This is a genomic window from Halobacillus litoralis (genome assembly GCF_009856355.1).
Lineage (GTDB): Bacteria > Bacillota > Bacilli > Bacillales > Halobacillaceae > Halobacillus > Halobacillus litoralis_B.
The window spans coordinates 56,888-114,558 of record NZ_WMEW01000010.1; the positions used below are offsets into that span (position 1 = coordinate 56,888).

General features: G+C 47.7%; 58 protein-coding genes and 1 other annotated feature (2 of these 59 running past the window's edge). Of the genes, 48 read left to right on the forward strand and 10 right to left on the reverse strand.

Annotated elements, in window-relative coordinates; translation table 11 throughout:
- Positions 1-165: the 5' portion of a universal stress protein gene (locus GLV97_RS14230; protein WP_160840774.1), read on the reverse strand. Its footprint begins 294 nt before the window's first position; only the first 165 of its 459 coding nucleotides appear in the window; its start codon is at positions 163-165; its stop codon lies off the left edge, out of view.
- Positions 166-446: 281 nt separating this feature from the next.
- On the reverse strand, positions 447-1,769 hold the full coding sequence (locus GLV97_RS14235) for a purine-cytosine permease family protein (protein WP_160889928.1): 1,323 nt from the start codon (positions 1,767-1,769) through the stop codon (positions 447-449).
- Positions 1,770-1,854: 85 nt separating this feature from the next.
- Here GLV97_RS14235 and GLV97_RS14240 point away from each other — a divergent pair, with 85 nt between their 5' ends.
- The 5 genes from GLV97_RS14240 (at position 1,855) to GLV97_RS14260 (ending at position 6,376) form a co-directional block, all read left to right on the forward strand.
- Positions 1,855-2,634: an SDR family oxidoreductase gene (locus GLV97_RS14240; RefSeq protein ID WP_237416820.1), complete on the forward strand. Its 780-nt coding sequence runs from the start codon at positions 1,855-1,857 to the stop codon at positions 2,632-2,634.
- A 145-nt stretch (positions 2,635-2,779) separates the two neighbouring features.
- Positions 2,780-3,241: a DUF4178 domain-containing protein gene (locus GLV97_RS14245; protein WP_423784973.1), complete on the forward strand. Its 462-nt coding sequence runs from the start codon at positions 2,780-2,782 to the stop codon at positions 3,239-3,241.
- Positions 3,242-3,256: 15 nt separating this feature from the next.
- Positions 3,257-3,928 (forward strand): PspA/IM30 family protein, encoded by a 672-nt coding sequence (locus GLV97_RS14250; RefSeq protein WP_160836351.1) that lies wholly within the window; start codon positions 3,257-3,259, stop codon positions 3,926-3,928.
- Between the two features lie 274 nt (positions 3,929-4,202).
- The gene (locus GLV97_RS14255; RefSeq protein WP_160836350.1) at positions 4,203-4,883 is read left to right on the forward strand and encodes a metal-dependent hydrolase; all 681 of its coding nucleotides are present in this window, start codon (positions 4,203-4,205) and stop codon (positions 4,881-4,883) included.
- 179 nt (positions 4,884-5,062) lie between these two features.
- Positions 5,063-6,376 (forward strand): DRTGG domain-containing protein, encoded by a 1,314-nt coding sequence (locus tag GLV97_RS14260; protein WP_160889930.1) that lies wholly within the window; start codon positions 5,063-5,065, stop codon positions 6,374-6,376.
- A gap of 37 nt (positions 6,377-6,413) precedes the next feature.
- On the opposite strand, the gene GLV97_RS14265 is transcribed toward GLV97_RS14260, so the two are convergent.
- On the reverse strand, positions 6,414-6,716 hold the full coding sequence (locus GLV97_RS14265) for a YtpI family protein (protein WP_160836348.1): 303 nt from the start codon (positions 6,714-6,716) through the stop codon (positions 6,414-6,416).
- Positions 6,717-6,839: 123 nt separating this feature from the next.
- Between GLV97_RS14265 and GLV97_RS14270 the strand changes: the two genes are divergently transcribed.
- On the forward strand, positions 6,840-7,796 hold the full coding sequence (locus tag GLV97_RS14270; protein ID WP_160889931.1) for a DHH family phosphoesterase: 957 nt from the start codon (positions 6,840-6,842) through the stop codon (positions 7,794-7,796).
- Between the two features lie 271 nt (positions 7,797-8,067).
- Here the strand turns inward: GLV97_RS14270 and ytrI are convergent, their stop codons facing one another.
- Positions 8,068-8,565, reverse strand: coding sequence for a sporulation membrane protein YtrI (gene ytrI / locus GLV97_RS14275; protein WP_160889932.1), 498 nt, complete (start codon positions 8,563-8,565; stop codon positions 8,068-8,070).
- A gap of 3 nt (positions 8,566-8,568) precedes the next feature.
- Entirely contained in the window at positions 8,569-8,901 is a 333-nt protein-coding gene (locus GLV97_RS14280; RefSeq protein WP_160836345.1) for a YtrH family sporulation protein, read from the reverse strand.
- Positions 8,902-9,032: 131 nt separating this feature from the next.
- Here GLV97_RS14280 and dnaE point away from each other — a divergent pair, with 131 nt between their 5' ends.
- The 8 genes from dnaE to GLV97_RS14320 all read left to right on the forward strand — a co-directional run bounded on the left by dnaE (position 9,033) and on the right by GLV97_RS14320 (position 20,216).
- Positions 9,033-12,392, forward strand: coding sequence for a DNA polymerase III subunit alpha (gene dnaE / locus GLV97_RS14285; RefSeq protein ID WP_160889933.1), 3,360 nt, complete (start codon positions 9,033-9,035; stop codon positions 12,390-12,392).
- A gap of 124 nt (positions 12,393-12,516) precedes the next feature.
- Positions 12,517-13,755 (forward strand): malic enzyme-like NAD(P)-binding protein, encoded by a 1,239-nt coding sequence (locus GLV97_RS14290; protein WP_160836343.1) that lies wholly within the window; start codon positions 12,517-12,519, stop codon positions 13,753-13,755.
- 77 nt (positions 13,756-13,832) lie between these two features.
- On the forward strand, positions 13,833-14,426 hold the full coding sequence (locus GLV97_RS14295; RefSeq protein ID WP_160889934.1) for a FadR/GntR family transcriptional regulator: 594 nt from the start codon (positions 13,833-13,835) through the stop codon (positions 14,424-14,426).
- 100 nt (positions 14,427-14,526) lie between these two features.
- Positions 14,527-15,387 (forward strand): acetyl-CoA carboxylase, carboxyltransferase subunit beta, encoded by an 861-nt coding sequence (gene accD, locus GLV97_RS14300; protein ID WP_160836341.1) that lies wholly within the window; start codon positions 14,527-14,529, stop codon positions 15,385-15,387.
- Complete coding sequence (locus GLV97_RS14305) at positions 15,384-16,346, forward strand: acetyl-CoA carboxylase carboxyltransferase subunit alpha (RefSeq protein WP_160836340.1); 963 nt, start codon at positions 15,384-15,386, stop codon at positions 16,344-16,346. Before accD ends, GLV97_RS14305 begins: the two co-directional genes overlap by 4 nt.
- A 219-nt stretch (positions 16,347-16,565) precedes the next feature.
- Positions 16,566-17,525 carry a 6-phosphofructokinase gene (gene pfkA, locus GLV97_RS14310; RefSeq protein ID WP_160836339.1) on the forward strand — a complete coding sequence of 320 codons (960 nt, stop codon included), beginning with the start codon at positions 16,566-16,568 and terminating at the stop codon, positions 17,523-17,525.
- 29 nt (positions 17,526-17,554) lie between these two features.
- Positions 17,555-19,318 (forward strand): pyruvate kinase, encoded by a 1,764-nt coding sequence (pyk, locus tag GLV97_RS14315; protein WP_160836338.1) that lies wholly within the window; start codon positions 17,555-17,557, stop codon positions 19,316-19,318.
- 505 nt (positions 19,319-19,823) lie between these two features.
- Entirely contained in the window at positions 19,824-20,216 is a 393-nt protein-coding gene (locus GLV97_RS14320) for an FxsA family protein (protein ID WP_160836337.1), read from the forward strand.
- Between the two features lie 32 nt (positions 20,217-20,248).
- Here GLV97_RS14320 and ytvI read toward each other — a convergent pair whose 3' ends face one another.
- The gene (gene ytvI / locus GLV97_RS14325) at positions 20,249-21,364 is read right to left on the reverse strand and encodes a sporulation integral membrane protein YtvI (RefSeq protein WP_160889935.1); all 1,116 of its coding nucleotides are present in this window, start codon (positions 21,362-21,364) and stop codon (positions 20,249-20,251) included.
- Positions 21,365-21,606: 242 nt separating this feature from the next.
- On the opposite strand from ytvI, the gene citZ reads away from it, so the two are divergent.
- From citZ to GLV97_RS14450, 25 genes are all read left to right on the forward strand, one after another.
- A complete protein-coding gene (gene citZ / locus GLV97_RS14330; RefSeq protein WP_160836335.1) occupies positions 21,607-22,725 on the forward strand; it encodes a citrate synthase in 1,119 nt (372 codons plus the stop codon).
- Between the two features lie 103 nt (positions 22,726-22,828).
- Positions 22,829-24,103 (forward strand): NADP-dependent isocitrate dehydrogenase, encoded by a 1,275-nt coding sequence (gene icd, locus GLV97_RS14335; protein ID WP_160836334.1) that lies wholly within the window; start codon positions 22,829-22,831, stop codon positions 24,101-24,103.
- Between the two features lie 23 nt (positions 24,104-24,126).
- Entirely contained in the window at positions 24,127-25,065 is a 939-nt protein-coding gene (gene mdh / locus GLV97_RS14340) for a malate dehydrogenase (protein WP_160836333.1), read from the forward strand.
- An 81-nt stretch (positions 25,066-25,146) separates the two neighbouring features.
- A complete protein-coding gene (locus GLV97_RS14345) occupies positions 25,147-25,623 on the forward strand; it encodes a MaoC family dehydratase (protein ID WP_160836332.1) in 477 nt (158 codons plus the stop codon).
- A gap of 323 nt (positions 25,624-25,946) precedes the next feature.
- Positions 25,947-26,645: a response regulator transcription factor gene (locus tag GLV97_RS14350; protein ID WP_423784934.1), complete on the forward strand. Its 699-nt coding sequence runs from the start codon at positions 25,947-25,949 to the stop codon at positions 26,643-26,645.
- On the forward strand, positions 26,646-28,403 hold the full coding sequence (gene pnpS / locus GLV97_RS14355) for a two-component system histidine kinase PnpS (RefSeq protein ID WP_160889936.1): 1,758 nt from the start codon (positions 26,646-26,648) through the stop codon (positions 28,401-28,403).
- Positions 28,404-28,786: 383 nt separating this feature from the next.
- The gene (gene hflK, locus GLV97_RS14360; protein ID WP_160836330.1) at positions 28,787-29,740 is read left to right on the forward strand and encodes an FtsH protease activity modulator HflK; all 954 of its coding nucleotides are present in this window, start codon (positions 28,787-28,789) and stop codon (positions 29,738-29,740) included.
- A complete protein-coding gene (gene hflC / locus GLV97_RS14365; RefSeq protein WP_160836329.1) occupies positions 29,737-30,666 on the forward strand; it encodes a protease modulator HflC in 930 nt (309 codons plus the stop codon). The genes hflK and hflC overlap by 4 nt, the downstream gene beginning before the upstream one ends.
- A gap of 153 nt (positions 30,667-30,819) precedes the next feature.
- The gene (polA, locus tag GLV97_RS14370; RefSeq protein WP_160840765.1) at positions 30,820-33,459 is read left to right on the forward strand and encodes a DNA polymerase I; all 2,640 of its coding nucleotides are present in this window, start codon (positions 30,820-30,822) and stop codon (positions 33,457-33,459) included.
- Between the two features lie 16 nt (positions 33,460-33,475).
- The gene (gene mutM, locus GLV97_RS14375; protein ID WP_160836327.1) at positions 33,476-34,315 is read left to right on the forward strand and encodes a DNA-formamidopyrimidine glycosylase; all 840 of its coding nucleotides are present in this window, start codon (positions 33,476-33,478) and stop codon (positions 34,313-34,315) included.
- 44 nt (positions 34,316-34,359) lie between these two features.
- Positions 34,360-34,956 (forward strand): manganese efflux pump, encoded by a 597-nt coding sequence (locus GLV97_RS14380; RefSeq protein WP_160836326.1) that lies wholly within the window; start codon positions 34,360-34,362, stop codon positions 34,954-34,956.
- Positions 34,957-34,968: 12 nt separating this feature from the next.
- Entirely contained in the window at positions 34,969-35,568 is a 600-nt protein-coding gene (gene coaE, locus GLV97_RS14385; RefSeq protein ID WP_160840764.1) for a dephospho-CoA kinase, read from the forward strand.
- Between the two features lie 130 nt (positions 35,569-35,698).
- The gene (locus tag GLV97_RS14390) at positions 35,699-36,733 is read left to right on the forward strand and encodes a glyceraldehyde-3-phosphate dehydrogenase (protein WP_160840763.1); all 1,035 of its coding nucleotides are present in this window, start codon (positions 35,699-35,701) and stop codon (positions 36,731-36,733) included.
- A 240-nt stretch (positions 36,734-36,973) separates the two neighbouring features.
- Positions 36,974-37,351 (forward strand): adenosylmethionine decarboxylase, encoded by a 378-nt coding sequence (gene speD, locus GLV97_RS14395; protein WP_027955174.1) that lies wholly within the window; start codon positions 36,974-36,976, stop codon positions 37,349-37,351.
- Between the two features lie 165 nt (positions 37,352-37,516).
- The gene (locus GLV97_RS14400) at positions 37,517-37,891 is read left to right on the forward strand and encodes a cytosolic protein (protein ID WP_160840762.1); all 375 of its coding nucleotides are present in this window, start codon (positions 37,517-37,519) and stop codon (positions 37,889-37,891) included.
- A gap of 39 nt (positions 37,892-37,930) precedes the next feature.
- Entirely contained in the window at positions 37,931-38,395 is a 465-nt protein-coding gene (gene nrdR, locus GLV97_RS14405) for a transcriptional regulator NrdR (RefSeq protein ID WP_160836322.1), read from the forward strand.
- A gap of 58 nt (positions 38,396-38,453) precedes the next feature.
- Entirely contained in the window at positions 38,454-39,809 is a 1,356-nt protein-coding gene (locus GLV97_RS14410) for a replication initiation and membrane attachment family protein (RefSeq protein WP_160889937.1), read from the forward strand.
- 17 nt (positions 39,810-39,826) lie between these two features.
- Positions 39,827-40,759: a primosomal protein DnaI gene (gene dnaI / locus GLV97_RS14415; protein WP_160836320.1), complete on the forward strand. Its 933-nt coding sequence runs from the start codon at positions 39,827-39,829 to the stop codon at positions 40,757-40,759.
- Positions 40,760-40,915: 156 nt separating this feature from the next.
- Positions 40,916-41,725 carry a sporulation protein YtxC gene (gene ytxC, locus GLV97_RS14420; RefSeq protein ID WP_160889938.1) on the forward strand — a complete coding sequence of 270 codons (810 nt, stop codon included), beginning with the start codon at positions 40,916-40,918 and terminating at the stop codon, positions 41,723-41,725.
- Positions 41,726-42,057: 332 nt separating this feature from the next.
- Entirely contained in the window at positions 42,058-44,004 is a 1,947-nt protein-coding gene (gene thrS / locus GLV97_RS14425) for a threonine--tRNA ligase (protein WP_160836318.1), read from the forward strand.
- A 322-nt stretch (positions 44,005-44,326) separates the two neighbouring features.
- Positions 44,327-44,451 (forward strand) — a sequence feature (ribosomal protein L20 leader region).
- Positions 44,452-44,532: 81 nt separating this feature from the next.
- Positions 44,533-45,036, forward strand: coding sequence for a translation initiation factor IF-3 (infC, locus tag GLV97_RS14430; protein ID WP_160836317.1), 504 nt, complete (start codon positions 44,533-44,535; stop codon positions 45,034-45,036).
- 33 nt (positions 45,037-45,069) lie between these two features.
- Entirely contained in the window at positions 45,070-45,267 is a 198-nt protein-coding gene (rpmI, locus tag GLV97_RS14435; protein ID WP_027955182.1) for a 50S ribosomal protein L35, read from the forward strand.
- 30 nt (positions 45,268-45,297) lie between these two features.
- The gene (gene rplT / locus GLV97_RS14440; RefSeq protein WP_160836316.1) at positions 45,298-45,654 is read left to right on the forward strand and encodes a 50S ribosomal protein L20; all 357 of its coding nucleotides are present in this window, start codon (positions 45,298-45,300) and stop codon (positions 45,652-45,654) included.
- 86 nt (positions 45,655-45,740) lie between these two features.
- Positions 45,741-46,013 carry a DUF1294 domain-containing protein gene (locus GLV97_RS14445; protein ID WP_160840825.1) on the forward strand — a complete coding sequence of 91 codons (273 nt, stop codon included), beginning with the start codon at positions 45,741-45,743 and terminating at the stop codon, positions 46,011-46,013.
- A 38-nt stretch (positions 46,014-46,051) separates the two neighbouring features.
- Positions 46,052-46,624 carry a TVP38/TMEM64 family protein gene (locus tag GLV97_RS14450; protein WP_224870722.1) on the forward strand — a complete coding sequence of 191 codons (573 nt, stop codon included), beginning with the start codon at positions 46,052-46,054 and terminating at the stop codon, positions 46,622-46,624.
- A gap of 36 nt (positions 46,625-46,660) precedes the next feature.
- On the opposite strand, the gene GLV97_RS14455 is transcribed toward GLV97_RS14450, so the two are convergent.
- A complete protein-coding gene (locus GLV97_RS14455) occupies positions 46,661-47,071 on the reverse strand; it encodes a sigma-w pathway protein ysdB (RefSeq protein WP_160836315.1) in 411 nt (136 codons plus the stop codon).
- Between the two features lie 111 nt (positions 47,072-47,182).
- Here GLV97_RS14455 and GLV97_RS14460 point away from each other — a divergent pair, with 111 nt between their 5' ends.
- Entirely contained in the window at positions 47,183-47,668 is a 486-nt protein-coding gene (locus GLV97_RS14460; RefSeq protein ID WP_160836314.1) for a dUTP diphosphatase, read from the forward strand.
- 82 nt (positions 47,669-47,750) lie between these two features.
- Entirely contained in the window at positions 47,751-48,836 is a 1,086-nt protein-coding gene (locus GLV97_RS14465) for a M42 family metallopeptidase (RefSeq protein ID WP_160840760.1), read from the forward strand.
- Positions 48,837-48,891: 55 nt separating this feature from the next.
- Here GLV97_RS14465 and GLV97_RS14470 read toward each other — a convergent pair whose 3' ends face one another.
- A complete protein-coding gene (locus tag GLV97_RS14470; protein ID WP_160840759.1) occupies positions 48,892-49,044 on the reverse strand; it encodes a hypothetical protein in 153 nt (50 codons plus the stop codon).
- A 42-nt stretch (positions 49,045-49,086) separates the two neighbouring features.
- Here GLV97_RS14470 and GLV97_RS14475 point away from each other — a divergent pair, with 42 nt between their 5' ends.
- Positions 49,087-49,263, forward strand: a complete 177-nt coding sequence (locus GLV97_RS14475; RefSeq protein ID WP_160836312.1) for a hypothetical protein — start codon at positions 49,087-49,089, stop codon at positions 49,261-49,263.
- A 191-nt stretch (positions 49,264-49,454) separates the two neighbouring features.
- Here the strand turns inward: GLV97_RS14475 and sspI are convergent, their stop codons facing one another.
- Complete coding sequence (sspI, locus tag GLV97_RS14480; RefSeq protein ID WP_160836311.1) at positions 49,455-49,670, reverse strand: small acid-soluble spore protein SspI; 216 nt, start codon at positions 49,668-49,670, stop codon at positions 49,455-49,457.
- Positions 49,671-49,781: 111 nt separating this feature from the next.
- On the opposite strand from sspI, the gene GLV97_RS14485 reads away from it, so the two are divergent.
- The 3 genes from GLV97_RS14485 to pheT all read left to right on the forward strand — a co-directional run bounded on the left by GLV97_RS14485 (position 49,782) and on the right by pheT (position 54,312).
- On the forward strand, positions 49,782-50,516 hold the full coding sequence (locus GLV97_RS14485; protein ID WP_160889939.1) for a TrmH family RNA methyltransferase: 735 nt from the start codon (positions 49,782-49,784) through the stop codon (positions 50,514-50,516).
- Positions 50,517-50,835: 319 nt separating this feature from the next.
- Complete coding sequence (gene pheS / locus GLV97_RS14490) at positions 50,836-51,870, forward strand: phenylalanine--tRNA ligase subunit alpha (protein WP_160836309.1); 1,035 nt, start codon at positions 50,836-50,838, stop codon at positions 51,868-51,870.
- A 15-nt stretch (positions 51,871-51,885) separates the two neighbouring features.
- Positions 51,886-54,312 carry a phenylalanine--tRNA ligase subunit beta gene (pheT, locus tag GLV97_RS14495; protein ID WP_160889940.1) on the forward strand — a complete coding sequence of 809 codons (2,427 nt, stop codon included), beginning with the start codon at positions 51,886-51,888 and terminating at the stop codon, positions 54,310-54,312.
- Positions 54,313-54,354: 42 nt separating this feature from the next.
- On the opposite strand, the gene rnhC is transcribed toward pheT, so the two are convergent.
- Positions 54,355-55,287 carry a ribonuclease HIII gene (gene rnhC / locus GLV97_RS14500; RefSeq protein WP_160836307.1) on the reverse strand — a complete coding sequence of 311 codons (933 nt, stop codon included), beginning with the start codon at positions 55,285-55,287 and terminating at the stop codon, positions 54,355-54,357.
- Between the two features lie 151 nt (positions 55,288-55,438).
- Here rnhC and zapA point away from each other — a divergent pair, with 151 nt between their 5' ends.
- The 3 genes from zapA to polX all read left to right on the forward strand — a co-directional run.
- Positions 55,439-55,732, forward strand: coding sequence for a cell division protein ZapA (zapA, locus tag GLV97_RS14505; protein WP_035531990.1), 294 nt, complete (start codon positions 55,439-55,441; stop codon positions 55,730-55,732).
- Entirely contained in the window at positions 55,725-56,267 is a 543-nt protein-coding gene (locus GLV97_RS14510; RefSeq protein WP_160836306.1) for a CvpA family protein, read from the forward strand. The genes zapA and GLV97_RS14510 overlap by 8 nt, the downstream gene beginning before the upstream one ends.
- A gap of 102 nt (positions 56,268-56,369) precedes the next feature.
- Positions 56,370-57,671: the 5' portion of a DNA polymerase/3'-5' exonuclease PolX gene (gene polX / locus GLV97_RS14515; protein WP_160889941.1), read on the forward strand. The gene runs 417 nt beyond the window's last position; only the first 1,302 of its 1,719 coding nucleotides appear in the window; its start codon is at positions 56,370-56,372; the stop codon falls past the right edge of the window.

Here is a 57,671-nt window from a genome sequence, read left to right on the forward strand (position 1 = left end):
ACGGTCGTATGCTTCTACGGTAGCAAAAGCTCTTGTATCCACTACATGAGCGAGAATCAGCTTGGCTCCATTTCGGTTGGCTATATCAATGGCTTTTGAAAAAGCCTCTTCTGCAGTAACGGAACCATCCACGGCAACGACGATATCTTTATATTCATAAGTCATCCCAACTACCCCCTCCCATTTAATTACTTTTATTATACCATGCGATGGTCTCCTGTAGACCGCTGTTCTGTACATAATCCAGAGAATTGTGTGAACAATAAGACAGAGGTGACGTCAATGAAAAAACCAATGAATCCTCTTGAAAAAGAAAGCATCGATCAGCGCCGGATCATGAGTGCTTTGAATGAAAGCTACCAGTCCGGTGATCGTCGTCAAAAGCGGCGGTAGTTAAGAAATCCCCCTTCCGGAATTACGGAGGGGGATTTTTCGCATGTACAGGGTCAGGGCTGTACATTTCTTTTCCTATGGATCAGCGGATAAAGCAGTGCAATGACCATAAAGGTGAGAAAACCGGGGGACCAATCGCCCGGAATGGAAAAGTACAGCAGCGTGCCCAGGGAAATGGCTCCGATGGCAGGCGTGTTAAACGGCGCGGCATGGGTGGGAGAATTGAAGTCATCATGGGTCAGCCGGCCGCGCTTCACCCATAGGAAGTCGCTGGCGAGCACAGCAGAAATAGGTATGATCAATCCTCCGAGAAGAGAAATAAACGATTCAGCTTCGTTCACAAGGCTTGGGAATCCACTCAGCATAACTCCTGCGGCGCCAAAAAGAACAGCGCTCTGCACTCTCGACAGTTTCGGGAAAATGTTGAGAAGGCTGAACCCTCCTGTATAGGCGTTGCTGACGTTGATGCTGATCATGGAGATGACAGCTGTTATTGTAATTACGGCAATGATAAGAGGGGACATCGTTTGATTTGACGAGGACACATAAGGGTTGACGCTGCCGTACAGCGAGGCGGAAGCGCATCCAATGACAGCAGTCAGAAGAAAGCCTGCTCCGTTGCCTGTAAGCAGTCCCCAGAAACCGTGGGCCGGTGTTTTTGCATATCTCGTCATATCGGCAGATGCGCTCACACCAGAAACATACTGGACAAATGCCAGGCTTGAGAAAAAGAGCATCATCGGAAACGAGCCGCTCCAGCCATCCATGCCAAGCGTCAAGGATGCACCGGATTCATTGTTTGTAGTAAAGTATACATAGAGCATCGTCCCTTCTCCTGCAAGCAGGAGGGGGAGGAAATAACTAGTCGCTTTTTTAACCGCATCAAAACCGATAATGGCAAGGATAACCATCAGCAGGGACAGCGGGAAGGACACAACCCAGAAGGGGAGCTCTGCTCCTGAGATTCTGGATACGAGCTCCTGGATGACATAGGTTCCTCCGATCGTCTGCACACCGAACCAATACAAAGAAGTCAGGCTCCGCACTGGAGAAGATAAAAACTGCGCGCCCCGGACACCAAGCATCGTGCGGATCGCGTACTGTGCGGGGATGCCCAGCCGTGCCCCGGGTAAAGATAAATAAGAGACAAATAGAAAACCGAGCCATGCCCCGGCACACGTGCATAAAACAGCACTCCAAAAGGAAAGCCCGCCTTCAATGACGGCAAGAGCGGGAACGAGAAAGTTTCCGGCATTGGCCGCAGCCGCCATCTGGATAAAAGCGAAGCGGTACCAGGGCGTATTTTTTTGATGAGCAGGGACGGCTTCCAGGCCGTACCTCTCCACAACAGACGTTCTGCCTGCAGCAGCTCTCATGGCTGTCACGTCCTTTCTGACGAGCTAATTGTACAGAAGAGGAGAAAGGAAGTAAACAATACAACAGCTTGAAAACGAAGATTGAATGATAAAAGGAGGGGTTAACATGCGCCACGCCATCATAACAGCCGGAACCAAGGGCCTTGGCAGAAAAGTTACGGAACATATGCTGGCCCGGGGATATTCAGTAACTGTGACCTATTTTAACGACGAACCGAAGGCGCAGACACTCCTGAATGACTTTGCTTCCGCACGTGAGCGTATTCAGCTCGTAAAGGCGGATGTAACAGTGGAACAGGATTTGGAACGTGTGGTTCAGCAGGCGGTGGACCGCTACGGCCGGATCGATTTTTTGATTAATAATGCAGGGCCTTATATATTTGAACGGAAAAAGCTGATGGATTATACAAAAGATGAGTGGAACCAAATGATCAGGGGGAATCTGGACGCTGTGTTTTACCTGCTCAAGCTGACAGTTCCGCATATGCGCCGGCAGCAGTTCGGCCGGATCATCAATTACGGGTTTCAAGGCGCCCATGCAGCTTCCGGGTGGATATATCGATCGGCCTTTGCTGCTGCAAAAGTCGGGCTGGTGTCCCTGACCAAAACAATCGCCTATGAGGAAGCAGAATACGGGATCACCTCGAACATGATCTGCCCCGGGAATATTGTGGGTGAATGGAAAGAGTCTTCCATCGACCAAAGCCGGAGCACGGCGGATCAGGAAACGCCGATTGGAAGACCCGGGACAGGGGAGGATATCGCCCGTACGATTGATTTCCTATGCGATGAACGATCGGACATGATTACCGGGACCGTGTATGAAGTCACCGGCGGTCTTGATGTCATCCACCGTCACCGTTAAGGCAGAGGAAGAATATTTTAAGAAAAGTTGAAACCTCTGCCCGGGGCTTTCCGTACATAAGGTACACAGGGCAGAGCAGAAGGGAAGTGAAGCATTGGGTTTATTCTCTCGATTGTTTTCAAAGAAAGACCAGCAGCCGCCCGAGGTGAAAGAGCGGACGCCGCTGACGATTGAAGTAGGGGACATTGTGACCTACGACCTTGCCGATTACGAAGTGGTAGGGAAAATCACCTACCGTGACGGGTCTTATGAATGGTATGCCTACCAACTGCTGGAAGGAAATCAAACCAAATGGCTTGCTGCTGAAATGGATGACGAACTGGAGCTTGGGATGTATGAAAAAATCAACCTGCCTGTAAACAGGCCGTACCCCGCTTCTCTTGAGTATGAAGGAGTTACCTATACGAAGGATGAAGAAGGGGAAGCCCGGGTGACAGGCGAAGGCCGCAGCACAAATGTGAACGGCCGTACCGTCAGCTATGCAGATTATATATCTGAAGATGAAGAAACCTACCTCAGTGTGGAAGCCTGGGGCACGGAAGTCGAAGTCAGTGTCGGATCAGACATTGAAGCGTATGAATTGAAGATTATTGCAGGTTCCAAATAAAAAGGAGGATTTTACATGTTTAAATTTTTCAAACGTGTTAAAACGGTCGTAGGTTCTGAAATGAATGCGATGCTCGATAAAGCGGAAGACCCTGTGAAGATGCTCGACCAGTTCATGAGAGACATGGAAAATGATATCCGTGAAGCAGAAAGTGCGGTTGCTAAACAGATCGCCAATGAGAAAATGCTGAAGCGTAAATATGATGATGCCCAGGCTCTTGCGGATAAGCGGATGCAGCAGGCAGAGAAAGCGATAGAAGCGGGTAATGAAGATCTGGCCCGTCGTGCGCTGGAAGACAAGAAAAATCATCAGGAGCAGGCGGAGCAGTTGAAAGCTTCCTGGGAACGCGCTCAAACAGACGCTTCCAACCTCCGCGAAAAACTGGATGAGATGAAGAAAGAATATCAGGAGATGAAATTGAAGAAAGACTCCTTGAAAGCTCGTGCGGAATCGGCGAAAACGCGCACGAAAATGAACAGAACGATGTCAAGCATCGGTGGAGATGAATCCCGTCAAGGTTTTGAGCGTATGGAAGAAAAGGTCATGCAGTATGAGGCGGAAGCGGATACGAGTGACGACCTTTCATCCGAAGCCCGTTCCATTGATGATGAATTCGAAGAAATGAATAAGAAAGATGACGTCGATGATGAACTGCAGGCATTGAAGCGCAAAATGAACAAAGAATAATGAAAAACCCCCGGCATCCGGGGGTTTTTGTATGTGGAAATCCGCAGATGGTCCCCCCTTTTCCTGGGGTGGAAGCCCAATATCTATACCGTTTTCTTTCGTCCGGTGGTCCCCTGCTTCTGTTGTAACCGCTCTCTATTCAAAGTCCGTGCAGGGCGGGCTGGGTTTTAGGTGTAGAGAGACAGGGAAATAAAGAAAAATGTAGAAGGAAATGGAGAGGGCTGGATAACAGAATCCAGTCGTAAACATTACTTTTGTTAGAAGGAGTGGAAGAATGAAAGTTTCTTATCATGGACATGCCGTAGTCAAAGTGGAAGCCAATGGCAAAACGATCCTGTTTGATCCATTCATTTCAGATAATGGGAACACGGATTTGAATGCGGATCAGGTAAAGGCGGATGTGATTCTGCTTACACACGGACATAACGATCACGTGGGGGATACATTTGAAATTGCCAAACGTACCGATGCGCAGATTGTGGCCCCATATGAACTGGCTACCTATCTCGGAAACAAAGGATTCAATGCTCATCCGATGCATATCGGCGGCGGGCATGAATTTGATTTCGGTCATGTCAAGTTTACCCAGGCTTTTCATGGTTCGGCTTATACAGAAGAAGACGGAACCATTGTCTATACCGGGATGCCGACAGGGATACTTCTGACCATTGATGGCAAAACAGTTTTCCACGCCGGAGATACCGGGTTGTTTTCTGATATGAAACTGATTGGCGAACGCAATGATATTGATCTGGCTTTCCTTCCTATTGGCGACAATTTTACGATGGGACCGGAAGATGCCTTAACAGCAGCAGAATGGCTGCAGGCGAAACAGGTGGTGCCGGTTCACTATAACACCTTCGATCTCATCAACCAGGATGGAGAAGGGTTTGCCTCTCAGGTAAAACCCGGAACGGGACGTGCCCTTCAGCCGGGAGATGTCATAGAACTATAAGGAGTTGGAATAAGCGGCGGGCCTTTGAGGTTCCGCCGCTTATTTTTTGAGAAGAATGGACGTAGAGGTCTGAACAGAGGGAGCAGTTTTTTTGGAAGAAATTGCAGAACATCTGTATCAGTTGTATAATAACAATTAAGAGAAATATGACTAGTACAGATAGAAAGTTTGGTGGGTGAATGGCTACAAAACATGAACAGATCCTGGAACATATCGAGTCCTTATCCGTAGGAAGCAAAATATCCGTACGCGGGATTGCAAAAGCGCTGAATGTCAGTGAAGGAACGGCCTACCGTGCTATTAAGGAAGCGGAAAACCAGCATCTTGTCAGTACGATGGAACGTGTGGGTACCATCCGGATTGAAAAGAAGAAAAAAGAAAATATCGAACGTTTGACCTTCGCCGAGATCGTCAACGTTGTCGATGGACAGGTGCTTGGCGGCAGGGAAGGACTTTACAAGACGCTTGGAAAGTTTGTCATCGGGGCTATGAAACTGGAAGCGATGATGCGCTATACAGAAGCGGGTTCCCTCCTCATTGTCGGAAACCGGACGAACGCCCATGAACTTGCGGTAAAAGAGGGAGCGGCCGTTTTAGTAACGGGAGGATTTGATACAACGGATACCGTAAAAAAACTGGCGGACGAAAAGAAACTCCCTGTCATTTCCACGAGTTATGATACATTTACGGTAGCGACCATGATCAATAGAGCCATATACGATCAGCTGATTAAAAAGGAAATCGTGCTGGTGGATGATATTTATACATCTTTTGAGAATTCGAGGTTTCTCTCTACAGGAGATACCGTTCAGCGCTGGCACGATTTAAATGATGAAACAAAGCACAGCCGCTATCCTGTCGTTGATGAACAGAACCGTGTGGTCGGAATTGTAACTTCCAAGGATGTTATTGGACAGGAAAAAACGGTAAGGATCGATAAGGTGATGACCCGTAATCCGATGACAGCTCATACGACAACGTCGCTGGCCAATGCGGCGCATGTGATGGTGTGGGAAGGGATCGAACTAATGCCTGTCGTTGACACGAGTCACAAATTCCAGGGGATCATTTCCCGTCAGGATGTGTTGAAGGCGCTGCAGCATATTCAACGTCAGCCGCAGGTAGGGGAAACGATTGATGATCTGGCTACCAACCGCATGGTCATGGTAGAGAGTGATCAGGAGCCCCGGAGGTGGAGTACGAGGGTGACACCGCAGATGACCAACCAGCTTGGGACGATGTCTTATGGTGTGTTTGTTTCTCTGATCACAGAGGCATCAAGCCGGATGCTGCGGAAGTATAAAAAAGGGGATCTGGTCGTCGAAAATATTTCCGTCTACTTTATCAAGCCGGTGCAGATTGAAAGTGATATAGAAATCAGTCCGCAGATTTTAGAAGTCGGACGTAAATTTGCGAAGGTGGACATTGAAGTTCACCACGGGAAAGCCATTGTCGGGAAAGCTCTCCTTATGGCGCAGTTGATCGACCGATAAAAAAAGCCGCTGTCCGGGCAGCGGCTTCGTGCCACATTCAAGTCTGGGAATGGGCCTCCTGTTTTTTGTATTCCTGCTGATAGTGGCGGCTCGCTTTCCATCCAAGCCGTGCCTGGGCAGCCCCCAGAATCAGGAACACCAGCCCGACAAACAAGGAGAGCCTTGTCTGATAGAATACATATTGATTAATCGCAAAGAAAAACACGAATCCACCGAGAAAAATCTTAGACCTGCTGTTCAAGTACTCCTGTGTGAGTGGATCGCGGGCCCGGATGACCATCACTTTGTAATAAATGTAAAGGACAAGGGAAACTAAAATGAGAATCGGAAAAATAATCAAGGTTAATCGACTCCTGATCGTTAAGAATTCCTTATCATTGTAGCTTGTTTTTTTGGAAAAGGCTACCTGTGCCTGGAATTCTTAAAGCAGATGTCAGGAAAAAATAAGAGGAGGCTTCAACTCATGTCTACACAAGCCATTATACAATCCATTAAAGAATATTCGACCATCATCATCCATCGTCACATCCGTCCGGATCCGGACGCCTATGGTTCGCAGGCCGGGCTTGCCGAAATCATTAAAGCAAGCTTTCCGGACAAACAGGTGTATCTTGCGGGAGAAGGGGAGCCTTCACTGGCTTTTCTTGCCGAAATGGACGATATTGAGGATGATACGTTCAAGGAAGCTCTGGTAATTGTCTGTGACACCGCCAATCAGGCCCGGATTGATGATCAAAGATTTGCCTCCGGAAATCAGCTGGTGAAAATCGACCACCACCCTGACGTCGACCAGTACGGGGATGTTCAATGGGTGGATACGACATCCAGCTCCACATCGGAAATGATCTACCATTTATATAAGGAAGGGATCGAGGCAGGATTTAAGATGAATGAACGTTCTGCACGACTGTTGTATGCAGGAATCGTAGGCGATACCGGGCGTTTTCTTTTTCCGAGCACAACGAACAAAACGCTCTCATACGCGGCTGATTTAGTTCATTACGATTTTGATCGATCTTCCCTGTTTAATGAAATGTACAAAACCCCTGTCCATGTCGCCAGATTGAAAGGATACGTGCTGGAGAATTTCACACTTCATCCTGCCGGGTATTCGACCATTCGTCTGGATAAGGAAACGTTGGAGCGTTTTGGTGTGACTGCGACAGAAACAAGCCAGCTGGTGGGTCTGCTCGGAGATATTGAGGGAATTCTTGCGTGGGCGTTCTTTGTGGAAGAAGAGGATAATATCCGCGTCCGCCTGCGTTCGAAAGGTCCGGTGATCAATGGAGTGGCTGCTGATCATAATGGCGGTGGACACCCGATGGCCTCCGGAGCTTCTGCTTCAGACTGGGCGGAAACAGAGGAAATTGCTGGAGAATTGGAGGAGGTCTGTAAAGCTTATCAAAAGGAGGAGGGGTAAGCGTGCGTGCTGCGGGCACGGCATCCGCTTATTTAGAACCGTTTCCCTTTTGTACAGCAGAATAAGAATGTGGAGAGCATTCTTCCACACAAGAGTCCATGATCTTAAGGGTGACAATGCCATTAAAAAAGCTGCCGAGAATCTTCTCGGCAGCTTTATTTTTGGAATAGGCTTCAAAATACGGGCTCCTCTGGAAAGGGAATGAAGAAACTGGAAAAACACGGCGTTTCCGGCATATGGACGAACAGGTGGAAGTGTGAGCCTTCGTTTCTTACCGCACCAGCTTTATTTCAAGTCTCAAGGTAATGATTTCGGATATGATCAGCTGGTTGACTTTTAATTGGTAGGTAAAATCATCCACCACATAGTTTTTGCTTTCAAGGGAAGTTAAAATCAAGTCCGTCTGCTCTGCAACGACCTGCACACGCTTGCCCGGCAGGGAGGAGAGCTGATCTTTCGCCATAGACGTCAGCTGATGCTGGGTAAGCAGATCAACTTCAAGCTTTTTGGCATTGGTGTACGAGACGTCCATTTCGCTTACCGTCAACGGTGCGGTGTCCATATCCTTGTTTTTATTGTTCAGGAGCCCTTCATACTTCACTTCCAATTCATGCAGTTCTGTCGTTAATGCAATATGTTCTTCCGTATATTTCTGCTGCAGCTGTCCGTGGGTGTAAAGAAAAAAAAGCCAGCCGGCAATGGTACCTAACAGGACACCAGCGAAAAAGCGTCTCCATTCCCTGCTTCTATGGTAAGGAGGAAAGTGCATGCATCAGGTCACCTCTTCTCCGAGCAGCCACTCAAACAGGAGAAGGGCTGCCTTCACCCCGCCCATAGCCGCGACGATAATGACGATCTGCTTGAACATATCAAAAGTAGAGCCGTCCAGGATTCCTTTTTCAAAGTTGCTGATGGCATCAAAGGTTCCGCCTATGGCTGCTACAACGGCCCAGATTCTTAAACTTTTGGCGATACGGAACATGGCGGTCAGCGGAGCTTCTCCGGTTAAGTAACTGCCAATACATCCAATGAGGGTCCCGCCTACAATAACTCCAAAAGCGATAAAGAAACATTGGATCATGGATACGATTAAACGGTCTTCCATCTTGTCCCTCTTTCCGCCTGGAAAATGTGTTTCTATTTAAACGGATATTCTTTTTCCTGTGGTTTTATGCAGAGGGCTTTATTCCCTGTTCAATAGTAGCTATAATTTACACATGAAAGAAGGTGTACGAAATGACTTTCACCCATTTAAACGTCCGCAGCGGCTATAGTCTGATGAAGAGTACGGTGAAGATTAACGATTTGGTCAGTGAAGCGAAAGGCCGCGGATTCCAGTCGATCGCTTTAACGGATGAGAACACGTTGAGCGGGGCGCTGGCGTTTTATCAGGAGTGCCGGGCCCACGGCATCCAACCGATTATCGGTATATCCACAACTATAGAAGATCGTTCTCTTCTCCATCCGGTACTGCTTCTTGCAGAAAATCAGACGGGATATAAAAATCTGATGAAAGCAGCTACGTGGGCGAACACAAAAGACGAGCCGTTGAGTCTTGAAACGTTTGCCGGCATGAGCGATGGACTGATTGTCGTTCATAAGACATCGGCCTCGCCGTGGGCAGAGCCTATAGCCGGACGGATGTTTGAGCACATGGAAGACGGGTTGAACCGTTGGAAGGACGCAGTGAAGAAAAGGAATTTTTACTTAAGTATTCAAGATCTGGACCTTCATTCTGAACGGCAGCTGCACACCCCTTTACGGGAATGGACGGATGAGAAGGGGCTGCAGGTAACGGCAGTCGGGGATGTCCGCTATATAAGGAAAGAGGAAGCGGACGCCTATCACTGCTTAAGAGCAGTGGAGGAAGGGACACGTTTTACACCTGATCATGCTCACGGTCCTTATTACTTGAAAAGTGCGGAGGAAATGGAGGCCTTTTTCGGAGAATGGTGGCCGGAAGTCCTCGAAACGACAGGGCACATTGCAGAGCGCTGTCAATGGGATATGAACCTGAACCAGCAGCTTCTTCCTACATATCCGGCGCCTGAAGGAAAGAGCGCCGCTGTTTATCTGCGTGAGCTCTGTGAACAAGCCCTCCATGAAAAATATGAAGGAAAGGCGGAAGCTTTCCAGCGCCTGAATCATGAGTTGAGCGTAATTGAATCCATGGAATTCAGTGATTACTTCTTAATTGTCTGGGACTTTATCGCGTTTGCCCGGGAAAAGGGCATCAATGCTGGTCCGGGCCGGGGGTCGGCCGCAGGATCAATCGTTGCTTATCTGCTTGAAATCACGAAGGTGGACCCGCTCGAATATCAACTGCTTTTTGAACGGTTTTTAAATCCGGAACGTATTACGATGCCGGATATCGATATCGACTTTCCTGACCAGCGGAGGGATGAGGTCATTTCCTACGTTGCTGAAAAATACGGCAGGCAGCATGCAGCTCAGATCAGCACGTTCGGTACCTTCGCTGCCAAAAGTGTACTCAGGGAATTATTCAAGGTTCTCCATATTGATGAAAGTGATGCCTCTTATATTCTTCATCAGCTGCCGAAGCAGACGAATCAATCGCTCGTAGAGATCGTCCGTCATTCGGAGGAACTGAAAGATTATATTAGAAACTCGGAAAAACTGAAGCATCTATTCAAGATTGCGGCCAAACTGGAAGGCCTTCCACGTCATATTTCCACACATGCGGCAGGGGTAGTCCTTTCCGAACAGCCGCTGATGGAATATACCCCCTTGATGAAAAGTCAGGGAGATGTATATTTAACCCAGCTCACGATGGGGGATCTGGAAAAGATCGGCCTTCTGAAAATTGATTTTCTAGGACTGCGTAACTTAACCTTTATGGAAAATCTGGAGCGTAAAATTCAAAGGACAGAAAGCCGTTCCTTCTCTCTTGACCACATTCCATTGAATGATCCGGAAACCTTTTCCCTGCTTTCAAAAGGAAAAACCAATGGAGTCTTCCAGCTGGAGTCGCAGGGAATGAAGCAGGTTTTGACGAAGCTGAAGCCGACCCACTTTGAAGATGTGGTGGCTGTCAACGCTCTTTACCGGCCGGGCCCGATGGAATATATCGATACGTATGTGAAGAGGAAGAATCAAAACGAAGCTTTCAATCTTCCGCACCCGGATTTAAAGGAGATTTTGAGTCCAACGTATGGTGTGCTCGTCTATCAGGAGCAGATTATGCAGGTGGCAGGGCTTATAGCAGGCTATTCATTAGGACAGGCGGACATGCTCCGAAGAGCGGTTAGTAAAAAACAGGGCGGAGTTTTGGAGAGTGAAAGGAAAGCGTTTGTAACAGGAGCTTTGGAAAACGACTATTCCGAGCAGGTGGCGGAGCAGCTGTTTGACTGGATAGTCAAGTTCTCAAATTACGGATTTAACCGGAGCCATGCGGTCGCCTATAGTTTGATTTCTTATCAGCTGGCTTTTATGAAAGCTCATTACCCCTCGGCCTTTATGGCAGAGCTCATCAACGCTAATCTTGGCGATCGCGAGAAACTGGCAGCTTACATCCGGGAAGCGAGAGACATGCGCGTGAATGTGAAGGCTCCCTCTATTAATAAAAGCGGGACGACCGCCCGGGGATCCCGAAATGAGATCATTATGGGTTTTCTTTCCATCAAAGGCGTGGGATATCAAGCGGCTAAAGCCATTGTGGAAGGACGCGGGCAGCAGCCCTTCCGGCATTTGAATGATTTCTGTCTGCGTGTGGATACGAAAATCGTTTCACGCAAAGTGATCGAGGGTCTAATTATAGCCGGGGCGTTTGATGACCTTCATCCTAATCGTGCGAGTGCCCTCGCCACGATTGATCAAGCCCTCGAGCAGGGGGAGTTATTCAAGGAGTTTCAGGATCAGCCCGGTTTTTTTGATCAGGAAATGGTCATGGATATGGTGGACGTTGATCCATTCCCCCTTCTCAAGAATCTGGCGATGGAAAAAGAAGTCCTTGGCACGTACTTGTCCGATCATCCTCTGGAAAGTCAGCGTAAAGGCCTCAGGCGCATAGGCGTCCTGGCTCTTTCACAGCTGTACCGAATGAAAATGAATAACAAAGTCGATACAGCTGCGGTCGTAGACAGCATTCGGGAAATCCGAACAAAACGCGGGGACCCGATGGCCTTTTTATCCTTAAGTGATGAAACTGCCGAAGTGGATGCCGTCATCTTTCCGGATACGTACAGGGACGTTAAAGTGTGGCTGGCAGAGCAGATGCTTGTCACAGCCTCAGGAAAAGTCGAAGAAAGAAACGGAAGGAAACAGCTGATTATTCAGTCTCTGGATCCTTTTGAAATGGAACAGGACCGCCGGGGAGAAGAGCAGGAGGAGCGCCGGCTGTTCATTAAAGTGACAGAAGAGAATGAGAATGAAGCGATTCAGCAGTTGAAGGAAACAGCGCAGTATTTCCCGGGGAATACCCCTGTTTTCCTGTTCCGGTCTGAAGATCGGAAAACCTACCGGCTGGACGAAAGCTACGGGCTGCAGCCGACAAGAGACTGTCTGGATCAATTGAATGACTTTTTCGGCGAGAAGCATGTGGCATTAAGGAGCAATCGGAAGAAGACGGAAAATTAAAAACTAAGTCCATATTTTTGAAAATCTTTACACGACCTTTTCATCTGTTATAATTAAAGAGTTACTGGTGGTCAGACCACCTGGGTCGGTTCAATCATTCATTCATTTAAAGGAGCGTGTTGTTGTGTCAAATCTGCGAGACGAAGCATTGCATATACACCGAGTGAACAAAGGGAAGCTGGAAACTCATTCTAAAGTACCCGTCCGGAATGCGAAGGATCTAAGTCTTGCCTACTCCCCTGGAGTGGCTGAGCCATGTAAGGAAATCTATGACCATAAAGAGACGGTCTATGACTATACAATGAAGGGCAACATGGTGGCGGTTGTCAGCGACGGCTCTGCGGTACTCGGACTTGGGAATATCGGCCCCGAGGCTGCTCTTCCAGTCATGGAGGGGAAAGCCGCCTTGTTCAAAAGCTTTGCAGGCGTCGACGCTTTTCCTATCTGCCTGAACACAAGAGAAGTCGATCAGATTGTGAATACGGTGAAGCTGATGGAGCCTACCTTTGGGGGCGTAAACCTGGAAGATATCGCTGCACCAAACTGCTTTATTATTGAAGATCGTTTGAAAAAAGAAACGAATATCCCTATCTTCCACGATGATCAGCACGGAACCGCTATCGTAACTGTCGCAGGTCTGATGAACGCTTTGAAGTTGACTGGAAAATCATGGTCGGACATTAAAGTAGTGGCCAATGGAGCAGGAGCAGCAGGGATCGCTATTATTAAATTACTTTACCATTTCGGTGTACGTGATATTATTATGTGTGATTCCAAAGGAGCTATTTTTGAAGGCCGCGACTATGGAATGAATGATGTCAAAGATGAAATCGCTAAAATTACGAACAAAGACCGGGTCGAAGGAGCTCTTGAAGAGGTCATGGAGGATGCCGACGTCTTTATCGGTGTATCGGTTGGAGGGCTGTTGTCCAAGGAGACCGTTGCCCGTATGAAAGATGATTCCATCATATTTGCTATGGCCAATCCGGAGCCGGAAATCATGCCCGAGGATGCGAAGGAAGCAGGAGCCCGGGTGATCGGTACAGGCCGATCTGATTTCCCCAACCAGGTCAACAACGTTCTGGCTTTTCCTGGAATCTTCAGAGGAGCGCTTGATGTACGCGCGACACGAATCAATGAAAAAATGAAAATCGCAGCCGCCGAGGCCATTGCTTCACTTGTAAGTGAAGACGAATTGAGTGAGGATTATGTTATTCCTGCTCCATTTGATCCGCGCGTAGCGCCGGCTGTAGCGGCAAGCGTTGCCAAGGCCGCAATGGAGTCAGGGGTGGCTCGTCATCATGTCGATCCTGAAGAAGTAGCAGAAAAGACGAGACAGCTTACTTTAATTGATGAAGAATAACTGCCGGAAAAGGGGAAAGGGATCTTTCCCTTTACATATGGCCGTAGGATGAAGCGCGAAAGAGGTGTTCGGATACGTTGACTAAACCAAATGGGAAGGTATACGAAGGGGTTTTATACCAATTGAAGGTTTACATCGAGGAGAATCAATTGAGCCCCGGCGATAAGCTGCCTTCTGAATGCGAACTCAGCGAACAGCTCGGTGTAGGGAGGTCATCCATCCGTGAGGCGTTCCGGGCCATGGAACTGCTTGGCCTGATAGAAACCCGCCGCGGGGAAGGCACGTACATGAGATCCTACCGCCCTTATCATATGGTTGAACTGCTGTCGAACTTCCTGTTAACCGAAAAAAGGACGAAAAAGGAACTTTTGACAGCTATGCAGATGATAGAAAAAGAAGTATTGATGATTCTGCAGCACAAGCTGGACAGCCACCAGCTCCGCCGTCTAAAAGACATCATAGAAGGATATGTTGGTAAGGAACGTCATTACCATGTGTTTGAATATCTTTCTTCCACATCTGAGCAGGAGCTGCTTTTTTCCATGTGGCAGTTTATTGCCGGATTTACCAATACCGTTCATAATGTGCACTATGATAAAAGCTGGTATGAGTCCGTCGCAGAAACTCTTCAGAAGGGAGATACGATGGATATCATACAGCTCTATCGTTGAAAATGATGTCGAAACAATGACGACAAATTCAGTGATATTACGCAAAGTACTTTTTGTATATTGAATAGAAAGGAAGCTTTGTCCCAAAGGAGGAATCACCTTGCTTAGAGACTTTTTCAGCAAGAAAAAAAGGTATGCATCCATACCAAGCCAGGAAGCCAAACAGGATGTCCCGGAAGGGTTGATGCAGAAATGCCCCGAGTGTCAAAAAATCTTCTACCGTAAAGAGTTAAATCGGAATATGAATGTCTGTCCATACTGTGACCATCATCACCGCCTCAACGCCTATGAGCGGATTGAGCACCTATTCGATGAGGGGACGTTTACAGAGTGGGATAAACATATGATTTCAAGTAACCCGCTCGGCTTTCCAGATTACGAAGAGAAATTGGAAAAAGACCGGTTGAAATCCGATCTGAATGAAGCGGTAGTAACTGGTAAAGCTCAAATGAACGGCCTTGAGGCAGCAGTCGCTGTGATGGATGCCCGGTTCAGAATGGGGAGTATGGGATCCGTCGTCGGTGAAAAAATAACGAATGCTATTGAACAGGCCCGCAAGGAAGGGATTCCTTTTATCATCTTTACGGCATCCGGCGGCGCCCGCATGCAGGAGGGGGTTCTCAGTCTGATGCAGATGGGGAAAACCTCTGTGGCGCTGCAGCGTCTTCACGCGGATGGAGGCTTATTTATTTCTGTCATGACTCACCCGACGACAGGTGGTGTATCCGCCAGTTTCGCTTCCCTTGGTGATTATAACTTTGCAGAACCTAAAGCATTGATTGGTTTTGCGGGACGAAGAATAATTGAACAGACCATCCGGGAAAAGCTGCCGGATGATTTTCAGACGGCCGAATTTCTCTTGGAGCATGGCCAGCTGGACCGGGTTGTCCACCGCCATGAACTGAGAGAAACACTGACCACTGTTCTGGATCTTCACGCAGTAGGAGGAAGCCGGTTATGAAACACGTGCTAGAATTTGAAAAACCAGTCATCGAACTAAGAGAAAAGATTGTAGATTTGAAACAGCTTACAGACAGTAGTGAAATGGATCTGAGTGATGAGATCGCGAAGCTGGAAAAACGTCTGGAAAAACTGGAAACGGATGTCTATGACCGCATGGCCCCTTGGGACAGGGTACAAATGGCCCGCCATCCGGAACGACCGACGACGCTTGATTATATCGAGCACTTATTTACAGGGTTCCTTGAGCTTCACGGTGACCGTACATTTGGTGATGATGCAGCGATCGTTTCCGGTATTGCCAAGTTTAATGAACAGCCGGTCACAGTCATCGGCCACCAGCGGGGGAAAGATACGAAAGAAAATATCCGCCGGAACTTCGGCATGCCTCATCCGGAAGGGTACCGCAAAGCTCTTCGATTAATGAAGCAGGCGGAAAAGTTCAAACGCCCGATTATCACATTCATTGATACGAAGGGAGCCTATCCGGGAAAAGCCGCAGAAGAACGCGGCCAGAGTGAGGCGATCGCCCGGAACTTGATGGAGATGGCAGGACTAACAGTGCCCATCATCTGTATCGTGATCGGTGAAGGAGGAAGCGGTGGAGCTCTGGGGCTCGGCATTGGTGATAAAATTTTCATGCTGGAAAACTCCACGTATTCCGTCATATCCCCTGAAGGTGCTTCATCCATTTTATGGAAGGATGCAGGTCTTGCCCAGGAAGCCGCGGAATCCATGAAGATTACATCCTATGACTTAAAGAAATTGAACGTCATTGATGGTGTCATCCCTGAAGTGAGAGGTGGAGCCCACCGGGATGTAGGGAAACAGGCAGAGGAAATCAGACAGGTGCTGACCGATTCCCTGAATGAACTTCATACCTTAAATCACGATCAACTGTTGGAAAACCGCTTTGAAAAATATAAAAACATTGGCGATTACTCGTATCTTGATTTATAATGATAGGGTTGAAATATAAAGGTCCGTTATGAAAGGTCGCACATCACGTGCGGCTTTTCTCATCTTCGCAGGATGGTAACGTTATCACAGGAAAAGAATAGTCCGGCTGCGTAAAAAAGGGTAGACTGTAAAGGGAGTCCTATGAGATCAGGAAGACTGAGGTTTCAATTCATCTTTAGTTGGAAACAACATAAATAGATTACTTTTGAGGTGATGAGAATGAAAAAAATTGGAGTACTTACGAGTGGCGGAGACGCTCCAGGCATGAACGCGGCGATCCGTTCAGTTGTCAGGAAAGCCATCTATCATAACATCGAAGTGTACGGTATTAAATACGGATACCAGGGGTTAATTGATGGGGACATCGAAAAAATGGAGCTGGGATCCGTGGGTGACATCATTCAACGCGGAGGGACCAAGCTTTATTCTGCCCGCTGTGAAGAGTTCAAAACCGAAGAAGGTCAGCTGAAAGGGATTGAACAATTAAAAAAACATGGCATTGAAGGCTTGATAGCTGTCGGTGGTGATGGTACCTTTATGGGGGCTAAGAAACTTACGGAAAAAGGCTACCCATGTATCGGTGTACCAGGAACCATAGATAATGACATTCCTGGAACTGATTTCACAATTGGATTTGATACAGCATTGAATACCATCATTGACGCGATTGACAAAATCCGTGACACGGCGACATCCCATGAGCGTACGTTCATTATCGAAGTGATGGGCCGCGACGCAGGGGATCTTGCCTTGTGGGCCGGACTGGCGGATGGTGCGGAAAGTATCATGATCCCGGAAGCGGAAGATGAGCTTGAAGATATTATCGACCGTCTTCGCAGAGGACATGAACGCGGCAAAAAACACAGCATCATTATTGTTGCTGAAGGCGTCTGCACCGGAGGCGAACTGGCACGCCGTATTGATGAAGCTGCCGGCCTTGAATCCCGTGTGACTGTACTGGGACACACACAGCGTGGAGGATCCCCGAGTGCTTCAGACAGAGTTCTTGCAAGCCGCTTAGGTGCTTATGCCGTCGATCTGCTCATCGAAGGTAAAGCCGGCCGCATGGTTGGTATACAATCGAACAAACTGGTGGACCATGACATTGTAGAGATTTTAAACGCGAAGCATACGCTTGATCTTGATATGTATCGTCTTTCCAAAGAACTATCTATATAAACGTAAGAGGCAATAGAGGAGGAAATAATATGTTTAGAAAAACAAAAATCGTCAGCACGATTGGACCAGCGTCTGAATCCGTAGAGAAGCTGACACAGCTTATTGAATCAGGGATGAACGTCGCCCGCCTGAACTTTTCACACGGTGACTTCGATGAACACGGAGCGCGTATTACAAACATCCGTGAAGCTTCAAAGGCTGTCGGGAAGACCGTAGCGATTCTTCTTGATACCAAAGGTCCTGAAATTCGTACCGGTTCTCTGAAGGGCGGAGAGTGCTACCTTGAAAAAGGCTCAACAGCTTATGTATCCATGAAAGATATCGAAGGTGATGCAGAGCGCTTCTCTGTGACTTATTCCGGCCTGATCAACGACGTACACCCAGGATCCAAAATCCTTCTTGATGACGGACTTGTAGAACTTCAGGTGGAAGAAGTGGACAAGGAAAATGAAGAAATCAAAACGACGGTTCTGAACAATGGACCATTGAAGAACAAAAAAGGGGTCAACGTTCCAAATGTGAGCGTCAACCTGCCTGGTATTACAGATAAAGATGCCAAGGATATCGAGTTCGGTATTGAGCAGGGTGTTGATTTCATCGCTGCATCTTTCGTGCGCCGCGCGTCTGATGTTCTTGAAATCAAAGAACTTCTTGAAAAACATAATGCCAACCACATTCAAATCATTCCAAAAATCGAGAACCAGGAAGGTGTCGACAACATCGACGAAATTCTTGAAGTCAGTGATGGATTGATGGTTGCCCGTGGTGACCTTGGTGTTGAAATTCCAGCAGAAGATGTACCTCTTGTACAGAAGCAGTTGATCCGCAAATGCAACAAAGCCGGCAAGCCGGTTATTACAGCCACACAAATGCTCGATTCCATGCAGCGCAACCCACGCCCGACGCGTGCGGAAGCTTCTGACGTAGCCAATGCCATTTTTGATGGCACCGATGCGATCATGCTTTCCGGTGAAACAGCTGCTGGTGACTATCCGGTGGAAGCTGTTCAGACGATGCATAATATTGCTTCCAAAACAGAAACAGGCTTGAACCACGTATCCCTGTTGCAGGACCGCTCCAAGCATAGTGATATGACGATTACGGACGCGATCAGCCAGTCTGTTACCCACACAGCGATCAACCTGGATGCAGCAGCCATCGTTACGCCGACAGAAAGCGGACATACCGCCCGTATGATTTCCAAGTATCGTCCAAAAGCCCCTATCGTAGCGATTACGTCTGACGAAGAAGTAAACCGCAAGCTTTCTCTAGTATGGGGTGTTTATGCAGTGATGGGACCTCGTGCTTACTCCACGGATGACATGCTTGATGTTGCCGTTGAACGCAGCCTTGCTTCAGGTCTTGCTGACCGCGGTGACCGTGTGATCATTACAGGAGGCGTACCTGTCGGAGAGAGCGGTACAACCAACCTGATGAAAGTTCACGTCATCGGTGATGTTTTAGTCAAAGGCCAGGGTGTCGGCCAGAAGAGCGCGTTTGGTCGTGCGATTGTCGCTAAAGATGCCCAGGATGCCATTAACCGTGTAGATGACGGCGATATTATCGTTACACACGGAACAGACCGTGACATGATGCCGGCGATCGAAAAAGCTGCTGGTATCGTTACATTGGAAGGCGGCCTGACTTCCCACGCAGCAGTTGTCGGCCTCAGCCTTGGTATTCCGGTTATCGTCGGTGTACCAAACGCTCTTGAACTGATCAAGGATGGTTCTGATCTTACCATCGACAGTTCCCGTGGTGACATTTATGAAGGGCATGCGAGTGTCCTGTAATGAATAGAAGGAAAGGCAGAGATTTTAATCTCTGCCTTTTTAGTCTGTAGAAAACGTTCGTCCCAGCCAATTAGAGTTGTCCGTTTGTCGTGTGGAGAGGGCACGTTCCGCTTATCGGCGGATGCTTGCCGCGGGCACGGCCTCAGCTAATTTAGTCAAGAAACCATTTGACCAAATGGATCTTCGGCTCGCGCTGTTCCCGCAGGCGTCACCACCGAACGCTCCTCGTGCCGGTGTCTGTGGGAAAACAGCTTACGCTATGATAAAAGAGAAAGGTGAGCATAGCTCCTTCGCCGTTTCAAAAGAACAGTACAGGCTGCGTTACTCCCGCTTGCGTGGGAAAGGTCCTATCCATGACCAAGTGTGGATGCCCGCTCCTTTGGAGTCACTAGAAAAAAGGTTTCTCTTCAAGCTTGAAAGGCAGAGATGTTTATCTCTGCCTTTTATTTTTACCTTACTGCTTGAAACAGGTATAATGGAGGAAAGGAAAAGAAGGGAAGATGCTATGTTTCGCTGGTTATTCATCCTCATATTGATCATACCTGCACTGGAGATCGGTCTGCTGATCGGAGCGGGAAATGTCATCGGTCCATGGTGGGTCATTCTGCTGATCATCAGTACAGGAGCGCTGGGAGCCTGGCTTGCGAAAAAACAAGGACTGGAAACCATTCAGAATGTCCAGTTATCGATGCAGCAGGGACGTATGCCTCAGGACGCCTTGTTGGATGGAGCTTGTATCCTTGTCGGGGGAGCTGTCCTGTTGACACCCGGGTTTATTACAGATGCGGCAGGGTTTATCCTTCTTCTGCCCATCACGAGAACACCTTTGAAAGCAGTGGTGAAACGAGCCATCCAGAAAGCCATGGATAAAGGAACCGTGACCATTTACAGAAAATGAGAAGACTCCATTTCCAAAGCGGAAATGGAGTTTTATTTACTTGTGATAAAATGAAGGAGTTCTTTCAATGCGCCTGTCTTCTTCAATGTCTGGATCACCATCAGCAGGATTGGGCTGAGCATAATCCCATAAACCCCCAGAAGTTTGAAGCCACCGGCAAAGGTGAGAAGCAGGATGATGGGAGGGACGCCGAATTGATCGGCCATCAGCTTTGGTTCCAGCATCTGTCTTGTAAGGACGACGATGGCATATAAAACAGCAAGTCCAATAGTCATGGGGAAATCACCAGAAAAGAACTGGAACAACATCCAGGGGATGAAAATGACCCCTGTCCCTACATAAGGAATAAAGTCAAGCAGACAGGCCGCTGCTGTTATCGCGAGAAGGTGAGGGGCATCAAGCAGGTATAAGCCGGTTCCTATTATAAAGGTACTGATGCTTACAAGCTTGCATTGAGCACGGATCAGCCCTTTGAATGTCCGCTCCATTTCAGCACGCAGCTGTAAGGCACGTTCCTGGATGATGGGAGGGATAACCGAGTGCAGAGGGCGGTGAATCGTCTCCCAGTCTTTACTGAAAAAAAAAGTCCCGATGACAACGATACCTATGTAAGCTGCAGAGGTTGGGAGCATCCCGGCCAGATGCTGCACAGCTTCAAATACACCCTTCAGCAGATCCATACTGATCTGCCCGGCCTGCGTCTGGGCTGCCTGCAGGTATTCATCAATCGAGGAAGTCATGATTCCGGAATGCTCCAGGGAGGCCTGCAGTCTTAAAAACAACGGCTCTCCCCATTCTCTTATTTGATTCATTAAAAATGTCGATAAAGCGGCTGCCTGTGCAGGGAGATCCGTAGAATAGTGCTGAAATCCTTTGACCAGCTCTGCTAAAACAAGAGCGAAAGTACTGAGTGCAAGCAGGGTGAAGATGCTGAGAACCAGTAGAATGGAGAGAACATGCGGCAGGTGGAGCCTTTGGGATAAAAGAAGGACAAAGGGACGCAGGAGCGCTGCACATATATAAGCACTCAGAAATGGATGTAAATAATTCCATACCAACAGAAAAAGAACAGCAGCAGCCGTTAAGCCTGAAATCAGTAGAAGGGACCTTAAAATCATGGAAATAAGGTTGTTGTTCAGCTCCGGCACCCTCTTTTTTCTGGAGTTCGTAACATTTCCACCCTGTTTGCTTCGTCTTCAATCAGGGAATATAAGGAAAAAGATTCGATAAAATCCACCAAAATTAAACGGTTTCAATTCACATTCTCTTCAGAATACTTTATAATTGTGTGTGGGGTCATTTTCCTATAAAGGGATTCTGTTAAATGTAAAGCGTTTTCTTGTCAAACGGACAAGCATTCGTTTGGAACTTTTCGAAAGGGAGAGATTGTATGTCATCATCAACTAAAGGTCTTGAAGGGATTACAGCAACTGAATCATCCATCAGTTCCATCATTGACGATAAACTGACATATGTTGGGTACGATATCGATGATTTAGCTGATAACTCAAGCTTTGAAGAAGTGATCTACCTTCTTTGGAATTTAAAGCTTCCGAATGCACAGGAGTTGAAAGATTTCAAAGAAGATTTAATTTCCAATATGGATATTCCGAAAGAGGTCATTGATCATCTTAAATCCTATGATCTGAAAACGGTTCATCCAATGGCTGCCCTGCGTACAGCTGTTTCCATGCTGGGACTGTATGATCCAGAGTCCGATGTGATGGAAGAGGAAGCGAATAATCGCAAGGCACTGCGTCTTCAGGCGAAAATTCCGACTGTGGTCACGGCTTTTGCCCGTATCCGCAAAGGTGAAGAGCCTGTCTCACCTAAAAAAGAACTCAGCTTTGCAGCGAATTTCCTTTATATGCTGAATGGAAAAGACCCGGAGGATCTGGAAGTAGAAGCTTTCAACAAAGCCCTTGTCCTCCATGCGGACCATGAATTGAATGCATCCACATTCACCGCCCGTGTCTGTGTCGCTACATTATCTGATGTCTACTCTGGTGTAACAGCGGCAATCGGAGCATTGAAAGGGCCGCTTCACGGTGGTGCCAATGAACGTGTCATGAAGATGCTTACGGAAATTGATAGTGTGGAAAATGCCGTGCCGGCCATTGAAAAGAAACTCGAAAACAAGGAAAAAATTATGGGAATGGGCCACCGTGTCTATCGCTCCGGTGATCCACGCGCCAAGCATTTGAAAGAGATGTCCCGGGAACTCACGAAGCTTACCGGCCACTCTAAATACTATGAAATGTCTATTAAAATTGAAGATTACATCAAGGAGAACAAGGGACTTCCGGCAAACGTTGATTTTTATTCCGCTTCTGTCTATCACAGTCTTGGAATCGATCACGATTTGTTCACGCCGATCTTTGCAGTCAGCCGTGTTTCCGGATGGCTCGCTCATATCCTTGAACAGTATTCCAACAACCGCCTGATCCGTCCGCGTGCGGAATATGCAGGTCCTAAGGGACAGACGTATACTCCGATTGAAGAACGCTGACAAACGGAACGGGAGAGGTCCCTGCTTTTTATTCATCCTATTTTAACGTATGATAGAATAGGATGAATCATCCATGATTACAGAAAATTTAGGAGGGTTTATTTTGACACAAGCACAAAAAATCGCAGTAGAACAAAACGGAACATTAAACGTACCCGATCGTCCGGTGATCCCATATATCGAAGGTGACGGCATCGGTCCTGATATCTGGGCGGCAGCCAGCCGTGTCATTGAAGCAGCTGTTGATAAAGCCTATAACGGTCAGAAATCGATTGAGTGGAAAGAAGTTCTTGCCGGTCAAAAAGCTTATGATCAGACAGGGGAATGGCTTCCGGAAGCGACGCTCGATACGATCCGCGATTACAAGATTGCAATCAAAGGACCTTTGACAACGCCAATCGGCGGCGGTATCCGCTCCTTGAACGTAGCTCTACGCCAGGAACTGGATTTGTTTACATGTCTTCGTCCGGTCCGCTACTTCAAAGGCGTTCCTTCACCAGTGAAACGTCCTGAGGATACGGATATGGCGATCTTCCGTGAGAATACTGAAGATATTTATGCTGGTATTGAGTGGCAGAAGGGCACTCCGGAAGTCAAAAAAGTCATCGATTTTCTGCAGAACGAAATGGGTGTACATAACATTCGTTTCCCTGAAACTTCCGGTATTGGTATCAAACCAGTATCTGAAGAGGGTACGAAACGTCTTGTCCGTGCGGCAATTGATTACGCGATCAATGAAGGGCGTAAAAACGTGACACTTGTTCATAAAGGAAACATCATGAAGTTCACGGAAGGCTCCTTCAAGTCCTGGGGTTATGAAGTAGCTGAAGAAGAGTATGCAGGGAAGGTCTTCACATGGGCTGAATATGACCGCATCGTTGAGAAAGAAGGCAAGGATGCAGCGAACAAAGCGCAGGATGAGGCCGAAGCAGAAGGCAAGATCATTGTAAAAGATGCCATCGCTGATATTTTCCTTCAGCAGATTCTAACCCGTCCGAAGGAATTTGACGTGGTAGCTACAATGAACCTGAACGGTGACTATATCTCTGATGCGCTTGCAGCCCAGGTCGGCGGTATCGGAATTGCTCCAGGAGCAAATATTAACTTTGAAACCGGCCATGCTATTTTTGAAGCCACTCACGGAACAGCTCCTAAATACGCAGGTCTTGATAAGGTGAACCCATCATCTGTCATCCTTTCCGGTGTCCTGATGCTTGAACACCTGGGTTGGAGAGAAGCAGCAGATCTTATTTCCCAATCCATGGATAAGACGATTGGAAGTAAAGTGGTTACTTATGACTTTGCCCGTATGATGGAAGGGGCATCAGAAGTGAAATGTTCTGAGTTTGGAGACGAACTTATTAAGAACATGGACTAATTGCAAGTGGAAGGAGAGGTACGATGAGTATTCAAAGAAGGAAAATCTCCGTCATCGGTGCCGGATTTACAGGTGCAACTACGGCATTAATGCTTGCTCAGAAGGAACTTGGGGATGTTGTCCTGGTAGATGTTCCTGATATGGAAGATCCAACGAAAGGAAAAGCACTGGATATGCTGGAAGCCAGTCCTGTCCAGGGCTTTGATGCGAAGATTCAGGGAACATCGGATTATGCGGATACAGAAGGGTCCGACCTGGTGATCATTACAGCTGGGATTGCCCGTAAACCCGGGATGAGCCGCGATGATCTTGTCAGTACAAACGCCAAGATTATGAAGAGTGTTACAAAAGAGATTGTGAAAAACTCGCCGGACTGTTTCATAGTTGTATTGACGAACCCGGTCGACGCGATGACCTACTCCGTTTTCCAGGAAGCCGGTCTTCCTAAGAACAAGGTGATTGGTCAGTCCGGTGTCTTGGATACAGCCAGGTTCCGTACCTTCGTCGCAGAGGAATTGAACATTTCCATTAAGGATGTCACCGGCTTTGTTCTAGGCGGCCACGGGGACGACATGGTTCCGATGCTCCGCTATTCCTTTGCGGGCGGTATTCCGCTTGAACGTCTCATTTCCAAAGAGCGTCTCGATGCCATTGTGGAACGTACACGAAAAGGCGGGGGAGAAATCGTAGGGCTGCTTGGTAACGGCAGTGCTTATTATGCTCCTGCTGCTTCACTCGTTCAAATGGCAGAGGCCATCTTGAAGGATCAGCGCCGTATCATACCTGCCATCGCCTATTTGGAAGGTGAGTATGGCTATGACGGCATTTACCTCGGTGTGCCTACCATTCTTGGTGGGAATGGCATTGAGGAAGTCATTGAGCTGGAATTAACAGAGGAAGAGAAACAACAGCTGGATCAATCAGCCGACTCTGTTAAAAATGTCCTCCATGTATTAAAATAAAGAAGAGAAGGGGTTCGGGGATATCTCGAATCCCTTTTTTATACCAAATAAGCAAACGCTTTCAAAAAAGGAGTGGCTGCCATGATTGGAAAGAAAAGAAAGCTCGGTAGAAAGATACAGGATTTGAAAATCGGAGAAACCTTTACGACCACTTCGAGAGTGGAAGATCGGGATCTTCTTATGTACCTGGGGCTGACAGATGATGCGAATCCGCTTTACATTCAACACGACTATGCAACTCAAACTCCCTTCAAACAGCCGGTCGTACCCAGTGTGATGCTGTGTGGGATGGCATCTTCCATTGTTTCCATGCACCTTCCGGGACCGGGAAGTCATATTGTAGAACAGCAGTTAAGCTATCCTCATCCTCTTTACCACTATGCTGAAGTTCGGTTTCATGCAGAGATAACGGACATTAATCAGCAGGAACATCAAGTTATTCTGGATATGCACGGTTATGATGAAGAGGGAAAAGAAGTCATGAAAGGAAAGATGACTGTCATTCCCCCTTATGAGCCGACGTCCATGAATGCGGTCTCCCTCGAAAACTTTTACTGATCCAACGCTGAAGGAAACAATCTCGAAATTTGCAGGGCCTCCATGGAATGCTGGTGTGGTTCCCTTTCAGGTGCTTTCGGAAATCGGGTGAGTGGGAGAAGAGAAAATCAACGGAAGTTTCTTTTTACTGAGGCTGTCGGTCTTGTTACCGGCAGCCTGTTTTTCATGCTTTCTATGCTCTGCTTTAAGAGAGAGATAGAAACCGGGCGTATGAAGACAGGAATTGGGACTATATTAAAATTAAGTAAAAATCATAAAGATCCGTATTCAAAATGTAAACTTCATTGTATGATGAGATTAACTTTGCAGTTGAGGTGATGGGATTGGAACAACAAAGAATACTGATTGTCGATGATGAAGAATCCATCGTAACATTGTTGAAATACAATATAGACCAGGCCGGATTTGAAACAGAAGTGGCTTATTCAGGAACAGATGCCCTCGAGAAAGCATCAAATTCCACGTTTGATCTCATCGTACTGGACGTCATGCTTCCAGGGATGGACGGAATGGAAGTGTGTAAACAGCTGCGGCAGATGCAGGTGTCCACGCCGATTCTAATGCTGACCGCCAAGGATGATGAATTTGACAAGGTGCTCGGCCTTGAACTTGGAGCGGACGATTACTTAACGAAACCGTTCAGTCCGAGGGAGGTTGTCGCAAGGATTAAAGCAATCTTAAGAAGAATGGTCCGTGAACCGGCGGCAGCGGAAATGAAAATGATTCAGGTGGCTGATTTAATTATTTATCCTGAGCAGTATGAAGCGTCGATTAAAGACAAGCCGCTGACATTTACACCGAAGGAGTTTGAGCTGCTGCTCTATTTAGGCCAGAACCTCGGCCGGGTCTTATCGAGAGACCAGCTGTTAAGTGCGGTCTGGAATTATGATTTTGCCGGGGATACCCGTATTGTTGACGTCCATGTCAGTCACCTGCGGGAGAAGATTGAACCGGATACGAAAAAACCGGTGTATATTAAGACGATCCGCGGCCTTGGCTATAAGATGGAGGAGCCGAAATAGATGGCTTCCTCCAATACAAGACCACTCATGACCTACTCCATACTCGTCGTCATCGTTATGCTTGGTCTTGGAATTATTCTTGCCCAGCTGACGCGCGGGTATTTTATTAACATTTTTGAAGAACGGGTGGAACTTGAGAGCCGGTATTTCGTCACTTATTTGGAAAGGTTTACGAGTGATGAGAATGTCAGTCAAGAGGAACTTTTTGAATTTAGTGAACAGCTGAACACAGGAATGGTTTTCATTTCAGATGAAGGTGAAAAACTGCTGGATACCGTTGAGACCGTTCCTATAATCAGTGAGAGCGAAAAGCAGCACGTTCTGACAAGAGTAAAGACAGGTCAGATCACAGACAATGAAGGCTATTTGATAGATAATATCTTCTATTATCCTGTTGAAAATGAGGTGAATGATGTCGAAGGGACACTCATTCTCTTATCCCCCGTCAACTCGTTGACCAACATTACAAAAAACATCTGGCTGTTGATTGGGTGTACCCTGCTGATAGGGCTGGTGATCATCTTTGTTCTCGGCTACAATGTCTTTTCGAAATACATCCGTCCCATCCGTTCGGCCGCTGATGTAGCGAATGAACTGGCGGAAGGGAATTATAAGGCGCGTACCTATGAAGGTCACTACGGTGAAGCCGGTCAGCTGAGTCAGTCAATTAACATTCTTGCACGCAACCTTCAGGAAATGACCAGTACGAAAGGAATGCAGGAGAATCAGCTGGAAGCCGTCATTAACAATATGGGCAACGGGCTGATGCTGATAGATGAGAAAGGCTATATCCTTTTGACCAACCGTGCTTTTATGGAGACATTCGGCGGTGAGCAGAAAGATTACATCGGATATCTCTACCATGATGCCATCCCTTATACAACCATCCATGAAACCGTGAAAAAGATTTATATGTTTGAAGAAACGATCAGTGAGACGTTTGTGCTTCCAGTCAATATCAATCGGAAGCATCTTGAGGTAACTGGAGCACCTATTTTCAGTGAAGGCCGGAAATGGAAAGGTGTTGTTCTGGTGTTTCACGACATTTCTGAATTGAAACATTTGGAGCAGATGAGAAAGGACTTTGTGGCCAACGTTTCTCATGAGCTGAAAACACCGATCACCTCCATCCGTGGATTTTCCGAAACACTTCTGGACGGCGCGATGAAGGATGAAAAGATGCTCGAGCAGTTTCTTCAGATCATATTGAAGGAAAGCGGCCGTCTGCAGTCACTGATTCAGGATCTTCTGGAGCTGTCTAAGCTTGAGCGGGAAGATTTCCATCTCAATATCGAAAGCGTTGATGTGCAGCGTCTTCTTCACGATCTCCTCCCTATCGTCGAGCAGCATGCCGAGCAGAAAGGGGTCCATCTGCGTTCTTCGGTGGAAGGAGAAACGATTATACGCGGGGATTCCAGTCGTTTGAAACAGGTGTTTATGAACTTACTGGCGAATGCGATTAACTACAGCCGTGATGATGGAGAAGTTTCTCTTCAGTTTGAAGAAAAAGAAGATAAGGTGATTGTCTCTGTCTCTGATAACGGTGTGGGCATTCCGGAGGATGAAGTTCCCAGGATTTTCGAACGCTTTTATCGGGTAGATAAGGCGAGAAGCCGTAATTCCGGTGGTACCGGCCTCGGTCTGGCCATCGTCAAGCATATCATAGAAGCCCATCATGGAAACATCAGCGTAGAAAGTGTCGTGGATCAAGGGACAACCTTCTATGTAGAAATTCCCAAGAAGTTTACGGAAAATTAATATTTCATTAAATTGGAATTAACATTGTTTCGATAAACTACCTTTGAAACCCTTTCATCCAAGGTGTTTTCTCTTTTGGACAGAAGCTTCCCTCGCTTCTGTCTTTTTTTTATTTGGCTCTGTTAAAGTCTGTTGTTGATCTTTTAAACGATTACTAAATCGTCTCCGTCTGGGATTAGGGGTCCGGTCCGTTGTTTGCCCAGAGCATGGCATTCCCAAGGCCGCCTCATACAAATCCCACGACAGAAAGGGGGGATAGGCGCTCACATGTTAAATAACAACACCAAGCAATACCAGAGCCTTTTATTTAAAGACGAGATTCTGAAACCTTTTTGTTACATATTCGTAAAGAATAGTAATCTACATAAAAAGGGGAAGTCTACATGAGTCTGAAACAGATATATAAGTGGGCCGGTTTGGTTGCAGCAGCAGCTGTTCTGCTTGTCGTATTCATGACCACGTGGTACACCGTGGATGAATCCGAGCAGGCTGTCGTGCTTACGTTCGGGGAAGCGGAGGATGGAATTACAGAGCCGGGTCTTCATTTTAAAATGCCGTGGCCGGTCCAGGAAGTAGAGAAAATGTCCAAGGAAACATTCAGCCTGGATTTTGGCTTCGATGAGGAAGGCGAAGAGGCTGATAAAGTGACGATGATTACAGGAGACGACATGATCGTTCAAGCAGACCTCGTCGTTCAATGGAAAATTACAGATCCAGCCGGTTACCTTTTTGCGTCTGAGAATCCAGAGCAGGTGCTTTTCAATGCCACCTCTTCTACTCTCCGGGGAGTCATAGGCAGTAGTGAAATTGATGAAGCGCTGACTTCAGGTAAAGCAGAAATCGAAAATGAGGTCAGGGAAGACCTTGTCAGCCTGATTGAAGGGTATGAAATTGGGATTTCCATCATTGATGTCCGCCTGCAGGAGGTGGATCTGCCGAACGAAGAAGTCCGAAGTGCGTTTACGAAAGTAACCGATGCACGTGAACAAAAACAAAGTAAAGTAAACGAAGCTGAGAAGTATGCCAACCAGATGCGTGAAGAGGCTAAAGGTGAAAAGGATGCCATTATTCAAAGGGCGGAAGGAGACAAGGTGGACAGGGTCCGTACAGCGGAAGGAGCCGTCTCCAAATTTGACGCGCTGCTTGATGAATACGAGGGCAATGAGAGTGTAACGAGAGAACGTCTTGTCATGGAAACGCTGGAGGAAGTCCTTCCGGAAGCGGACGTTTACGTAATGAATGATGAGGGAGATACGATGAAATATCTTCCTCTGCAGCAGCAGAATCCGCCGGCGGCCCCTGCACAGGAAGAATCAGAAGAGGAGGAGGAATCATGACCGACGATCGAATTCAGGATATCAACGAAAAGCAGCAGAAGGACTTCCGCAGGTTTATGAAAGCCGGTCTTGCTTTAGTGGCTGTCGTCGGGGTGGTTTTAATCGCTCTCAGTTCTGTTGTCATTGTAAAAGAAGGGGAATATAAAGTGGTTCGACAGTTCGGTGATGTCATTAAAATCCACGAAGATCCCGGGTTGAAATTTAAAGTGCCGCTTATCCAGGAAGTCGCCACCCTTTCCCAAAAGAAAATGGTGTATGACGTGGATGAGAAAGAAATCACAACGCTTGATAAAAAGCGGATGATTATTGATAACTATGCGGTTTGGAGCATATCTGATCCGGAGAAAATGATTTCCAATGCAAGAACAATGATGAGCGCAGAAGCGCGGATGGGAGAATTTATCTTCTCCATCGTCCGGGCGGAGCTCGGGAAGATGAACTTCTCGGAAATCATCAATGAGGAAGAAAGCTCCCGGGGCACCTTGAACGAGGAAATTGCCAAACGGGTGAATGAATATTTGGAACGGGACAATTATGGCATTGTCGTGGATGATGTCCGCATTAAGCGTTCCGACCTCCCTCAGGCGAATGAAGAGGCCGTTTTCAACCAGATGATTACGGACAGGGAAAAAATCGCTCAGACTTATTTGTCTGAAGGGGAAGCAGAAAAAAGCCGGATCCGCGCTTCAGTTGACAGAGAAGTCAAAGAGATGCTGTCCACAGCGAGGGCCGATGCAGAAAAAATCCGGGCGGAAGGAGAGCAGGAAGCTGCTCAAATCTATAACAATTCCTTCTCCCAGGATCCGGAGTTTTATCAGTTGTACCGGACGCTGGAGTCCTACAAGAAAACCATTGACGGGGAAACAACCATTATCCTTCCCAAGGGATCGCCATACGCCGATCTGCTTCTCGGCTACTACGAATAACGAACGGGCGCGCCTTTTCCTTCTCTACATGAATCATGGTAGAATGAAGGAAAAGGCGTTTTCTTTTAGGGAACACTGGAATAACAACGCTTGGAAATGCAGGCGACTGCCTTTGTGAAAAGGGAGGGGCATTTCCGGTTAAGGAGTGAGTTTATGGCTGAGAAAGTTGTATTGATTGATGGAAACAGTATTGCCTACCGGGCGTTTTTTGCCCTGCCGCTGCTGAATAATGATAAAGGTGTGTATACGAACGCCGTTTACGGATTTACGACGATGCTGCTCAAAATTCTGGAGGAAGATCAACCGGATCACCTTCTTGTTGCATTTGACGCAGGAAAAACGACTTTTCGTCATGAAACGTATCAGGAGTATAAAGGTGGAAGGCAGAAAACCCCATCTGAGCTTTCTGAACAGTTTCCTGTACTAAAAGAGCTTCTGGACGCTTTCGGAGTGAAGTATTACCAGCTTCCCAACTTTGAAGCCGATGACATTATCGGTACGCTGGCGACGCAGGCTGGTGAGAAAGGCCTTGAGGTGAAGGTCATTTCCGGAGACAAGGACCTTCTGCAGCTGGTCAACGATCAAATCACCGTCAGTCTTACGAAAAAAGGGATCACGAACGTGGATACATACACCCCTTCTTTCCTGATGGAAAAAATGGACGTCCGGGCGGATCAGATTATCGACCTGAAAGCCCTCATGGGGGATAATTCCGATAACATCCCGGGTGTTCCGGGTGTTGGTGAGAAGACAGCTGTTAAGCTCCTGAAACAGTTTGAGACATTGGAAAACCTTTATGAAAACCTGGACGATGTGAGTGGTAAAAAACTGAAGGAAAAGCTGGAAACCAACCGCGGCAACGCCTTTATGAGCCAGCAGCTTGTAACAATCGAGAGAAATGCCCCGATTGAGATCAGCGTCGATACGATCGGCTATGAAGGATATCAAACCCAGCAGGTGAGTGGTTTCTTCAAAGAACTCGGATTCCAGTCCCTGCTTCCAAGAATACAGGAAGGGGGAGAGGGGGAGTCTGTCGCAGAGGCTCTGCCTGAAATCGAAGTAGAGGTTGTTGATGAGGTGTCTGCTGATGTGTTCACTGGTGCAGAGGCGCTCGTGGTGGAGATGCTTTATGAAAACTATCATACCGCTCCTGTTGAAGGGATTGCCATCGTCAACGATCATTCCAAACTCGTCCTTTCCATGGAGAATGCGGTAAAATCAGAAGCATTCGTTTCCTGGGTGGAAGATGCCTCCAAAGAGAAATGGGTGTTCGATGCCAAACAGACGGCTGTGGCTCTGATGAGGCACGGCGTGGATATCAAAGGGATCAGCTTTGATCTGCTTCTTGCTTCCTACCTGCTGAACCCTTCTGAAAATAACCATGATATTCCCGCCATCGCTCATCGAATGGGAGAGACAGCGGTCCAATATGATGAAGAGGTGTATGGCAAAGGTGCGAAAATGAAGCGTCCGGATGATGATCAGGTCGTTTATGAACACATTGCTAGAAAGGCAGCTGTGCTGTATAAGCTGAAAGAAAACATGGAGGAACAGCTGAAGGCCAATGAACAGTATGAGCTGCTTATGGAGCTTGAAATGCCTCTGGCTGTTATTCTCGGACGAATGGAGCACCGTGGCGTGTCCGTGGATGTCAGCCGTCTGGAAGAAATGGGGGCAGAGCTTGAAGAGCGTTTGAATAAAGTCGAACAGGAAGTCTATGAACTGGCAGGGGAAGAATTCAACTTGAATTCTCCGAAACAGCTGGGCCCTATTTTGTTCGAAAAGCTTGGTCTGCCTGTCATTAAGAAAACGAAAACAGGCTACTCCACCTCCGCGGATGTATTGGAGCAGCTGGAGGAGAAGCATGAAATTATTCCTAAGATCCTTCTGAACCGCCAGCTGTCCAAGTTGAAATCCACCTACATTGAAGGGCTGTTGAAGGTCGTTCATGAAGATACAGGTAAGATTCATACCCGTTTCAATCAGGCGCTAACCCAGACCGGTCGTTTGAGTTCCACGGATCCGAACCTGCAGAACATCCCGATCCGTCTGGAGGAAGGGCGGAAAATCCGTCAGGCATTCGTCCCTTCCCAAGAAGGCTGGGTGATGTTTGCCAGTGACTATTCGCAGATTGAACTGCGTGTGCTGGCCCACATCGCCGGGGATGAAAAGCTGATTGAAGCGTTCCGGCAGGATAAGGACATTCACACTCAGACCGCCTCTGAAGTATTCGGCGTAACGGCGTCGGAGGTTACCGGTGAAATGCGCAGGCAGGCGAAAGCCGTCAACTTCGGGATTGTTTATGGCATCAGTGATTATGGTTTGTCCCAAAGTCTCGGAATTACGAGAAAAGAAGCACAGGCGTTCATTGATAAATATTTGGAAAGTTACCCGGGTGTCAAAAGCTACATGGAGGAGTCTGTCCGCGAAGCGAAGGAGACAGGCTATGTGCGCACCTTTATGAACCGCCGGCGCTACCTTCCTGATATTACAAGCCGGAATTTCAATAAACGCAGCTTTGCTGAACGTACGGCTATGAACACACCCATCCAGGGCAGTGCCGCGGATGTCATTAAAAAAGCCATGATCGATCTGGAGGAGAAGCTCCGTGAAGAGAAGATGGAAGCAAGAGTTCTCCTGCAGGTACATGATGAACTCATTATTGAAGCGCCGGAAGCGGAAATCAAGAAGCTGGAAACGCTTGTGGCAGCTGTTATGGAAAACACCGTAGAGCTTGATGTACCTTTGAAGGTGGATTCCTCCTATGGAAGCACTTGGTACGATGCGAAATAAGTAAGGAGAATGAAAGATGCCGGAATTACCAGAAGTGGAAACTGTAAGAAAAACGTTGAAGCATTTAACCTTGGGGAAAGAAATACAGGATGTCTCTGTTTTCTGGGGGAACATCATTAAAGAACCGAAGGATCCCAGGGCCTTCGGAGATCTTTTGAGGGGGCAGTCCATCCAGGATATCGACCGCAGGGGGAAATTTCTCATTTTTCATCTCGATGATATTGCCCTTGTTTCCCACCTGCGCATGGAAGGGAAATTCGGCGTCTATGATGGAACGCTTGAAAAACCGAAGCATACGCACGTCATTTTCCATTTTACAGACGGGACAGAGCTCCGCTACAACGACGTACGGAAGTTCGGAACGATGCATGCCTTTAAAAAAGGGGAAGAGGCTTTGAATAAACCACTGGTGCAGCTCGGGCCCGATCCTTTTGATGAAGCCTTCACTCTTGACTATTTTCATCAGAAGTTATTGAAGACCAGCCGTAATATGAAGGCGGTTCTTCTGGATCAGTCAATCGTTGCCGGTCTTGGCAATATCTATGTAGATGAAGCCCTTTTCCGAGCCGGTCTTCATCCGGAGCGGATGGCCAGTACACTGACAAGAGAAGAAGCTGAAAGCATCCGGGAAGCAAGCATCGCTGTTATTTTAGAGGCCATTGAACAGGGAGGCACAACGATCCGGTCCTATTTAAACAGCCAGGGTGAAATCGGGATGTTCCAGCAGAAGCTCCAGGTGTATGGCAGACAGGATATGGAATGCCGGAACTGTGGGACATCGATCGTCAAAACAAAAGTTGGGGGAAGGGGCACACACGTGTGTCCGGTCTGTCAGCCGCTTCACGTAATTGAATAACCAGCCATATACTATCCCACTTCCATGTTAGAGGAGTGGGCGGTATGGGCATCGGAATGTTCATATTTTTATTCGTTACGGCCGTAAGTGTCGACAGCTTCGGGATTGGCTGCGTGCTCGGCTTGAAAAAAGTGAAACTCGCGTTCTGGGGCATTGTGGTCATTGCCTTTGTTTCCGGGATGGTGTTTCTTCTTTCCTCCTATTTCGGTCATCTGCTCGTTCATGTTGTTAAACCGGAAATGGCGGAAAAGGCCGGAGCTGTCGCTTTAATTGGAATCGGCATCTATTTTTTAAGGCAGTTTTTCAAAAAACATACCGAGGATCAGCAGGACCCCTGGCTGAACCCTGCGAAAGTATTGAATGATCCAGTGACCGCTGATGTTGATAAATCGGGTGGGATTCAAGGAAAAGAAGTATGGCTGCTCGGAACCGCCCTGTCTCTGGATACCATAGGCGCGGGCATCAGCGGAGCCCTTATTGGTCTTCCTGTTCTGATGACGGCGGGCCTCATTGCTTCGGCCACTTTTCTTATGCTCAGCACGGGGATCATCGCTGGATCGAAACTGACAAGCAGGGTGGAGAGCATCTCCATTCTTCCCGGGGTGCTGTTGATCATCATCGGCTTGATCAAGCTATCGTAAAGGAAGGATTGTATGACACTGGTCATTGGTTTAACCGGCAGTATCGCAAGTGGAAAAAGTACCGTATCCCGCATGTTTGATGAGTGGGAGATTCCTGTTATAGATGCGGATCAAATATCCAGGGATGTTGTCCGTCCCGGAGAGCCCGCTTATGAGGACATTGTTCACGTTTTTGGTAAGGATGTGCTTTTTGAAGACGGAACCCTGGATCGGAAAAAGCTCGGGAAAGTAATTTTCAGTAGTAAAGAGCGAAGGAAAGAACTGAATGACATCGTTCACCCCCGCGTCCGTGAGGAAATGATCCGTCGGCGCGAATCCTATAAAGAGGAAGATTACAAGGCGGTTGTCCTGGATATCCCTCTTCTTTATGAAAGCGGCCTGACCGATTATGTAGAAAGGGTACTTGTCGTAGCGGTCGATGAGGAAACGCAGCTGCAGAGACTGATGGAGCGCGATGGTTCATCAAGGGAAGATGCCCGCGAACGGATCGCTTCGCAGATCCCTGTCAGCCGTAAAGCAGAAATGGCGGATGCGGTGATTGATAATAACGGAACCGAAGAAGAGAGCTTTCGTCAATTAAGAGACATACTTCACCGGTGGAACCTCGTATAATAACACGTCTGAGAAAGACGTGTTATTTTTGTGTAAAATTATTGATCCCACTTCAAAAGCGCTTACAATATGTTATACTAATCCTAGAAATGCTTCAAAAAGTATATCATATATAGGGGGCTGTAACATCATGGGGAAAACAAAGATCGCCATTAATGGCTTGGGAAGAATCGGACGTATGGTATTCAGACAGGCGGCGGTAGACGATACAGTGGAGCTTGTGGCTGTTAATGCCAGCTATCCTGCTGAAACGATCGCTCATATGGTGAAATATGACAGTGTTCATGGACGATTCGATGGGGAAGTGCGTACGATTCCTGAAGGATTAATGGTAAATGGGAAGAAAATCAAGCTCTGCTCCACAAGAAACCCGGCTGAGCTCCCTTGGAAAGAGCTTGGTGTGGATATTGTCATTGAAGCCACTGGGAAGTTCCGGACGAAGGATGAGGCAGCGCTCCACCTGGATGCAGGAGCCAAAAAGGTAATCATTACAGCTCCTGGCAAGGAAGTAGATGCTACGATCGTGATGGGGGTTAATGAGGATTCCTATTCCCCCGAAACGCACGATGTTATTTCCAATGCCTCCTGCACGACAAACTGTCTTGCGCCGGTGGTGAAAGTGCTTGAAGATGAATTTGGTATTGAAAATGGATTGATGACAACCGTTCATTCCTTTACAAACGATCAGAAGAACCTGGATAACCCTCATAAGGATCTGCGGAGAGCACGGGGGTGCACCCAGTCCATCATTCCAACCTCCACAGGAGCAGCCAAGGCTCTTGGAGATGTCATTCCGAGCATGAAGGGCAAGTTGAATGGGATGGCTCTGCGTGTCCCGACACCGAACGTCTCTTTAGTGGATTTAGTGGTTGATCTTAAGGAAGCGGTTACGAAAGAGCAATTGAACGAAGCTTTCGCATCTGCCTCAGAGAGTGAAATGAAAGGTATTCTGGAGTACAGCGATGAGCCGCTTGTATCCATTGATTATACGACTTCACCGTCGTCTGCTATTATTGATGGATTGTCAACTCAGGTGATGGAAGGGTCAAAAGTGAAAGTACTGGCCTGGTATGATAATGAATGGGGTTACTCCTGCCGCGTTGTTGATCTTGCTAAATATGTGGGAAACTTAATGAAGCAGGAAAGGACGGCGAGGGTATCGTAGAAGACCCCGGTGGATCTCCCTGACAACGGATGAAGGCTCTTCATAAGCCTTATTGGGCCTGCTCAAATATATCTTGCAAAAAACGGATAAACCCTTTATACTTTCTTTTGAACTTCTGAATTTCAAAAATCTTCATGTCTACTCAAAGGGTTAGGACCTCTCAGGACTAACTTTCCCCCGTGGTAGTACATGGCCGTAATTTCAGAGGGGAAGAAGTTAATGTACAAAGGGGGATCCATTATGGATACAATGGGAAGACACGTAATAGCTGAACTATGGGATTGTAATGAATCGAAATTGAACGATATGTCGTATATAGAGCAGGTTTTTGTTGATGCTGCACTGAAAGCCGGTGCAGAAGTGCGGGAGGTGGCTTTTCACAAATTCGCCCCTCATGGCGTCAGTGGAGTTGTCATTATTTCAGAGTCGCATCTGACGATACACAGCTTCCCTGAACACGGATATGCCAGCATTGATGTATATACGTGCGGGGACCGCATTGATCCCAATGTAGCTGCACACTATATTGTAGAAGCATTGGAAGCCGGGCGGAACGAAACCGTTGAAGTACCAAGAGGGATGGGACCTGTTGAAGTCAAGGAAGCCCGTGCCCTGTAAGAAGATAAAGCAGGAAAGTCATGCAGAACGATCTGCATGGCTTTTTTTCTGCCTTCACGCTGGATTATGCTGCCAGCCCCTCCTTCTGTAAAACCGTTTCTAATTTATGAAAGTCATGTTAAAATAAATTAAGATTATGTCGAATGGACTGAAGGAGTCAGATTAGTGAAAGCATTTATTTCCAGGTATCTCAGCACTCATTCCGAAACCAGTGAACAGCATAAGGACACGGCCCTTATCACACACTATTACAAAGCGAAGCATGATGAGATTTTCCGTGCTGTGGAAGAGATGTTCCCCTCACCTTCCGAAATTAAAGCCGTCTCCAAGGAGCGCGGGGAACTGACGATCACCTATAAAGGAAAGCGGCGGGCGTTTGTTGTAGCCACAATCATTATGGTTCGTCCGTTCCGCACGGCGGTTGACTTTTCGGTCACCACTGATTCAGGCGGTCCTGTGGATTTTGGCTACAGCCGTAATCTGATCGTACAGTTCTATGAACAGCTGGACCGGCAGTTTACAGCTGTGGATCCCGGGTGATTCGATGATGAAACGAAGACGATGTGGAGTTGATCAAAGGTGAAGTGTCCTAACTGTCACTACAAGAGCACAAAGGTGCTTGATTCTAGACCTATAGAGGAAGGTCAGACAATCAGAAGACGTAGAGAATGTGAACAGTGCGGCTTTCGTTATACAACGTTTGAGCGGATTGAAGAAGTCCCTCTGATTGTCGTGAAAAAAGAGGGGACTCGTGAGGAATTCAGCAGGGAAAAGCTGATGCGGGGACTGATCAGAGCCTGTGAGAAGCGTCCGGTTGAAGTGGAGAAGCTCGAAGCCGTCACGCTGGATATTGAAAAGGAACTGAGGAACCGCGGCGTTTCAGAAGTGCTGAGTGAGGATATCGGCGAAATGGTCATGGGTCGTTTATCTGAAGTCGATGAAGTGGCCTACGTCCGTTTTGCGTCGGTTTATCGTCAGTTTAAAGATATAAACGTATTTATTGACGAATTGAAAGAATTAATTAAAGATGATCATGATGAATGAGCCTGGGCCGGCTCATTTTCTTTTTCATAGATTTGGATGAACGAAGGAGGTGTAGACGATGAATCATTCCATTGGCAGACTGCTGCCTGTAGACGGCTTTAAAGTCAGGAACAGCGGAGAAATGCCTCGAAATTTTCATCGTTCGTTATCCCATCTATATCAGCCGATCGTAGGACGACTGGCTGTATCCCTTTATCATTTGCTCCTGTCCGAAGCGGATCTTGCTGATCAGGATGCAGTTCAAACGCATCATTCATTGATGGCGTACCTTTCAGCTCCTCTGGATAAGATTTATGAAGCGAGAGGAAGACTGGAAGCGCTCGGGTTGTTGAGAACGTATCGTTCCAAGGAAGAAAGCGAGCAGACCATCTATATTTATGCGGTCCATCCTCCTTTTACGCCGGAGGAATTTTTTCAGGATGACATGCTGGCGCTTCTTTTGACCCATGAACTGGGGCAGGATAAGTATGAGCAGGTGAAAAGCCGCTTTGTTAAGCCGGAGCCTTCCGTGGAAGGATATGAAGAAATCACGGCTTCTTTTGACGCAGTCTTCCATCATAAAATGATGGAATCTGTCCAGAGGGAAACAGAAGTGATGGCTGAACAGAAGCGTTCCCAGGAGTACAGGGGGCCGCGCACCTCGGAAGGGCGCGTCGATTTCACCTGGCTCCGCCAAGCGCTTCATAAGAGGATGTATCCAAGCGAACGGATTTTAACCGGACGGAATAAAAAATTAATTGTGCAGCTGGCCAGTTTGTATGATTTATCCAACGTGGAACTGGAAAAAGCGGTGACATGGGCGATTGATGAAAACCACTGCCTGGTCGAAGAAGAGTTCAAGGCTGCGTGCCATGACTTTATGAAGGAAGAAAAAACGGGGCAGCATGCGTCTGTGGATGACCGCGAGAAATGGGCATCTATGGAAAAAGGGACGACGGGCTCCAAGGAAGACCAGTTTGTTGAAATGCTCGAGCAGATATCTCCGAGAGAGCTTCTTGAAGATCTATCCAACGGTAACAGCGCATCAGAGCAGGACTTGAAGCTGATCCGGGATGTCATGACGGAACAGGGAATGACGGCCGGGGTTATGAACGTGCTTGTTCACTACGTCATGTTGAAGACGGATATGAAATTGTCGAAATCCTATATGGAGAAAATCGCCAGTCACTGGGCGCGTAAAAATGTAACAACTGTCCGCCAGGCTATGAATCTCGCCAAGGCAGAACACCAGAAATACCAGCAGTGGGGCCGTCAGAAAACACAGAAGCGGGCCTCCCAAAAAGATGAAGTCATTCCTGTCTGGTTCAACAAGGAGGAAGAGAAGCAGCCTACCGCTGCATCTACGGCTGAGCCTCAGGTGGATAAAGAGGACATCGCAGCCCGGATTGCCAGGCTGACCAATAGAGGAAATTAGAGTAAGGGGTGAACGGAATGGAGCCCATCCAGCAGTCACTGAAGAAATGGATGAAAGATAATAAGCAGTTCCAGCAGCGCTATAACCAAATGAAAGCGGAGGTTCTGGACTCCAGCGAAGTCCAGCGGCTGATGCAGGAAAATGAAGGCTTGGATGAGAAGGCCGTGGAAAAGCACCTGATCAAGCTTTATGAATACCGTACTCAATCGAAAAACTGCGAAAAATGCCCCTCCAGGGAGGAATGTATCAACATTCTGCCTGGATACGTCCCGTCGCTGGAAGTTGAAGGGACGGACATTAAACTTATTTATGATAAATGCAGACGCCAGCGTTCACAGGAACAGCAGTCGTACCAGAAATCATTGGTGAGCAGCCTTCATATGCCGAGAGAAATTCTGGAAGCGTCTCTGGAGCGGATGGATCTGGAAGACCCTGACCGCGGCGGAGCGGTGGCTGAAACCGTCCGGTATATTGAAAGTCTCGGTGATGAACTTCCGGCCAAAGGCTTGTATTTTCATGGACCATTCGGTGTGGGGAAAACGTATTTTCTCGGGGCGATCGCCAATGCCCTCAGTGATAAACAGATTCCATCGATGATCATTTATATGCCGGAATTTGTCAGAGAGATGAAATCATCCATCAAAGATGATTCCCTCAACGAAAAAATTACCGCTTTTAAAGAAACGCCGGTGTTGATGCTGGACGATATCGGGGCAGAGTCCCAGTCGGCCTGGTTCAGGGATGAAATCCTGGGGAGTATTCTCCACTACCGGATGATGGAGCGTCTGCCTGTCTTTTTTACGTCCAATTACACGTTGAATGAGCTTGAAAAGGTATTGATGACAAGCAGCCGCGGCGATGTGGAACAAGTAAAAGCGAAGCGGATTACCGAACGCATCAAGCAGCTGAGTGAGACGGTTTTTGTCGACGGGCAGAACAGGCGTTCATAAATTTTTTTCGAACAGGAAGGTCAGTGACATGATTTTCCTATCCCTCTCATAAATATAACAAAGAAAAGACGAGCCGGTCTTGATGATATTTTCTATGCTTCCAGGAAGCATTGATGATAGACATAGGATGGAAAGTCGGGATGAGGGGGAATTCTGGTGTTTGACTTATCTTTTTCCAAGCGTCTGGAAGCCGAAACGTTTTATAATGCCATCGTTTCCGAACAGAAGCTGTGGGTTTATGAGGAAAGCGGCAGGCGCTTTTCTGTTAAATTAATGCATTCGTCCTCAAGGGAGTCTGCTTATGTAGACGTGGTGCGGGCCCTGCACCATGTCGTACGGAAAAGGAAAATCCCAGCCTGGATGGAAGGGGTCCTCCGGTTCTCGTATCATTTCGATGATGCCGATGAAATTCAGCGCATCCTCGAAATTGAGCAGGAATTTGATTCTCATCCTCCAGCGGGCCTGCGTCTGCCGCCTGTCCACCACTATATTAAAGCCTACATTCAGGAGTATGTGCACGTAAGGGATGCGGTGGTGTTTGATGACTTGAGTGCGGGCTGCCTGGCTCATATACACACGTGTCTTGCGGATTATACCGGAAAAGTCATCGATGAATACAAGCAGGAAGAATCGTACCAGCTGCTGGTGGATTCCTGGCGGCACCGCGTTCATCATCAGGATACAGGTGTACAGCTGCTTCATATCCTGGATGATCATGGACTGACTTACTTCCATGATGAAGGCAACCCGCTGAGTCATTCGGAGACCCGTTTGTATCAGAAACAATACCCGGATGAAGCTGTGTCTGATCTGCCTTTGGAATGGCCGGTCACACCGGCGCTCGTCCATGCCCCCGAGGAGATCATCATCTATTCTGATCAGGCGGAGAATTCCAACCTGGAATTGTTGATGAATATCTTTGAGGAAAAGGCTGTCTGGAAGCCTAAATCACAATTTCCTTTTTAAAGCCCTTGATTTCCTTTTCGCAAATGGATATAATACGTACATATTAAATCAATGGCTTTGATAAGGATATGAACGGAAAGTGGCGTAGGATCAGAGAGAGGAGTCATCGGCTGGAAGCTCCTTCTTAACGGCTTATCGTTTACCACCTTGGAGCCCTGTCTGTGAAATGAGTCAGAGTAATGGACAGCGTCTGATCCGCGTTAAGGATAATGAAGCCGCAGCCCTTTGAGGATGCGGGAAACTGGGTGGAACCACGAGAGACAACGCTCGTCCCTTAGCACAATGCTGAGGGATGGGCGTTTTTTTATTTATTTAGAAAAGGAGTGTTATACATGGCGGATGTGATTCAAATCAAATTCCCAGACGGAAACATGAAGGAGTTTGAGAAAGGGACCACAGGTGAGGATATTGCTAAGTCAATTTCTTCAGGATTGAAGAAGCAGGCTCTGGCGATCAAGCTGGACGGCGAACCTTACGATCTTAGACGTCCCATTGAACAGGACGGGGAAATAGAAATCCTGACTTATAAAAATCCAGAAGGTCTGGAAGTGGCGCGCCACTCTACTGCCCACCTGATGGCCCAGGCAGTGAAACGTCTTTACGGAAACGTGAAGCTTGGCGTTGGTCCGGTCATTGAAAATGGATTCTATTATGATATCGATATGGAGGAATCCTTGACTCCGGAGGATCTTCCGAAAATCGAAAAGGAAATGCAGAAAATCGTGGATGAAAACCATGAGATCGAACGCATTGAGCTTTCAAGGGAAGAAGCGATCGAGAAATATAAGGAAATCGGCGATGAGTTGAAGCTTGAGCTGATCGAAGCCATTCCTGAAGGGGAGCAGGTGACGATTTACAAGCAGGGTGAATTCTTTGATCTCTGCCGTGGTGTCCACGTGCCGCAGACAAGTAAAATCAAAGTCTTCAAGCTGTTGAGCATTTCCGGCGCTTACTGGAGAGGGGACAGCGACAACCAGATGCTTCAGCGTATTTACGGTACAGCTTTTGAGAAGAAAGCCCACCTGGATGAATACCTGCAGATGCTTGAAGAAGCGAAGGAACGTGACCACCGTAAATTAGGGAAGGAACTTGAAATCTTCACAATCAATCAGAAAGTCGGCCAGGGACTTCCGATGTGGCTTCCGAAAGGTTCGACCATCCGCCGTACGATTGAGCGCTATATCGTCGATACAGAGGAGCGTCTCGGTTACGATCACGTGTATACGCCTGTTCTCGGCAGCGTCGATCTCTATAAAACGAGCGGACACTGGGATCACTATCAGGATGATATGTTCCCGACAATGGAAATGGATAACGAAGATCTTGTGCTTCGGCCAATGAACTGTCCTCACCATATGATGGTCTATAAAAACCAGATGCACAGCTACCGGAATCTGCCTGTCCGGATTGCTGAACTCGGGACGATGCACCGTTATGAAATGTCCGGAGCCCTTGCCGGTCTTCAGCGTGTTCGTGCGATGACCTTGAATGATGCTCATATCTTTGCCCGCCCGGATCAGCTGAAGGATGAATTCAAGCGCGTTGTCCGCCTTGTTCAGGAAGTGTACCGTGACTTCGGCATCAATGACTACTACTTCCGCCTGTCCTACCGGGACCCGGAGGATAAAGAAAAATACATCGACAATGATGCGATGTGGGATAAAGCGCAGGGCATGCTCAAAGAAACGATGGAAGATATGAAGCTGGAGTATGTGGAAGCTGAAGGGGAAGCGGCCTTCTACGGTCCGAAACTGGATGTCCAAGTGAAAACAGCCCTCGGTAAAGACGAAACACTTTCCACTGTCCAGCTGGACTTCCACCTTCCGGAGCGGTTTGACCTGACTTATGTCGGGGAAGATGGAGAGGATCACCGTCCGGTCGTTATTCACCGTGGTGTCGTTTCAACAATGGAACGCTTTGTAGCTTTCCTTATTGAAGAGTACAAAGGCGTATTCCCGACATGGCTTGCACCTGTCCAGGCTAAGATAATCCCGGTTTCTGCTGATGTCCATCTGGACTATGCTAAAAAACTGGAGGATGAACTTCGTGAAGCAGGCGTGCGTGTGGAAGTGGATGAGCGGAATGAAAAGATCGGCTATAAGATTCGTGAAGCTCAGATACAGAAAGTTCCGTTCCAGCTTGTCGTTGGAGATAAGGAGATTGAAGGTCATGCGGTCAACGTCCGTCGTTACGGAGAGCAGGACTCCGCTACAAAATCTGTAGACACATTCAAGTCCGAAATCAAAAACGAGATCGACCAAAAGCTTCTAAGAAAGTAACAGCTGAAGCGGAAAAGAATGTATAACCTGTCAAACCCGTACGAGGACGGACAAATGCCGCTCCTGGTACGGGTTCTTTTTATCCTTTCGGGTCTCTTCTTTTTCAGACGGTGTGCGTGGACCGGGGAGAACACTACAGCCTGTGCTCCCGTTCACCCAGCATCGCAATCCTCTCTTTCCAGGCATTGGTTTGCAGGAAAGGGATTGATTTTTATCCGGATTTCGATTATCCTAGATTAGGTAGTCAGATAAACAACATTTGATTGTTGACATGCATCATCAGGCATGCTATTATTGTTTAGGTAACTGAATGAACGGATCTAGAGACAAGTAGGAGCACCCGCTTCTCACCTGATCGACGCTGATAAAGCAGTTGGCAGGTCACTAATTCCTTAAATGTTAGGATACGTGTGGGTGCATAATGTGTACCGACACTTTTTTTATTTGCAGCAGGAATCTTGTCGATGACAGATCTCATATAAGTTTTCTAAAACTAGTTGGAGGTGGCTCGATATTAGCAAGGATAACATGAACGTTAATGAAAAAATCCGTGCCCGTGAAGTCCGTCTGATCGACGTGAATGGTGAGCAGCTTGGAGTTAAATCCCGTAACGAAGCGCTTGATATTGCAGCAAACGCAAATCTTGATCTTGTTATGGTGGCCCCAAATGCGAAGCCTCCGGTTTGCCGAGTGATGGACTACGGAAAATATCGTTTCGAGCAGCAGAAGAAAGAAAAAGAAGCTCGTAAGAAACAAACCGTCATCAAAGTGAAGGAAGTGCGTCTCAGCCCAGGGATTGAAGACCACGACTTCAACACAAAACTTCGTAACGCACGCAAGTTCTTGTCTAAAGGTGACAAAGTGAAAGCATCTGTCCGTTTCCGCGGACGTGCCATCACACACAAGGAACTAGGGCAGAAAGTACTCGAACGTCTGGCTGAAGAGTGCAAAGATGTCGCCCAGGTTGAGACCAAGCCTAAAATGGAAGGTCGCAGCATGTTCTTAATGCTTGCTCCTCTCGGCGAGAAGTAAGACAAAGTATCAAGTTTAAAGGAGGAAATTCACATGCCAAAAATGAAGACCCATAAAGGTTCTCAAAAACGCTTCAAAAAAACTGGAACAGGTAAAGTGAAACGTTCCCACGCTTTCACAAGCCACTTGTTCGCAAACAAATCAACTAAGCAAAAGCGTAAGCTTCGTAAAGAGGCACTAGTTTCTGCAGGAGACTACCGCCGCATCAAGCATATGCTTCCAAAAGACTAATAAAGACTGATTTAATTAGGAGGGATTACCATGCCACGAGTAAAAGGTGGAACAGTGACACGTCAACGTCGTAACCGTGTCCTTAAACTAGCAAAAGGTTATTATGGTTCAAAGCACGCACTATTTAAAACTGCTAAACAGCAGGTAATGAAATCAGGACAGTACGCTTACCGCGACCGTCGTCAGAAAAAGCGCGACTTCCGTAAGCTTTGGATCGCCCGTATCAACGCTGCAGCGCGTTTGAACGACATTTCCTACAGCCGTCTAATGCACGGTCTTAAACTTGCGGGTATCGAAGTAAACCGTAAGATGCTTGCTGATCTTGCTGTTAACGATGCACAAGGTTTCGCAAGTCTAGCTGAGCAAGCTAAATCTGCTCTTAAGTAACAGTATGAGAAAGAGCCATTTCCGTCCGGTTGGAAATGGCTCTTTTTTTATACCCTGTTTCAATCAATGAGGGGAGTGTGAAAGTGATGGTGTATGCAGCATTGTTTTACCTGGTGGTAAACGCGTGGCTGTTTATTCTGATGGGAGTGGACAAGAAGCGGTCGCGGCTGGAGCAGTGGAGGGTGCCGGAAAAGCATCTTTGGCTGCTGGCATGGATCGGAGGCGCGTTAGGAGGCATGCTTGGGATGAAGGTTTTTCGTCATAAGACGAAACATAAGGCATTTGCAGCAGGCTTTCCATTGCTTGCAGCTGCCCATGCGCTGTTGATCGGCTGGCTGTACATGAGGTTCTATACATAAATATCCTGTCATAAGATGTAGGCAGGGAGGGGATTGACGTGGGCGGGACAACGACAGCTGTGCTGGCATGGTTGGAACATCAGGAAGCCTGGGCGCCGCTCTTGTTTATCGGAATTCATATGCTTCGGCCGTTTTTGTTTCTGCCGGTCATGCTCGTCTGTATAACCGGAGGTGTCTTGTTCGGCCCGATTGCGGGGACGGCCTACTCTGTCATTGGGACGATGATATCCAGCCTCTTGTTTTACAGGACGATCCGGATCATGCCGTGGGTGATGAAAAGGATGGCGGGGATTAAGGAGCGGTGGATGAAGAAGCAGGCGTCGCTGTCCGTCAGACAGGTGGCTGTGCTGCGCCTTGTTCCTTTCATTCATTTTCACTTGTTGTCCTATTGTCTCATTGAAAGCAGTGCAGATTTTAAGGATTACGCGAAATCATCTTTATTTGCTAATTTTCCACTTGCTTTTATTTACACATCTGTCGGTCAGTGGGTCACGCTTTTTTCCCTGCCGATGATGGTCGCTTTTTCGGGAGCTCTCGTCGGGGTGAGTTTTATGATCCGGAAAAAAAGTGAAGTGTTTCTCTGGCACGATTTCTTCCAGACGAACCCATAAAAATAACCCTCTGCAGTGAGAATGCAGAGGGTTATTTTAATGGAAGTCATCGTTATTCTTCAACGGGTGGATGATCAGACGGTTGATCGGATATTTCCATTCAATAGAAGCGTGCGGATAACGGAGCAGGATTTCTTTTTCCATAAAGTAAAGATCCTCCCGGTCCAGCCCTTGAAGCTTCTGTGGGTCATGGGCACTCACATTGATGGTAACGACCTCGAAGGCATCTTCCGTTGTCCCTAAATATTTCTCCCCTTCAAATACATGACCTTTCAAGGTCATCAGGAAGTTTTCCTTCGTATCTTCTTGATTGTCATGAAAGTAAAATTCTTTCTTATCCCGGGCAAGGTCCAGCTTCCTGCGTGGGTTAACGATGAATTTATAGGCGGTGTACATGATAAAGGCTACAGCCAGAAGCAGCAGCAGTCGGAACAAAAGGATGATCATAAATATCGGACTCCTTCCTTGAAGGTGCGTGCCTCCTATACGTATCAGCATGTCTTTTTGTTTCAGAAAATGATACATTATTATCGATGATTTTTTTAGGAGGGTCAAACGATGTTTTGGGAATCGTTATACCAGATGCAGAAGAAACTGGACCAATATATTGAACAACAGCACGACTTGGAGAAAAGCGGCTATGTGGAATCCAAGATTCTTGCTTTATTAGTAGAGCTTGGGGAATTGGCGAATGAAACCCGCTGCTTTAAATTTTGGAGCACCAAAGGGCCGAGCGCTCCATCCGTCATTCAGGAGGAGTATGTCGACGGAGTTCATTTCCTGTTGTCCCTTGGTTTGGACCTTGGTTTCCGCTATACCCATCAGGAAGAGGAGAACCGTTCAATGACGCAGACAGACGCCTTCCTGGAAGTGTACAGCCGGGTGGAGGTTTTCCGTCACGAAAGGACGAAGGATAATTATGAAGCGTTGTTTCATGCCTATGTTTCCTTAGGCCGTACTCTTGGAATTACGGCAGAGGATTTGAAAGAGGCGTATATAAATAAAAATGAAGTGAATTTTAAGAGACAGGACCAAGGTTATTAATCACAAAATGGCAGAATTTTTGTGAAATCGCTTCAAAGGGTTTATAATAACATTGGATAGAAAAAGGAGGATTTGAATACATATGGCTAAAAAAGATGAAACACTGCAGATGTTGAAAGATCTGACGGATGCGAAAGGTGTACCGGGTAACGAAAGAGAAGCCCGTGACGTCATGAAGCAGTACATCACTCCCTATGCGGATGAAGTGTTCACAGATAATCTGGGAAGTCTGATCGCAAAGAAAGTGGGAAATAAAAAAGGCCCGAGTGTTATGGTTGCTGGTCACCTTGATGAGGTCGGATTCATGGTAACCCGTATTGACGATCACGGCTATATTTACTTCCAGACGGTCGGAGGATGGTGGAGTCAGGTGATGCTGGCCCAGCGTGTAACGATCATGACCCGTAATGGCGACCTTACCGGTGTCATCGGTTCAAAACCGCCGCATATCCTGCCTGCTGAGCAGCGGAAAAAGGCTGTGGAAATCAAGGATATGTTCATCGATATCGGGGCTTCCAGCCGCGAAGAAGCGATGGAATTCGGTGTGAAACCGGGAGATTCTGTCGTTCCATACTTTGAATTCACTCAGATGAAGAATGAAAAAATGCTGTTGGCCAAAGCATGGGATAACCGGATCGGCTGTGCGATTGCGATCGAAGTACTGAAGCAGCTGAAAGGGGAAAAACACCCGAATACCGTCTACGGTGTCGGAACGGTTCAGGAGGAGGTCGGCCTCCGTGGTGCACGGACGTCTGCCAACCTGATCAACCCTGATATTGCTTTCGGTGTCGATGTCGGAATCGCAGGGGATACTCCTGGTGTGTCGGATAAAGATGCTTCCAGTAAAATGGGAGACGGCCCGCAGATTATCCTGTACGATGCCTCTATGATTTCCCATAAGGGACTGCGTGATTTTGTTACGGATACAGCGGATGAAAACGATATTCCTTATCAGTTTGATTCTCTTGCCGGCGGAGGAACAGACTCCGGGGCCATCCACTTAAGTCATGATGGAGTTCCGGCCCTTTCTATTACGATTGCTACGCGTTACATTCATTCCCATGCGGCTATGCTTCACAGGGATGATTTTGAAAATGCGGTCCGTTTAATCGTAGAAGTCATTAAAGGCCTTGATGCCGATACAGTGAAGGAAATTACATTCCAATAATTTTAAAAAGCCAGCCCATGGAGGCTGGCTTTTTTGGCTGTAGAAAAAGTCTGTGTCAACCAGTTAGAGTTGTCCATATGTCGTTTAAAGGGTCACATTCCGCTTGTTGGTGGATGAATGCCGCGTGCACGCCCTCAGCTGACTTGGTCAGGAAGACCGCCTGTCCAAGTGGATCTTCGGCCCGTGCTGTTCCCGCAGGCATCACCACCGAACGCTCCTCGTGCCGACGTTAGAGTATATAGGAGAGACTGTGCACGAAGCAGGTTCGCAGATTCGAAAGACCGGCATGGGCTGCGCTATGGCCGCTTGCGTGGAAAAGAAAAAGGAAAGCACAGGCGCTGATGACGGCTGCCTGCCGGAATATGAAAAAGACTGCCCTCCATCCATCAAGGATGAGCTGGGTGAAGAAGAGTCTTTTTCAATTTGAAAGAATCCCCAAGGAGCGGTGCCCCTTCCACTCCGGCGGAAGAACGAGTGGGCCGAGATCGCCGAGCGTGGGTTTGGCGAGGAAGCTCGGGCGCTCGTCCGCGGAAAGGGAAGGGGCTTACGCTCCTGGTGGTAAGAAAGAGAAAAGCTTGTAGAGAACCAGGGGTTTCTCTACAAGCTTTTTTTTCACTCTTATTTCTGTTGTTTTAAGCTCTGTTCCAATGTATCAAGAATTTCCTGGCGTTCCTGTTCATCGGATTCTTTCCACAGCATTTCAAAGAATACACCGAGACCTGGAAGCATTTTTTCCTCACCCTTCTGCAGGGCATCATCAATAGTGGCTTCGAGCTGTTCGGCATTATGATTGCTGACGTTGGACAGAATCGCTGCACGCAGATTTAAATTCATCGCCGCGTCCTCCTTTGTAATAGGTTTCGAAAATTATTCATGATTAGTTTGACCAACCGTGGTGCGGCTATGTATGATGAATGAGAAATAAACAGGAAAAGAGGGACGACAATGCTCACTTCCTTACAAAACGCAAAAGTGAAGAATTGGAAGAAACTACATAAACGAAAGTATAGAAATCAAACAGGTACGTTTCTTGTCGAAGGGTTTCATCTCGTGGAAGAGGTGATGAAAAGCGGGTGGACCGTCAAAGAACTGATTGTCCGTGAGGAAACGGAAGTCACCCTTCCGGATGATATTCCTTATACCATCGTCAGCCGGGACGTGTTTGCGGCCGTCGCTGAGACGGAAACGCCTCAGGGGATTGCGGCTGTTGTCGCTAAAGAAGATTATACCTTTACGCCGGGAAGCCTTACTCTGATGCTCGATGCTGTACAGGATCCGGGGAATATCGGGACACTGATCCGGACAGCAGACGCCGCCGGCTTTGATCAAGTCATTGTCGGCACTGGTTCTGTGGATATTTTCAATGATAAAGTGATCCGTGCTTCTCAAGGCTCCCTGTTTCATTTACCGGTCCTGACAGGAGACCTTACGGATTATGTGGGCGGATTGAAGGACCAGGGCGTGGAAATCTGGGCCTCTACATTGGAGAACGCCGCCTCTTACAAGGACCTTCCGATTCCTGAGAAAGCTGCGTTAGTGGTTGGAAATGAAGGCAGCGGCATCTCTGAAGAACTTGTCGAGGCGGCGGATCAGCAGGTGTATATTCCGATATATGGACAGGCGGAGTCGCTGAATGCTGCCATTGCGGGTGCTGTTCTTATGTATCATTTGAAAAGCTGAGGTTGCATCCAGCAGCAACTTTGACTATAATAAATGCAGTTCTAATAATTACATCGATCAATAGCTGAGATAGAGCAAAGTAAATGAATGGGAATCGTTTCAGGGAGGAAGCACCATAGACTGGGAGTGCTGCCATCGTGACATTCGTTGAAATTTCACTCTGGAGCTGGCCGTTTCGGCCCGGATGAACGTCCGTTATTTCTTACAAGTGGGCACCACAGGTGTCAACAAGGGTGGTACCGCGAAACAAACCATACAAGTCTCGTCCCTTTTTACAGGGAGGGGGCTTTTTTTATTTTCATTAAAGGAGGAATTACTGATGAAGGAACGTTTAGAGCAGCTGAAGCAGGAAGCGCTGCAGAAAGTGGAAACCGCTGATTCCATTCAGGGATTGAAAGACATTCGTGTCGAGTACCTTGGAAAGAAAGGTCCGATTACGGAAGTACTGCGGGGCATGGGTAAATTGTCGAAGGAAGAGCGCCCGGTCATCGGACAGCTCGCCAACGACGTGCGCGAGAACATTGCAGATGCGATCGAAGCTAAACAGACAGGCCTTGAGGACGAGGCTCTTGAAAAGCAGCTGGAAGAGGAAAGCATTGATGTAACCCTTCCCGCCCGTCCAGTCAAAGTAGGCGGCCCGCACCTGTTGACGAGTATTGTTGAAGAAATTGAAGACCTATTCATCGGGATGGGTTTTGAAATCAAGGAAGGGCCTGAAGTGGAAACCGATTATTACAACTTCGAGGCGTTGAATCTGCCGAAAGGCCATCCGGCCCGCGACATGCAGGATTCCTTCTACGTTACAGAAGAATTGTTGATGCGTACCCACACCTCTCCTGTACAGGCAAGAACCATGGGTGCTAGAAACGGCGCGGAGCCTGTGAAAATGATCTGTCCTGGTAAAGTATACCGCCGCGATACCGACGATGCTACTCACTCTCACCAGTTCACCCAGATTGAAGGTCTGCTTGTTGATAAGCATGTCCGTATGAGTGACTTGAAAGGGGTATTGAATGCATTCGCGAAGCAGATGTTCGGTGCCGAACGAGAAATCCGCCTTCGTCCGAGCTTCTTCCCGTTCACAGAGCCATCGGTCGAAATGGACATTTCCTGTAAAGTCTGCGGAGGTAAAGGCTGCTCTGTCTGTAAGGGGACGGGCTGGATCGAAATCCTTGGCGGAGGCATGGTCCACCCGAACGTATTGGAAATGGCCGGCTATGATTCCAGCGAATACTCCGGCTTTGCTTTCGGAATGGGACCTGAACGGATTGCCATGCTGAAATACGGGGTCGACGATATCCGTCACTTCTATACAAACGATATCCGGTTCTTGGAACAGTATCATAAAGCTTAAGGGAGGAATGGAAAAATGCTTGTATCTTTAAACTGGCTGAACGATTATATTGATGTCAGCGCCTACTCTCCGGAGGAACTGGCTGAAATCATTACAAAAACGGGGATTGAAGTAGAAAGCGTAGAGCCTGTAGCCGAAGGGGTTACAGGAGTCGTCGTCGGACATGTGACATCCTGTGTGCAGCATCCGAATGCGGATAAACTGAATCTCTGTCAGGTCGACGTCGGCGAAGAGACGCTTCAGATCGTATGTGGAGCACCCAACGTCGCCGAAGGTCAGAAAGTCGCGGTTGCTGTACCGGGAGCCGTTCTTCCGGGAAACTTCAAAATCAAGAAAACGAAGCTTCGCGGGGAAGCGTCCAACGGAATGATCTGCTCGCTTCAAGAACTTGGTGTGGATGAAAAGGATGTACCTAAGGAATATGCGGAAGGGATTTTCGTGTTTCCTGAGGATACAGAAATCGGAGCGGACGCTGTTTCTGAATTGAACCTTGATGATTTGATCATTGAGCTTGGCCTGACACCGAACCGTTCTGATGCGATGAGCATGGCGGGGGTCGCGTATGAAGTGGCTGCTGCGATTGACGGCACGTACACGCTGGCTGAAGAAAATGTTGAAACCATTGATGAGAAAGCGGAAGATATGCTGACGGTTCAAGTGGATGATCCGGACGCCAATCCATATTACGGTGCTTTTGTCATCAAGGATGTTCAGGTCGGCCCATCTCCGTTATGGATGCGCAACCGTCTGACAGCCGCTGGAATCCGCCCGATCAATAATGTTGTGGATATTACCAACTACGTGTTAATGGAGTACGGCCAGCCGCTTCACGCATTTGACTATGACCGCTTCGGTTCTCAAACCATTCTTACCCGTCGTGCAGAAGATGGAGAGAAAATCGTTACCCTCGATGACCAGGAACGCACATTGAACAGCCAACACCTGGTCATTACCAATGGTGAAAAACCGCATGCCATTGCCGGCGTCATGGGTGGAGCGGAATCGGAAGTTCAGGAAGATACGACGACCATCATCCTTGAAGCGGCTTATTTTGCTCCTTCTGTCGTCCGTGAAGCATCCAAGGATCACGGCCTGCGCAGTGAATCCAGCTCCCGTTTTGAAAAAGGGGTGGACCCGAACCGTGTAGAACGCGCTGGAAAACGTGCCTGTGAGCTTCTTCAGAAGTATGCCGGCGGCCGGGTACTGGAAGGGAATGCTTCTTTCGACCAGCTGGACCGCTCTGAAAAGCAGGTAACCGTACGTACGAGCGTGATCAATGATCGTCTGGGGACAGAGATTTCCAATGAGGAAATGGCGGATATTTTCCGTCGTCTGCAGTTTGTATACAGCTTGGACGGCGAACAGTTCGATGTAACCATCCCGACCCGCCGCGGCGATATCACCATTTTTGAAGATATGCTTGAGGAAGTCGCCCGTATTTATGGCTACGACAACCTGCCGTACACCCTTCCGGAAGGGGAATCCCAAGCCGGCGGTCTCACTGTGAACCAACAGTTGAAACGCCGTGTGAAAGCCTATTTCGAGGGAGCAGGTCTTCACGAAACCATTACGTATTCCCTGACTCATAAAGAGAAAGCCGTTATGCTCGTCAGCCCGGAAGTAGAGGAAGCCGCTGAGAGCCCTGTAGGTCTTGCCATGCCGATGAGTGAGGATCACGCTTATCTGAGATTGAGCATCCTGCCGGAATTGCTGGAATCTCTCTCTTATAACGTCGCGCGTCGTCAAGAGAACCTGGCCTATTATGAAGTAGGAACGGTGTTCATCAGTGATGAGCAGGAAGTGACGAAACAGCCGTCTGAAATGCTGCGTGCCTCAGGAGCCCTCACAGGTGACTGGACGTCCCATCTGTGGCAGCAGGAGAAAAAAGCGGTCGACTTCTTTGTTGTTAAAGGTATTGTCGAAGGCCTGGGAGACCAGCTTGGACTTTCCTTCACGTACGAAAAAGCGAAACTGCCATCCATGCACCCGGGTCGTACAGCTGTGATCCGTCACGAAGGCCGCATCATCGGTTTTGCCGGTCAGGTGCATCCGAAGCTGCAGAAAGAATTCGGTCTAAAGGAAACGTACGTGTTCGATCTCAATCTTGAGGAATTGTTCCGTTCTTATGAAAAAGAAGAAACGTTCCGCGTGATTCCGAGACATCCGTCTGTTTCAAGGGATATTGCACTTGTGGTGGACGAGGACGTATCAGCAGGTGCGATTGAAGCCACGATCTCTGAAGCAGGGGCGCCGCTTGTGAAGGATGTTCAAGTGTTTGACGTGTATCAGGGAGAGCACTTGGAAGCCGGGAAAAAGTCTCTCGCTTTCCGTCTCCTTTACCTTGATCCGCTTCGTACACTGAAGGATCAGGAAGTAGAAGAAGCTCACGAACAGATTTTAACCGCTGTTAAGGACAAGCACGAAGCAGAACTTCGTGGATAATACAGAACCCCCGCCGGGAAATCCAGGCGGGGGTTTTCTGTGTCATCGTACCAGCTTTTTCGCTTTTTCCGTATTGGCGAAATGAACCTTGGCCAGTTCATCGAGCTTGTCTTCCCCGTATGCCTCAATCACAGCGGCGGCGGCTTTATCCACTTTGCCGGATGCACCTTTCGGGATCGGCAGACCGGTATCAAATTCAAGGGTATCCATAGCTTTGACGAATGCGGAGCGCGCGATGATCGATCCAGCTGCTACGGCAATGGAATAGCTTTCCGCTTTCGTCATGAAGTAGACGTCTTTCTGAAGCTGCTGTTTTTCAGACCGCAGATGCTTCTGATAGACATCAGGCTGGGAAAACTGGTCAATCAAAATCCCTTCCGGTTTATCCGGAGCGATCTTTTCCAACAGCCGGTTGATCGCCTGATGGTGAAGAATCGTTTTCATTTTCCCCTGACTCCATCCTTTTTTCTGCAGCTGGTTGTATTTTTTGTTGGGCAGGCGGAGGAGGCTGTAAGGAATCTTCAAGGCAATCAGGTCCTTGGCCAGGTCAGTAATTTGTGCATCTGACAGGTTTTTGGAATCTTTGACACCGATGGCCTTCAGCTGTGGAATCTGCTCCGCTGTTACATAAGCGGCAGCGACGGTGATGGGGCCGAAGTAATCCCCGGTCCCTGCTTCATCTGAACCGATATGAGAGCTGGTAAACAGGCTTTCTGACGGATGATAGCGGTGGTGGGAGGAACTCTTTTTCTTCTGACCGGACGTAGAAGAGCCCGTCCCCCATTTGCCTGATTCTTCTTCAGGATTCTTCCCTTGGAAGAGGACTTTCCCGGAGCGGTAGGCGGTGATGGTGCACGCCCCTGTTTTTGCAGCAAATAACGCACTGGAAGGGACGTTCGGCTTACTCTGGGATGCGTAATAGGTTTTCATTTTCTGTAAGGTAGAGGCGGGTAGTGTTAAGACAACTTGAGGCATAATTCGATCCTTTCTTTCGTACCAAAATAATAACCACAGTATAGCAGAACGGCGTAAAAATGAGAACATTTGCGAAAAACATCCATATTGGTTTCCTAAAGGAGAATAGTCATGTTAATATTAACTTTAGGATTGAGAGAAACTAGGGGGTATGAATGTGTCGCAGTCAGACCAAGAGAAAAAAAGAATCACCGTGGAGATCAATAAACGATCTTACACGATAGTTGGTCATGAAGAGCCTCATCATATCCGTATGGTATCGAGTCTGGTGGATCAGAAAATGCGTGAAATCCATGAAGCGAACCCTAGCCTGGATACCTCAATGCTCGCTGTATTGACCGCTGTAAATACGATGAATGAATACATTAAATTAAAAGACGAATGTGCGGAGCTTATGAACTATATTGAAAAGCTAGAGAAAGAGGACGACAGAGAAAATGATTGATTTACTGCTATTGTTTCTTTTGTTTATCGGAGTACTTACAGGGTTGAAGAGAGGATTCATCCTTCAGCTCTTTCACCTTATCGGCTTTATCGTTGCTTTTGTGGCAGCTGTCATTTACTATGACGATCTTTCCCCGAAGCTTACGCTGTGGGTTCCCTACCCCGAACTGCCGGCGGACGCCTCATGGGCTGTATTTCTTGATAACCTTCCGTTGGAGCAGGCCTTTTATAACGCTGTAGCCTTCGCTATATTGTTTTTCGGTGTGAAAATCGTGCTTCATATTATAGCCTCCATGCTGGATTTTGTTTCGGAGCTGCCGATTTTGAATTCATTGAATACCCTTCTGGGTGGCATACTAGGCTTCGTCGAGAACTATGTCATTTTATTTGTCGTGTTGTACATAGCCGCGCTGGTACCTGTAGCCGGGGTGCAGAGTGCGTTGGACGGATCCCTGTTAGCCCAGCTGATCATTGAACATACGCCGGTGCTTTCCAACCAACTGGAAAATCTGTGGATTGAACACGTAGCGGGCTGAGCAGGTACGATTTAGGAATGAAGGTTGAGCCGCTGTGATAGTAATCATAGCGGCTTTTTCATGAGCATCTACACCACTCTTTAAAAAAAGGAGATATGAACAATGGCTGTCGATAAGAAACAGGTCATTCAATTACTGGAACAAATCGCTGTTTATTTGGAATTGAAAGGCGAGAATCCCTTTAAAATATCCGCCTACCGCAAAGCGGCGCAGGCATTGGAGCGGGATGACCGCTCCCTGAGTGAGATTGATGATTTCAAGAAGATGAATGGAATAGGGAAAGGAACGGCGGCGGTCATTGACGAGTATGTCGCCAATGAAGAATCTGATACATTAAAGCAGCTGCAGGCGGAAGTTCCTGAAGGACTCGTTCCCCTTTTGGATCTGCCCGGCCTTGGTGGGAAAAAGCTGGCCAAACTCTACCAAAAGCTTGAGGTGACGGACGCAGAAACGTTGAAGGAAGCGCTGGAGTCCGGAAAAGTGGAGGAACTGGAGGGATTCGGGAAGAAGTCCGCAGAAAAAATGCTGAAGGCTCTCGAAGACGCCCATTCCCGGCCGGAACGCCTCCCGATTGCCATCATGCTTCCCCTGGCAGAAAAAGTGGAAGCCTACTTGGAGCGGGCTGAAACGTTTGACCGTTTTTCCCGCGCAGGAAGCCTGCGGAGAATGAGAGAAACGATCAAGGATCTCGACTTTATTATTGCATCGGAGAATCCAGCAGCCACAAGGGACGAACTGCTGGCCTACCCGGACGTGAAAGAAGTCGTCGCCTCCGGAGAAACGAAGGTGTCCATCGTTGTCCATGAAGGCTATGACATCGGCATTGACTTCCGTATCGTTGCCCCTCACGAATTTGCGACAACCCTTCATCATTTCACCGGGTCCAAAGACCACAACGTAGCCATGAGACAGCTGGCGAAAGAGCAGGATGAAAAAATCAGCGAGTACGGCATAGAAGACATCCATACGGGTGAAGTGAAAACCTTTGAATCTGAAGAGGCATTCTTCAAGCATTTCGATCTTCATTTCATCCCACCTGAAGTGCGGGAGAATTATGGAGAGGTGGAGAAGTTCAAGGAACCGATCCATTTTGTCGACCTTCCTGATATACGCTCGGATCTTCATATGCACTCAACATGGAGTGACGGCGCCCAGTCCATTAAGGAAATGGCACAAAGAGCCAGGGAAAAAGGTTATGACTACATCGCCATCACCGACCACTCCAAGTATTTGAGAGTGGCGAACGGCTTAAATGAAAAACGCCTGCGCGAGCAGCGGAAAGAAATTGACGAAATCAACGAAACGATGGAGGATTTTTATATATTTGCCGGCATTGAAATGGACATTCTTCCAGACGGAAGTCTGGACTTTGATGATGATTTTCTTCAAGAGATGGACTTCGTC

Excerpts from the sequence above, each read along its gene's own strand:
- GLV97_RS14235 (WP_160889928.1), bottom strand. The coding sequence starts at position 1,769 with ATGAGAGCTGCTGCAGGCAGAACGTCTGTTGTGGAGAGGTACGGCCTG.
- GLV97_RS14240 (WP_237416820.1), top strand. The coding sequence starts at position 1,855 with ATGATAAAAGGAGGGGTTAACATGCGCCACGCCATCATAACAGCCGGA.
- GLV97_RS14250 (WP_160836351.1), top strand. The coding sequence starts at position 3,257 with ATGTTTAAATTTTTCAAACGTGTTAAAACGGTCGTAGGTTCTGAAATG.
- GLV97_RS14255 (WP_160836350.1), top strand. The coding sequence starts at position 4,203 with ATGAAAGTTTCTTATCATGGACATGCCGTAGTCAAAGTGGAAGCCAAT.
- GLV97_RS14260 (WP_160889930.1), top strand. The coding sequence starts at position 5,063 with ATGGCTACAAAACATGAACAGATCCTGGAACATATCGAGTCCTTATCC.
- GLV97_RS14270 (WP_160889931.1), top strand. The coding sequence starts at position 6,840 with ATGTCTACACAAGCCATTATACAATCCATTAAAGAATATTCGACCATC.
- ytrI (WP_160889932.1), bottom strand. The coding sequence starts at position 8,565 with ATGCACTTTCCTCCTTACCATAGAAGCAGGGAATGGAGACGCTTTTTC.
- GLV97_RS14280 (WP_160836345.1), bottom strand. The coding sequence starts at position 8,901 with ATGGAAGACCGTTTAATCGTATCCATGATCCAATGTTTCTTTATCGCT.
- dnaE (WP_160889933.1), top strand. The coding sequence starts at position 9,033 with ATGACTTTCACCCATTTAAACGTCCGCAGCGGCTATAGTCTGATGAAG.
- GLV97_RS14305 (WP_160836340.1), top strand. The coding sequence starts at position 15,384 with ATGAAACACGTGCTAGAATTTGAAAAACCAGTCATCGAACTAAGAGAA.
- pfkA (WP_160836339.1), top strand. The coding sequence starts at position 16,566 with ATGAAAAAAATTGGAGTACTTACGAGTGGCGGAGACGCTCCAGGCATG.
- pyk (WP_160836338.1), top strand. The coding sequence starts at position 17,555 with ATGTTTAGAAAAACAAAAATCGTCAGCACGATTGGACCAGCGTCTGAA.
- GLV97_RS14320 (WP_160836337.1), top strand. The coding sequence starts at position 19,824 with ATGTTTCGCTGGTTATTCATCCTCATATTGATCATACCTGCACTGGAG.
- citZ (WP_160836335.1), top strand. The coding sequence starts at position 21,607 with ATGTCATCATCAACTAAAGGTCTTGAAGGGATTACAGCAACTGAATCA.
- mdh (WP_160836333.1), top strand. The coding sequence starts at position 24,127 with ATGAGTATTCAAAGAAGGAAAATCTCCGTCATCGGTGCCGGATTTACA.
- GLV97_RS14345 (WP_160836332.1), top strand. The coding sequence starts at position 25,147 with ATGATTGGAAAGAAAAGAAAGCTCGGTAGAAAGATACAGGATTTGAAA.
- pnpS (WP_160889936.1), top strand. The coding sequence starts at position 26,646 with ATGGCTTCCTCCAATACAAGACCACTCATGACCTACTCCATACTCGTC.
- hflK (WP_160836330.1), top strand. The coding sequence starts at position 28,787 with ATGAGTCTGAAACAGATATATAAGTGGGCCGGTTTGGTTGCAGCAGCA.
- hflC (WP_160836329.1), top strand. The coding sequence starts at position 29,737 with ATGACCGACGATCGAATTCAGGATATCAACGAAAAGCAGCAGAAGGAC.
- polA (WP_160840765.1), top strand. The coding sequence starts at position 30,820 with ATGGCTGAGAAAGTTGTATTGATTGATGGAAACAGTATTGCCTACCGG.
- mutM (WP_160836327.1), top strand. The coding sequence starts at position 33,476 with ATGCCGGAATTACCAGAAGTGGAAACTGTAAGAAAAACGTTGAAGCAT.
- GLV97_RS14380 (WP_160836326.1), top strand. The coding sequence starts at position 34,360 with ATGGGCATCGGAATGTTCATATTTTTATTCGTTACGGCCGTAAGTGTC.
- coaE (WP_160840764.1), top strand. The coding sequence starts at position 34,969 with ATGACACTGGTCATTGGTTTAACCGGCAGTATCGCAAGTGGAAAAAGT.
- GLV97_RS14390 (WP_160840763.1), top strand. The coding sequence starts at position 35,699 with ATGGGGAAAACAAAGATCGCCATTAATGGCTTGGGAAGAATCGGACGT.
- speD (WP_027955174.1), top strand. The coding sequence starts at position 36,974 with ATGGATACAATGGGAAGACACGTAATAGCTGAACTATGGGATTGTAAT.
- GLV97_RS14410 (WP_160889937.1), top strand. The coding sequence starts at position 38,454 with ATGAATCATTCCATTGGCAGACTGCTGCCTGTAGACGGCTTTAAAGTC.
- dnaI (WP_160836320.1), top strand. The coding sequence starts at position 39,827 with ATGGAGCCCATCCAGCAGTCACTGAAGAAATGGATGAAAGATAATAAG.
- thrS (WP_160836318.1), top strand. The coding sequence starts at position 42,058 with ATGGCGGATGTGATTCAAATCAAATTCCCAGACGGAAACATGAAGGAG.
- infC (WP_160836317.1), top strand. The coding sequence starts at position 44,533 with ATGAACGTTAATGAAAAAATCCGTGCCCGTGAAGTCCGTCTGATCGAC.
- rpmI (WP_027955182.1), top strand. The coding sequence starts at position 45,070 with ATGCCAAAAATGAAGACCCATAAAGGTTCTCAAAAACGCTTCAAAAAA.
- rplT (WP_160836316.1), top strand. The coding sequence starts at position 45,298 with ATGCCACGAGTAAAAGGTGGAACAGTGACACGTCAACGTCGTAACCGT.
- GLV97_RS14445 (WP_160840825.1), top strand. The coding sequence starts at position 45,741 with ATGGTGTATGCAGCATTGTTTTACCTGGTGGTAAACGCGTGGCTGTTT.
- GLV97_RS14455 (WP_160836315.1), bottom strand. The coding sequence starts at position 47,071 with ATGATCATCCTTTTGTTCCGACTGCTGCTGCTTCTGGCTGTAGCCTTT.
- GLV97_RS14460 (WP_160836314.1), top strand. The coding sequence starts at position 47,183 with ATGTTTTGGGAATCGTTATACCAGATGCAGAAGAAACTGGACCAATAT.
- GLV97_RS14465 (WP_160840760.1), top strand. The coding sequence starts at position 47,751 with ATGGCTAAAAAAGATGAAACACTGCAGATGTTGAAAGATCTGACGGAT.
- sspI (WP_160836311.1), bottom strand. The coding sequence starts at position 49,670 with ATGAATTTAAATCTGCGTGCAGCGATTCTGTCCAACGTCAGCAATCAT.
- GLV97_RS14485 (WP_160889939.1), top strand. The coding sequence starts at position 49,782 with ATGCTCACTTCCTTACAAAACGCAAAAGTGAAGAATTGGAAGAAACTA.
- pheS (WP_160836309.1), top strand. The coding sequence starts at position 50,836 with ATGAAGGAACGTTTAGAGCAGCTGAAGCAGGAAGCGCTGCAGAAAGTG.
- pheT (WP_160889940.1), top strand. The coding sequence starts at position 51,886 with ATGCTTGTATCTTTAAACTGGCTGAACGATTATATTGATGTCAGCGCC.
- rnhC (WP_160836307.1), bottom strand. The coding sequence starts at position 55,287 with ATGCCTCAAGTTGTCTTAACACTACCCGCCTCTACCTTACAGAAAATG.
- zapA (WP_035531990.1), top strand. The coding sequence starts at position 55,439 with ATGAATGTGTCGCAGTCAGACCAAGAGAAAAAAAGAATCACCGTGGAG.
- GLV97_RS14510 (WP_160836306.1), top strand. The coding sequence starts at position 55,725 with ATGATTGATTTACTGCTATTGTTTCTTTTGTTTATCGGAGTACTTACA.